This is a genomic window from Dorea sp. (assembly GCF_977044405.1).
This window is the reverse complement of sequence record NZ_CDRRQK010000020.1, coordinates 1-56,184: the sequence shown is the minus strand read 5'-3', so window position 1 is coordinate 56,184 and position 56,184 is coordinate 1. Positions and strand designations below refer to the sequence as shown.

Genomic DNA, 56,184 nt, shown 5'->3' with positions numbered 1-56,184 from the left:
GATTTCAATTTCATTCTTTTCTGATGCTCCTTTTATAAATGCATTGATTGCTGTCAGCGTGTTTCCTTTTCTGGCACTTCCATTAATGATTACAATTTTCATGCGTGTATCCTCCAACTTCCGATTTCATGATATCATTTCTAATACAGATTTTACCGTATTTTTCAGATTCAGTCCATCTTTTAATCCCATTCGATAGAAAAATTCTTCTGTTTCTGCTCCACTGCTAAAAATTGCATTACAGTATTCCGTAATCACTTCTTCCTGTTCTTGGGATAACGTTTCCAGTAATTTCTGGTATTTCTTATCAATCTCACTTACTGGCTCTTTATCCTGCTTTAACTTCCATTCTGAATATGCTTTCCCCATATGCTCTGTAATTGTCAGATTCACAAATTCCTGCACTTCCTCGGATATGGTGCTCGCAGATTCCTGTTTATCTTTCTTTTTATCATTTGATTTTTCAAGTGTCGTGTCATCAATATAACGAATGATTTCTCGAATATTTGACTTCATCGACTGCAGATATCCTTTCATCAGCACAGCTACTTTTCTAGCATCCGATTTTTCGGTTTCTTTTTCCAGCATATAAAACTCTTCCAGTTCTTTCAGAATATCCATCCCTGCTTTCATCTGAAATTCCACCTCAAGCAAATCATCCATCACTTTATATAATTCTTCCATTGTTTATTTCTGCCTTTCCATATAGCGCCACTATATTTTCCACAATCATCCAAAAATAAATTCCTGTAATCCACATTTCACAACTTCAATTACTGCAACTATCCCCATACCGATATGTGGGAGTAGAACAAACACTACTGTCGTAATAATCGCTGATTTCATTGTCCAGTCCGTACTGATTCCAAACCCAATACTCAAAACTTCTGTCACAACAGAGATTCCGGCTATCAGATAGCAGAATCCAGCAGATAACCCAACCAGGAACACCAGCACAATATTCACCGCTGCAAGTACCAGCCAAACAGGAGCTGCAATAATTCGAAATGGCAGTTTTATCATAAATCTCAACATAATTCTTCCTCCTACTTTGTGCCCAGTGGACACAAGGTTATTTTAGCATATCTGCCAGATATGACTATCTCTTTTTAAACTTCGTGCCCAGTGGGCACAAAGTTCTTACCTGTCTGGAATATCCTTCCCCCAGTACATGTCATGTCGAACTTCAGCATCATAAAACTGATTGATTGTTGCAGGAGCGTTATACAATACCGTCAGCATATACTGCCGGATATTCTTCACTTTGCTTGTACTCCTGTCAAGACTGAAAAACACATACTGGATGTGTTCATACCCGACTTTGAGCAAACGGCTCTTGACCACTTGTGTAGGCACAGCTTCCCCATTGATCTGTTGATATGTCTTTGTCGAACATATTGCATCCAGCATCAGCTCTACCAGCTCTTCTACTCGTCCAGTTCCATAGCTCTGACAAAGGATCTCATATTCGATATTATCATGAATTAACTGTCGATACTCATTTCTCTCCTGTATCCTATCTCTCCCTTTCTCTTGTTCAGATAGATATTGATAAGATTCATTCTCACTAAATTCAGTATAATTATATTCAGTATTATTACAGTTTGTTTTTGAAACTTCTTGAAGTTTGTTTTCTAAACTTCTTGAAGTTTGTTTTTCAAACTCCTTGAAGTTTGTTTTTGAAACTTCTTGAAGTTTATTTTTCAAACTTCCTGAAGTTTGTTTTTCAAACTTCTGTGTATTTACGGGCTTTTCCGGCTCTTTTTTTGCATATTCTTCTATTTCTGTCTCTGTATTTTCTTTTCTCTCTGCTACATTTTCCGGTGTTTCTTCCGAATCAAAGATTGCTGGCTCATCTGGATATTCTGTCAGGCTGAAATTTTTCACGTAAATAACATTTGTTTTTCCAAGTCCGATTCGCCTCTTCTCAATCAATCCAATCCCTTTTTCCTGATCCAGCTCTTTTAGACAATTCACAGCCTTATTCCTGCCACAGTTAAGCATTTCCATAATCTCTTCCACCGAAAAGAAAATATATGCCCTGTCCTCTTCATCAAACCACCGGTTCTTGATGGACAGTGACATCCGGTCTAACATCAGTCCGTACAGCACCTTTGCTTCGCAGGAGAGATTTTTAAAATATTCACTTGTAAACAGCAGTTTGGGAATACGATAAAAACTGTACATATCGCATTCCATTCCTTGAAAATAATGGAATGTTGCTCTTATACTCATGACACATCCCTCCCTTCGTACTTATCAATGATTCTGATTGCTCCATTCCTCCAAAAGCTGACATATAACAGTCCGTATCTTCTGTTCATCATACTCTGGAGGAAAATACTTCTTAATTTCATCCTGTTTTAATGTTACCGTTGTTTTCTTTTTACGCTCTCCTATAACCAGGAGCCGCACAATCTCTTTTGTCAGCGTTTTTTCTTCTCGATGTTGCCTTATTTTTTTTGCCTGTTCCAGACTTGGATATTTTCCGGTACTCTCATGCACTTCCTCCACCATCTCCTGTTCTGGAACCGTAAGGTAGGAAAGCTCTACACCTACCTGCAATCCGATTACATCACGATCTACTGCGTTTAATAGGTCATTCATCAGATAAGTAAGCCGGATATAGCGATACACCTGCCTTGCACTGTCATTTGCGTTCTTTCCAATGTCTTTCGCACTGATACCGCCTGATGTTCCCTGATGATTCATTGCTTCCATCTTCATACGGTAAGCAAATGCCTTTTCACTTGGGAGTATATTAGGTCTCTGCAGATTGCTGTCTACCATCGCACGGACAGCTGTATCTTGATCCATATTTCTGATAATAACCGGAACCTCTTTAAGACCAGCAAGTTGTGCCGCATGTCTCCTTCTGTGACCGGCGATGATTTCATATTCACCATCACCCAGCGGTCGTACCAGTAATGCTGTAAGAATTCCCTCTTCTTTCACACTTTCCACCAGTTCCGCCATTGCCTCATCATCATTTACTTGAAATGGATGGTTCTCGAAAGAATGTAAATGCTCAAGTGAAACCTGCTGGATATCGTTCGTTTCTTCTCCTCCTCCAAGTAATTCATCATAAGATGTCAGTTTTATCTTCGATGCACTTCTACCTTTCATCCAAAAGCACCTCCTGTGTCATCTGCCAATATGCAGCCGCTACTTTTCCTTTTGGATCATGCTCAAATATGCTGATTCCTTCCGCACTGATTTCAGCTGCTCGTACTGAAAATGGAATACTCTGTGGAAAAATCTTAATCTGGTTTCCATATGTATCAAAAATCAGATCAGATATATCTCTTGCATAGTTCGTTCGGTTATCCACCATTGTGATCAATATACCTCCAATTTTCAGTTGTTTGTTCAGCTGTCTTCGCACCTTTCCTATCGTCCGTATCAGCTGTTCTAGACCCTTTACAGGAAGATAAGCCGCCTGGACAGGTATAATAACTGCATCGACACTGGCAAGTGCATTGATCGTCAGCATTCCAAGTGATGGCATACAGTCAATCAATATATAGTCGTATTCTTCTCTCATTCTTTCTATATATTGTTTTAAGACAAGTTCCCTGCTCATAATATTTACAAGTGAAACTTCCATTCCAGAGAGTTCGATGTTTGCCGGAATCAAATCAATTCCTTCCTGGTGATGTAAAATTCCCAGTGTATTTTCAAATAGTTCATCTTCTACAATCTTTGTCAGAATAGTAGCCAGTGTGATTGGTAATTCATCTGGGTTATGATACCCAAGACTTGCTGTCATACTTCCCTGCGGATCATTGTCAATCACAAGCACTTTCTTCCCTGCTTTTGCAAGTCCGACTGCCAGATTCACGCAACTTGTTGTCTTGCCAACCCCGCCTTTTTGTGAACACAATGCCAGCACTTTACAATCCTTCATTACTTTCTCTTCCATCCTTTTTATCCTCCCATAAATAACTTGAACCTTTCAGCATCCATAATGCTGCTTCCAAAAATGCAAGATACCGTTCTGTCATACTATCAAGAACCGGTTCTGAAATAACTGGTTTTTCAGACTTCAAATCTTTTGCCACATCCTCCAAAACCAAACTCATTTCCTTCATTTCTGACCGGATAATCTCAATTGTTTCTTTCTTTCCAACAACACATACCTGATTGTAAATGCATGATCGGACGATATAATCCTGTTTTTTCATTCCGCTCACTTTCACTCGTTCTTCGATTGTTGCTTTTTCATAAGAATTCACCCGAAAAGAAATGGTCGTTGTGTTGTGTTTTCCATGTCTGTCACCAGCCATCGCTTATTCCTCCTCTTCCTCATGTTTCTTATCTAGCAAACCTGCTAATTTACTCTGTGTAGACGGATACAGATGTGAATAAGTGTTCAACGTGGTTTCCACCTTTTCATGTCCAAGGCGTTCTGCAATCTCCAATGGAGCCACCCCCATATCAACCAGCATACTGGCATGGGAATGGCGGAGATCATGAAGTCGTATCCGCTTTACACCAGACCGCTCGATTCCGGTAGCCATACAATGTTCCATATGCGATTTGGTAAACCGAAAAAGTCTTTCCTTTTTCATAATTCCATACAAATGACTGCAATACTCCCGAAATTCCTCTGCAAGAAAATCCGGCATCGTAATCACACGGATACTCTTTGGAGTTTTCGGCTGCGTGATCATATCCTTTCCTTTCAGTCTCTGATAAGATTTATTGATTGATATGGTTTTCTCTTCAAGATTGATGTCATTATAAGTAAGTGCAAGCAATTCACCGATACGCATTCCGGTCCAGTACAACAAAAGAAACGCCATTCTTGTCTCCGGCTTATCACTTACTGTCTCCAGAAAAGCATTGAACTCTTCCTGCATCCAGAAGTCCTTCGGTTCTCCTTTACTCTTGCCAATCGCTCCTGCCTTCCTGCAGGGATTATCCTGCAGGTTATAATACCGCATTGCATAATTGAAGATTGCAGTCAGCTGGCAGTTCACTGTTTTCAGATAAGTAGGAGAATATCCTTTTCCATTCTTATCCTTATACGTCAGCAACTCATTCTGCCATGCACGGACGTCTGCCACCGTAATTTCACTGAGAATCTTCTTTTCAAAATAAGGCTTGATTTTCAGGTCAATAATATATCGCTTCGTGTACATAGTGTTTTCTCTGAGACGGACATCCATATCTTTGTAATAAATCTCCAGAAAATTTCCAAATTCAATATCCACACCCTGGCTCTGCTGTTGCAGGAAATCTCTTTCCCATTCCTTAGCTTCACCCTTGGTCCTGAATCCTCTTTTCTGTTTTCTTTTCCGATTTCCCTGCCAGTCTTTGTAATAGACCTGTACTTTCCAGTTTTTTCCTTCTTTGTAAACCCCCATTGCTAATCCTCGACTTTCATGCCATAAATCTTTTCTGCCAGGAATTTCGTAGAGATTTTTCCAGATACTACAATATAGCCTTTTGCCTTCAATTCTTTGTTGTATTCTCGCATCAGACTATATGCATAAGTTTTTGAAACTCCAAGAATTGCACACACATCATCCACATCCATATACATTTTTTCCTGCATCATACTCATACCGCTTTATCCTCCTTCAAATACTGCTCAACATGTTCCAGACCATAGATCTTGTCCTCTACATAGCGGGTTGGCACCCGACCGAGAATCACATAATAGTTCTTGCTTGCCAGATCGGCATTCATTCTTTCCACTACCCGGTAAGCAAACGAAACTGATAATCCAAAGAGTTCTGCAATGTCTTCCACTGATAAATACATTTTTCTCTTACGCATGAAACCATTCCTTTCCCTCTTCCTGTGGAATCTCACAAGTATCTTCTACTCCGTAGAAACGCTTCACAAAATACTTTGTCGGAACTTTTCCTCTAAGCGTCAGGTAGCCCTGTTCTTCCAGTTCCTTGTTCAGATTTCCGATGATTTCATAAGCCGATGTCTGTTTTACTTCCAGAAGTTCACATATATCGGCTGCCTTTAAAAATAATTTATTCTGCATAATCAGTACCTCCTCTGTTTTGAATATTTATCTCTTCATATACTCTGTACTGGCAGATGCAAAATCGGACATCATTTTCCGAAATTTATCAAATTTTCTTGTTTTTTAATTCTCCATCAGTGTGATTACTGTGTCATGGAGTTTAAGCTCATCGAAAGTAAAGAACCTTTCTGTGGTATCTGTTTTCTAAATGCAGGCAACAAAAAAACAGTCTGCCTTGACGAAAATCACTTCAATCAAAACAAACTGTTCTTCATATTTACTCTAATTTTATTTTATGAGAATAACCGATTTCACGAAATTTGCAGGTGAATCTGGAATATAAACAAGAGAAAAAAATAATTTTTAAACTCCATTTGCACTCCATTTGGTCTTTTCGACACCCCGCAAAGCCTTTATTTATGGGCTTTTCCGCGATTTTTCAAGCTACTCAAACTCAATCGTTCCAGGCGGTTTACTAGTCAGATCATAGAATACTCTGTTAACACCCTTAACCTCATTAATAATTCTGCTCATCACCTTATTCAATACTTCATAAGGAATCTCAGCAGCCTCAGCTGTCATGAAGTCGATGGTCTTAACTGCTCTTAATGCAACTGCGTAGTCGTAAGTTCTTTCATCTCCCATAACACCTACACTTCTCATATTGGTAAGTGCTGCAAAGTACTGGTTGATGTCCTGATCAAGACCTGCTTTTGCGATCTCTTCTCTGTAAATTGCATCTGCATCCTGTACGATTCTTACTTTCTCTGCTGTTACTTCTCCAATGATACGGATTCCAAGTCCCGGTCCAGGGAATGGCTGACGGAATACCAGGTGCTCTGGAATTCCAAGTTCCAGTCCGGCTTTACGTACTTCGTCCTTGAACAGGTCACGAAGCGGCTCGATGATGTCTTTGAAATCTACGTGCTCCGGAAGTCCGCCTACGTTGTGGTGAGATTTGATCACTGCGGATTCTCCGCCGAGACCACTTTCTACAACGTCCGGATAGATGGTTCCCTGTGCAAGGAAATCTACTGCACCGATCTTCTTAGCTTCTTCTTCGAAGATACGGATGAACTCTTCACCGATGATTTTACGTTTTGCTTCCGGCTCTGTAACTCCGGCTAATTTGTCATAATATCTCTGCTGTGCATTGACACGGATGAAGTTTAAGTCGAACTGACCATTTGGTCCGAATACACCTTCTACTTCATCACCTTCATCCTTACGGAGAAGACCATGGTCAACGAATACACATGTTAACTGTTTTCCGATCGCTCTGGATAAAAGTCCTGCTGCCACTGAAGAATCTACTCCGCCGGACAATGCAAGAAGTACTCTTCCGTCGCCAACTTTTTCACGGATTTCTTTGATTGTATTTTCCACAAATGCATCCATCTTCCAGTCGCCTGCACATCCGCAGACACCTAATACGAAGTTTGATAACATCTTTGTTCCTTCTGCTGTGTGAAGTACTTCCGGATGATACTGGATTGCATATAATCCTGCTTCTGCATTTTCAGCTGCTGCAACCGGGCAGTCTGCTGTGTGTGCTGTAATCTCGAATCCTGGTGCAACCTGTGAAATGTAATCAAAATGGCTCATCCAGCAGATTGTCTTCTCTGATACATTTTCAAAGATCTTGGAAGCTTTCTTATCTACAAGCACTTCTGTCTTACCATACTCACGTACCGGAGCAGATTCTACCTTTCCTCCGAGTACATGCATCATAAGCTGTGCACCATAACATAATCCAAGAACCGGGATACCAAGTTCGAACAATTCTTTTTTATATGTCGGGGAATCTGCTTCATAACAGCTGTTTGGTCCGCCTGTCAGGATGATTCCCTTAGGATTCATGGCTTTGATCTTCTCAATATCTGTTTTGTATGAGTAGATCTCGCAATATACATTGCATTCTCTGACACGTCTTGCTACCAGCTGATTGTACTGTCCACCAAAGTCAATGACAATTACTAATTCTCTTTTCACAAGAATTTCCTCCTATTTGTTTTCTTTATAGCTGAACCTACAGAACCTGCCACCGCCGGCTCCTTACGGATGCTTTACTACTTATTATAAAATAGAAGCCCCTTTTTTACAAGGGACTTCTTCTATACAATTTCTATACAATCGCATTCTTCTTCCAACTTCCGCGGAAATACCGGATTACAAAACAAATGGCACGGAACACCCAGTCGATCACCATCGCTACCCAGACACCAAAGACACCAAGTCCCATATATTTTCCAAGTACATAACTGAATCCGATTCTGAAGATCCACATCGATATACTCGAAATATACATGCATGCTTTCGCATCTCCCGCTGCTCTGAATGTCGCTGGCAGGGCAAATGCAACCGGCCAGATGAATATCGCACTGATTCCATGGAAATGTATAATATCCGTGGTCGTCTTTGCCGTGATATCAGACAGGTTATAAGCTTTCAATATCAGTGGTAATAATGCAAATATAAATAATACCATAGCCGTCATACTGACATAAGTAATCATCATTAATTTTTTATTATAATACTTCGCCTGTTTATAATCCCCTGCACCCACACATCGGGAGATAACCGGTGTGATTGCCAGAGTAATTGCCATTCCCGGAAGGATCTGGAATAATGCGATTGCATTTGACACTGCATTTGCCGTAATGGCATAAGTTCCAAATGTAGACACCAGGCTCAATACAATGATCTTACCCAACTGGAACATACTATTCTCTAATCCATTTGGCACACCGATGCTTAAGATCTTCTTCACCATCGTCCAGTCCACCCGGTAGCGCCAGGTTCTTTCTATATGTAAAGTACGCTTCTCATCACACAACAGCACAATTACTATGATCGCCGCTGTCATTCTCGATACCAGTGTCGGAATTGCGACACCTTCTGTTCCACGATGGAACCCATAGATCAGAAGTGCATTTCCTCCTATATTAATGACATTCATAATGATCGAAATCTGCATCGTCACTTTTGAATTTCCCATCGTACGGAATATCGCTGCGCCTCCATTATACAGCGCCATGAACGGAATCGATACTGCCACGATCAGAAGGTAAATGTCTGCATGATGCATTACATCCTGATCTATCTTTCCAAATACGGTATGCAATATGAATGATTTTCCAAGATACACGATAATCGTAATGACAACCGCACAGATTGTAATGAACCATACCATCTGTGTTGCGGATTTGCAGGCTTCTTCCCGCCGCTTTTGTCCCAGTAACTGTCCTGCCACAACTGCACCACCGGTTGCGAGTGCCGCAAATGCATTGATCAGAAGTATCATGATCTGATCTACTAACGACACACCGGACACTGCCGCTTCTCCTACACTTGCAATCATGATGGAATCCGCCATTCCCACCAATACCGCCAGCAGCTGTTCAATCACTAATGGGATAATCAGTGCAAGAAGTGCTTTATTGTCAAAAAAATATGCTTGTCGTTCTTCCTTTGTGTTCTCCTTCATTTTTCCTCTCCTGTATATTTATGTACATACAAAACCTGCCACCAGCAACTCCTTGCGGATGCGTAATTCGTTGGCAGCTTCTGTTGCATACTATGGCATCAAAAATCCTCAACGTATTCTATTATACGCTGAGGATTTTTCTCATACAATATTATTTTCTTATTTCGCAATCCGTTTCGCTGCTTAATTAAGTTAAATTCAAGAATTGTTGCAAGTTACTCGTCACACAATGAATACTGCGTTTCTACTTTGCATTTCTTCAATCTTGTCAGCATTTACGCTGCTACGAATTTATCAAGCTCTTTCCAGAGATCGTCACAATCTTCATCATAGACATTCAGTTCAATCTCATGGTCAAATCCAAGATTCATAAGACCTAACAGGGACTTCGCATCTACGATATATCTTCCCCGTTTCATATCCATATCATAAGGATATTTCTCAACTATTTTTACAAAATTTATGACATCATCTGGATTAGAAAAAATTACTTTTTTCGCATTCATGATTGGTCCCTCCTTTTTCTTGCTGGAGCTATATTAGCACAATTTTTCTTTTTTGCAAGGAGGAAATATTTAAAAAAAGAAGACTTTTTTGTGATTTATTCGCTTCTTTTTGTCATTTTCCGGCACTTATCCATTCTTTTTACGATAGTCAAGCGGTAAGATACCCGTCTTTTCTTTAAAGACCCTGCTCATATATTTGGGATCTGCATAACCTACCATTTCCGCGATCTGGTTCAATTTGTAAGTTGTCGTTGTCAGCAGTCTTTTTACATTTTCAATACGGTATGTCCGTATGATTTCTGAAAATGTTTTTCCTGTTTCTTTCCGGAACTGACTACTTAGATACTCTTCAGTGACATGCAGTCTTCCTGATATTTCTTCTAGGGTAATGCCCTGATCATAATATTCTCTTATATATTCCAGCGCTTTCTGGATAAGAAGGCTGATCTCTTCTCCCCCTCCTTCTCTCTCGGTCAGATATTCAAAAAATGATTCTACCCTTTCTTCGATATCGGTCCATCCATTTGCTCTTGATATTCCCCGGAGAAACCGCTGTCCTTTTAACTGCACTTCTGCCGCTCCGACCTCTGTCGCCATCTGGATCAGGACCAGTGCGATACGGATGCAGCCTTCCTTTGCTTCCTGCGGAGTACATGGCAGCCCCCTGCAGTATGCCCGGTAGCTGGTAAATGTTTCTTTAAATCTGTGAAAATCTCTGGCATCCAATGCTTCTTTTGCTTCTTTTTCCAGTTCTACCGGATATTTGAATGGATGCAGATGTATTCTCCGGATCTTTTCTTCGCATATCAGTGTTCCTTTCTCCAGAATCAGATTCCACTCTGCGATCCGGTCCAGCCTCTGTACTGTCTCATGCATATTTCGGAATCCATCGCTGACACCCCAGCTGCAGACCATTCTTCCTCTTACTTCTTTTCCAAGTACCGGGATAATATTCTGTTCCAGATACTGATACGTTGCTTTTTCATCTTCCATATGATAAATCAGTGCCACAAAACTGTGTCGTCCTGACAATTCCATCGGATACACACGGAATGATGCATTATATTCCTGCAGTTCATGAAGTGTACGGCTTACATAATCTTTGTATTCATCATAATTAGATCCCATACCAATGCCAAGTACCGCAATCCGTTCATGTACACGGATTCCATACCTTTCTTGTATCAACACTTCCATCCGTTCATCTTCCCTGATCTGGCCCGTGATCGCATTCAGAAATACATACTCCAGATTCAGAAGATGAACCCACCTGTCCCGGTCTCTTAGCTCTTCTTCCAGCCTTCTTAACACCATCCGGATTTCTGATAATTTCACAGGATTTAACAGATAATCCGATACTCCAAGCTGCATCGCCCTCTTGGCATAGACAAATTCCGGACAGGAGCTTACTACTACAAATTTGCAGAATATATGTTTTCTCCGTATTGCTTCGATCATCTCAAAACCGTCCATCTCCGGCATTCTTATATCTGTAAATACTACGTCTGGTCTTACTTTTTCAATTACTGCCAGCCCTTCTGCTCCGTTATCGGTAATTTCTACGATGTCAACTGCCTCTGCTTCCTGGTTCAGGCAGTTGATCAGTTCTTCCTTATATATTGCATTATCTTCTACGATAACCACCCGCATTTATCTTCTCCTTTATTCGGAATCCTGTCTGCTGCATTTTATTACCAATTATTTTGTTCTTCTAATACTTTTTCTTCCTTCATTTCTGACATCATATCGAGATGATATATTTCCAGTGCTTTTTCCAGATATTTCACAGTCTTATTTACTGCATCATCCACCGTTGGTTTATCTCTGTCACACCGCATGATTGCCAGTACCCCCCGGTAGATTAACACGCTCATCTCATTGACTTCTTCAATCTCCTGTTCGGAAATGTTGTATTCTCTTTCCTTTACTACATTTCTAAGCAACATCTCATTTCTCTTAAAGAAATCTCCTTCACTTAGAAATCTCTCATACTCTACTGTCATCTCAACTTTTTCATCCGGATAAATCTCATAATATCTCCGGATGATACCATTCAGATTCGCAATCCCTTCCGGACTGAAGAATAAGAAATGATAAATCCTCGGTCTTGCAAATGAATGCCTGCAAAAGCATCTCCATTGATCAAGGTACCATTGCTTAAGGCTTCTTCCTTCTGCTCTATATATCAGGGTCTCTTTCATATATTCATCCAGACATTTAATACTGGCAAATAATTCCAGTTCATCCAGATTTGAAAAATAATGATACAATGTTGCACTATTATATCCTGCACGGTCTGCCACCTTACGTATAGACAGATTCTCTATTCCTTCTTCTTCCATCAATTCAATCGTTGCATTGATGAAATATGACATAATTCGTTTTCTCTTTTCTTCCCTATTCCCTCTGGCTGTCGTCACTTGTTGTCTTCTCCCTTCTCACACTCTTTCCTTATCCTCATATGCATTTTCATCTTATCATTCTTGCAAAAAAAATTCAATTATCATAATTATGCACTATTTTTTTATATTATTCATGCATTTCTTATCGTATATGCACAATTCGTAATCACCGATTGACATTTTTTAGATTATATAGTAAGGTATTGCTATGTGTTTCATATTGAGAATGCAAAAAATTGGAGGTTTTTTATGGGGAACAAAAGAACAAAGAAAGCCATCAGTCTTGAAGGATTTGTCTTTCTGGCAATCTTTTTAGGCATCTTTGGCGGTATGGGTATCAAGATGGGTGGCGTCAACATGCTGAACACATTGATGAACACCGGATACAAACTGTTACTTGAAACAGTCTTCTATATTATGGCTATCGCAGTACTTGCAGGTGCCATTGCCGGACTGTTCTCGGAATTTGGTGTCATCTCTATGGTGAATAAGTTATTATCACCTTTGATGAAACCACTTTACAACCTGCCTGGTGCGGCTGCGCTTGGTGTTATCACAACTTACTTATCTGATAACCCGGCAATCCTCGGACTCGCAGAAGACAAGAATTTCCGCAAATATTTTAAGAAATTCCAGCTTCCGGCTTTGACAAACCTTGGAACTTCTTTTGGAATGGGATTGATCGTCAGTACATTTATGGTTGGTCTGAAATTAAAAGGCGGGCATGCCGGTACTGCTGTAATCGTTGGTAACATTGCCGCAATCATTGGAAGTGTTATCAGTGTCCGTATTATGCTTCATTTTACAAAGAAAGAGTACGGAACTGAAGAATATTGTGTAAAATTCGAAGAGCACGAAGATATGGATGCCGTCCTGAACACCCGTGAAATCAGAGACGGGGGAATCGGCGGACGTGCGATTGAAGCTCTTCTGGAAGGTGGAAAAGGTGGTGTTGATGTTGGTCTTGCCATCATTCCTGGTGTTATCGTAATCTGTACGATCGTAATGATGCTGACAAACGGTGCATCTGCTGATGGAACTTATACCGGAGCTGCTTACGAAGGTGTTGCATTCCTTCCATGGCTTGGTAAGAAGCTTGAGTTCATCTTATCTCCTCTTTTTGGATTTACGGATGCTTCCGCTATCTCGGTTCCGATCACCGCACTTGGTGCTGCCGGAGCTGCTATTGGGCTGGTGCCTCACATGGCAGAAGCCGGTACCGTTCTTGCGAACGACGTGGCTGTATTCACCGCTATGTGCATGTGCTGGAGCGGATACCTTAGCACACATGTTGCTATGATGTCTTCACTGAAGGTAAGCAAACTTACAGGAAAGGCAATCTTAAGCCACACAATCGGCGGCCTGTGCGCAGGAATTGTTGCGAACTGGCTATTTAAGCTGGTTATGTTGTTCTTGTAAATATGTAATAATGCCGATAACAAGATAATTAATCCACTCAAATAATTTTTCACTCGTTACTGTACCAGACTTGTAATTTAACGACAGAACATTATATTCTGCAATAATAACTTAGAAAAATGCGGTGTAAGAATTCCGGACATAATGTCTTTACGGGATCTTACACCGCATTTTTATTTTTCCTGTATATTCGTTACAATGCCACACAAGATGAAATCTTATCTTCGTCTGATCTTTTTTCTTTATCCGGCACTGCGGTGCTGGTGCAGATATTTCTCCCTGGTAGCAAGTCCGCCGCGGATATGCCGTTCCTGCTTGTTCACATCAAGCACCTTCCGGACACTATGCGCAAGGTTCGGGTTGATCTGTTCCAGACGGTCGGTGCAGTCTTTATGTATCGTACTCTTACTAACCCCAAACTCCTTCGCAGTCTGACGCACGGTAGCTTTATGTTCGATGATATAATACGCGATCTCAACTGCTCTTTCTTCAATATAATCTTTCATAAAAATAACCCCTGCATAAATTGTTTTTTACAATCTATGCAAGGGTATATGAATGTATGTCTACACAGTCTAATCCTTCTCCGATAATTTTCCCTCTTTATAATGCTTCCTGCAAAGTGCCATATAACTTTCATTCGACCCAAGCATCACCTGCGCACCTTCACGTACGATCTTTCCATTAGCGAATCTGGTGTTACATTGTGCGCGTCTTCCACACCAGCAGACTGTCGGAACTTCTTCTATGACATCTGCGATCTCCATAAGTCTCTTGGAGCCTGGAAACATAAGACTCCGGAAATCAGTCCGCAAGCCATAACATATAACCGGAATCTCGTAAAAATCTACGATATCCGATAATGTATCAATCTCTTCCGGTGAAAGAAACTGGGCTTCATCTACCAGAACTGCATCCACTTTCTCTCCGTGATGCAGATATTCATCACTGCCTATACTCCATGTCTCAGAGATTTCTTTCAGAAAATCATCGACATATTCTGCAGGTGCTGATAAGCCTATACGGGACTGGATCTCACGTTCTCCGTCCCGGTTGTCCGTTCTTGGTTTTAACAGGACTGCATACTGCCCTCTCTCTTCATAGTTATATCTTACCATCAGAATATTGGCAGATTTTGAACTGCCCATCGCCCCATATCGGAAATATAATTTTGCCATCTTACAACCTCTTCTTATTCTTATATTGCTCAATTACTGTTTGAACATTAACATTGATTATACATTATCCAGGAAAAGCTAACAACCTTCTTGTGATATTCCTTTTTTTCCGCTATAGTAAAATATATAAGCTAAAATATATTAATTATAATACGGAGATGTAACCATGGGAAAACAATCCACAAGAGAAAATAAAACGATCTATCAACTATGCCGGGAAGAGCAAGGGCTTACTCGTGAAAAAGCAAGCGAGAATATGACCGGAGTATCTGCCTCCCGAATTGAAAAAATCGAGTACGAGCTTCAGGAGCCAACTCCTTATGATATTTTGCAGATGGCTGAATGTTATAAGAAGCCGGAGCTTCGTAATTACTACTGCTCACACAAATGTGCAATCGGCAACCGCTATGTACCGGAGGTTGCGATGTCTGAGTTGTCTACGATCATCCTTGAGACCATCGCAAGTCTCAACGAAATCAATCCTCTCACCAGCCGCCTGATCCAGATTGCCCGTGACGGTAAGATCACAGATGACGAGATTCATGACTTTGCCTATATCAGCAAAAAGCTGGACGATGTATCCCTCGCCATCAATTCACTGAATCTATGGATAGACAAAACTGCCAGTGAAAATAATCTTAATATAGACCTCTTAAACGAAGAAAAAGGAAAACTGCAGTAATACAGTTTTCCTTAAACCAAACTTCTTTAATAACATTTTTTCTTTTATTATAGATGTATATCTGTCCCGGCCAGGATCTGTTCTTAGAAAAACACCCCTTTTACAAATATCTCAATACCGATACCAATCAGGATCACTCCACCTAAAATATCTGCTTTTCCTGCCAGCTTCGTTCCCAGTGTCTTTCCAAGATATAAGCCTGTCTCACATATAATAAACGTAACCACTGCCACGATCAATGAACAGACAACTGCCATGATCAGACCATACTCCGCAATGGTAAATCCTACGGATAATGCATCAATCGATGTTGCGATTCCCTGCATCATCAGCACTGCAAAACTAAGCTTCTTAACTTCATCGTCTTCTTCTCCGCCTGTAATGGATTCTTTGATCATACTTCCACCGATATATAGCAATAATACCAATGCAATCCACGGTATGAACTTCTGAAACTGTCCAAAGATCTGTACAATTGTGTGTACACAGACCCATCCTACCATTGGCATCAGAAACTGAAAAAAACCATACACACCGGCAATATATGCCATCCTCGATTTCTTCATGTGTTTTTCATTCATTCCATTTGCAAGAGATACTGAAAATGCATCCATTGCAAGTCCTACTCCCAGCAGGGCGCTGTTCACAAAAAACAAAAAATTCCAATTCATTTTTTTCTTCCTCCAACATTTGATACACCCGTAGAATGTCTTCTACAGAGTTTTGTATATTTTCATTTATACATTCCAATGATGACTTCCGGTGTTCACATGTCTTCATATTCCTTGTAGCCCCGGAGAACGGCTGCTTTTATGAATGCATAACAATAAAAATCCCCGGACATAACTGTATGCCATATCCGGGGTAATACTTCATATAAATAAAGAGAGTCCACGTATAAACTTTACAGTTATACATGAGTCTCGCAAATTAAAACAAGCCAGATCTTAAAGATCAGTATGTTGACTTGTTGCGATATACGCCTGCTACTCCCTCATCCATCATTTTTCTGTCTAAAAGAAGATAGCATAATTAATAATTTTTGTCAATAACGATTCTGGTTGCATTTCTTTTTCCACATCTGTTATCATATTTTCCAGACATACTCTATTACTGACATTCTAAGGAGCACGCTATGTACCACTACTATATGTTCAACAAACCTTTTGGCTGTGTCACCGCCCGCCGCGATGACCGATATCCGACGGTTATGGATTATTTTAAAGAATTGGATAATGAAAACCTTTCCCCGGTCGGACGCCTGGACCGCGAGACCACCGGTCTTCTTCTGATTACCGATGACGGGGTCTTCAACCAGCAGCTTACCCATCCGTCTTACCACAAAGAAAAAACTTATGAATTTACCCTGCTCGGTGATCTGACTCCAGAGCTTGTAGAAAAACTGGAATACGGCATTATGTTAAAAGGTGCCTCCGAACCAACTGCACCTGCAAAGATCCAGGTAACCGGGCACGCAGTTATGTCGGATATCCTGTCCACACTCCCGGAGGAAATTCAAAAAGATATCCACAAAAACAGACCGGAACACCCTGTTACGTATGGGATAATTACTATCTGCGAAGGAAAAAAACGCCAGATCCGGCGTATGATGAAGTCAGTACATTGCTGTGTGATTGAATTAAAACGTATTTCGATTGGAAATATTGTGCTTGACGAATCGCTCGCTCCGGGTGACTGGATAGAATTCCATATCTGATAAGAACCTGCCCGTTACTATCCTGTACGGGCAGGTTCTTTGTACTCTCTTAGTTCGAAGAGCTATCTGAACTTGATGAGCTATCTGAACTTGATGAGCTATCTGAACTTGATGAGCTGTCTGAACTTGACGAGCTGCTTGAGCTTGATGAGCTGCTTGACTCAACCTGGATGCACTGATTAGCCAGCCATTCTTTTACCAGATTGTTCAGTGCAATCTCCTGAAGATCTGACTTGGAAGCTGCTTTTTTCAGTGCTTTTACACTGTCATATCCATAATCGTCAGCCATCTTCTTAAGTTCTGTCTTATAAGTATCATCATCTAACTTAATATTCTCTTTATCCGCAATTGCTTCTGTTGCAAGTGTCTGTTTTACACTGTTCTTTGCTACTTTTGTAACCTGTTTTTCAAATTTCTCAACGGTTGTTCCCATCTGCTGGGAAATCAGGTCATCGTAGCTCATACCATAAGCTTCTGCTACTGATTTGTACTGGGAGATCAGGGAATCTTCAATCTTCTGTACTTTTTTCTTTGGATATTTCTTCACAGTTGTATTTTCAAGGACTTTTTCCCATGCTGCCTGCTGTAAAGAATCGTTATAGGTCTTCTCATTATCCTCTTCGAGAGACTTCTTCACTTCTTCTTTGTACTCTTTTACAGTCTTGGATGTCTTTGATACTTTCTTTACAAACTTGTTCGTAAGTTTTGGTGTTGTCTTTTTGGAAATGGATTTTACAGTGATCGTAAATGTTACATCTTTTCCTGCATAATCTGAACTTCCATAATTGTCCGGGAATTTTCCATTCCAGTCAAAGGTATCTCCAATGTTATGTCCGATGATGCTGTCTTCAAATCCATCAATAAATGAATTCGATCCGATCTCCAGCGGATAATCTGTAGAAGATCCTCCGTCGAATTCTTCGCCGTTCATCTTTCCTACAAAGTCAATCGTTGCAGTATCACCCTTCTTAACTGCACGGTCTGTTACTTCTTCTGTTGTTGCATTTTCTTCCAGTGTTGACTGAATCTGTGTGTTCACGTCATCATCTGTTACTTCACCTGGCTTGTCTACTTTGTCAACCTCTACTCCTTTGTAAACTGTAATCTTCACGTTATCTGTTTCAAGGCCTTTTGTTGACTGGCAGCCAATCATCATAAGAGAGACTGCCATAACACCTGTTAATAACATTGCCACTTGCTTTTTCATATTGCACCTCATTTTATACTTTGTTCTGATTTTTATCCGGGCACTCTGATCCCAGAGCTATTATCACCCATAATTCCGGTATACTTTTACGCATACCCCTATGTTATATCACATTTAAAAAAACTTTCATAGCATTTTCACATATATTTCACTCTTTTCTCACAGTTTAAGATTCTTCAAATACTCTCTAAAATCTTCCACAACCGTCCTTTCTCTTACATCCGGATCCACAGATTTTAAAATTCACCTTGTTTTTCTCCCTTTATGTACCACAATTTTCCCCTATACTTCTTGCACTCCTACCGAAACAATGTTAAAATATTAGTTATGGAAATAAAGAACATAGGAGGTTCATTGTGAAGACATTTACAATTGTATTATTAGTAATCCTCGTAATCTTAATCATTGCATGTGTTGCATTATATTTCCTTGGTAAAAAAGCAGAGACAAAGCAGGCAGAACAGCAGGCTCAGCTGGAAGCAGTTGCACAGACAGTTTCCATCCTGGTCATTGACAAGGGTCGTATGAAGTTAAAAGACGCCGGCTTACCGGACATTGTTATTCAGAACACACCGAAATATCTTCGCCGTTCTAAAGTGCCGGTAGTAAAAGCTAAGGTTGGACCAAAGATTATGACTCTGATGTGTGACGCACAGGTTTATCCTTTGATTCCTGTTAAAAAGGAAGTCAAGGCTACAATCAGTGGTATCTACATCACAGCTGTCAGAGGTGTAAGAGGTCCGCTTGAAGTTCCTGAAAAGAAAAAAGGATTTTTCGCAAGATTAAGAAATAAGTAAGACCCAAAACTAAGATTACTTAAAGACCCAAAAGCCAACATGCAGAGAACTTGCCACTGGAAACTTCTCTTGCATACTATGGTATAAAAAACAGCATTGGAACTTATCGTTCCAGTGCTGTTATTTTTATGTCTATATTGCAGTCTGCAATCGGATCTCCATTGACATCCAGCGCATAATTGATATGTACGGTGATCTTCTCTTCCTTTTCTTCCATCTGGATATCTTTCGTAAATACCCCGATCATCATCTCGCCATACGGTGTCTCATACTGTGTCATATTGATCTTATCTTTTTCAAATACCATGTGGGTATTCGTGATACCACTTTTGATGATCTCCAGTTTCTGATTGTCTGTGATGCGCACTTTATTCTTGATCTTTCCCGGAATTCCTTCCACGAGCTCGTCATAAATCACATAATGCTTACCATTCTTTTTATAATAGCTGGCCGGCGAGATTACTTCGATCGGCTCACTTCCAGGTTCATCCCCCTGGGCTTCAATACCGGTCACATCCTGATGCAGACCTGATATGCTTAATAATACGTCTTTTGTCATATATTCTCCTAATAATCTTCAATGTCAATTGCCTGGGTCTTATCTACATCATACGGCAGAATCGAATTGGCAAATTTTTTGAATTTTTCTGCCGCATCACTGACATAAAAGTCATATGTTGCCGGTTCTCCCGATGTATTGACAAGGTCCTGTTCTTCTAATATCTTCTTCAAATCTATCGCTGTCTCATAAGCCGGATTCACAATATGTACCTTATCACCAAAATACGCCATGATTCTGGATCTTAACAACGGATAATGTGTACATCCAAGGATCATTGTATCAATATCTGTCTCCTTCATTCCAGACAAATAGATATCAATAACCTCTTCTGTAATCTTATGCTTTGCAAACCCCTCTTCCACCAGTGGTACAAAAAGCGGACAAGGTTTTCCGACTACTTCTGCGTTCGGAAGAAGCTTCTTGATCTCTTTTGTATATGTCTCACTTTTGATTGTTGCTTCAGTTCCGACCACACCGATATGACCGTTTCTGGTCTCTCTTACCGCTGCTCTTGCCCCCGGTACGATAACTCCGATAATTGGAATATCGAATTCTGCCTGTACTGTCTCCAGCGCCAGTGCTGTAGCTGTATTACATGCAATCACGATTGCTTTTACATTCTTCGTCTTTAAGAAACGGATGATCTGTCTGGAAAAACGTATGATATTATTCTTCGACTTACTTCCGTATGGAACTCTTGCTGTATCCCCAAAATATACTACATTTTCATTCGGCAGCTGTCGCATGATTTCTCTTGCAACGGTTAATCCTCCGACTCCTGAATCGAATACGCCGATTGCTGCCGTGTTCCTGTCTTTATTTTCCACAATAATGAATCTCCTTTAATTATTTATCCACCATATTTTATTATTGTACCGTCTTGGACTTGCATTTTCAAGGGAAATCTCTCGACAACACCTGTCTTCCCCTACATTTTCCCACAGAGAAATTATTAAAAGCGTCGATCGTGTGATAATCATACAGAAAATCTGCCATTGTCAGCTTCTCTTGCATGCTTTAGTACCAAAAAAGCTACCCGCTAAAACAGCGGATAGCTTTTATATCATTCATTCCTAATTAGAGTGCCAGTTCCTTAGCAATCTCATACTGATAAGCAGGAATTCCCTTTGTCATTCCAAGAGCTTCATCAATATCAAAGTCTACATACTCACCATGTTTGTATCCAACTACACGGTTTGTCTTACCTTCAAGAAGCAGATCAACAGCTTTTGCTCCCATGATAGAAGCGTATACTCTGTCTTTACATGTCGGGCTTCCACCACGCTGCATGTGTCCAAGAATTGTTGCTCTTGTCTCCATACCTGTAGCTTCTTCGATTCTCTTAGCCATGTTCATAGAATCTCCAACACCCTCTGCATTGATGATGATGTAGTTCTTCTTACCACGTTTTCTTGATTCCTGAATGTCTGCGATGATCTTTTCTTCATCGTAATCATGCTCTTCCGGCATCAGGATCTTCTCAGCACCGTTGGCGATACCGCACCACAGAGCAAGGTATCCTGCATCTCTACCCATAACCTCGATGATAGAGCATCTTTCATGAGATGTAGATGTATCACGTACTTTATCAATTGCTTCCATAGCGGTGTTAACAGCTGTATCAAATCCGATTGTATATTCCGTACAGGCAATATCCAGATCGATTGTTCCCGGAAGTCCGATTGTGTTAATTCCAAAGTTAGCAAGCTTCTGAGCTCCGGCAAATGATCCGTCTCCTCCGATGACTACCAGACCATCAATACCGTATTTCTTGCAGATAGCTGCTGCTTTCTGCTGACCTTCTTCTGTACGCATCTCTGCACAACGGGCAGTCTGGAGAATTGTACCTCCGCGCTGGATTGTATCAGATACGTCTCTGGCTGACAGATCGATAATTTCCTCGTTCAAAAGTCCCTGATATCCTCTTCTGATTCCTCTTACTTTCAGTCCCTTTCCAATTGCTGTACGAACAACGGCACGGATTGCTGCGTTCATTCCAGGAGCATCTCCACCACTTGTCAATACACCTATTGTACGAATTATTTTTTTGTCTGCCATGATTCATTCCTCCATTGTATTAGTTTGTTCCCAATTATCTTCTAACCATTATCATTTCTCTCCGATGATATTGTACATGAATTAGTGCACGCTTTCAATGGGTTTTTCTATAACTTTTACACAACTTTCGCCAAGATAATTCGTCAATCTGCTCAACAAGAGCTGATCTGCGGTCACATTCCACCCTTTTGAAAGGCGTTTTACTGCTTTTTCTTTCCTGCAATAGATGATAACTTCATCCATTCCTTCGGAAACTTTCAAAATATCCTGAAGCATCCCTTCCTGCGCAAGATACGTTGCTTTATCCGGATATTGAAGCCATAATTCCTTTTTCGTCTGATCAAATGGTATCACAGATTCACAGATTAATTTGCTTGGTGCATCATCTTCTTCGGATACACGTCCCTTGATAAATACCTTGGCTTCCTCATTCAAATACATCTGGTTCTTCTCAAAATCTCTCGGGAAGATCACCACTTCTACCGATCCCACCAGATCCTCCAGTGTAATAAATGCCATCACTTTATTTGTCTTCGTGTATTTGATTGTCTTATTCGTGATCATTCCACCAACAATCTCTTTTGCTCCGTCATGTACTTTTGTCCGTCCGGTATCGTCATCCAGTTGGAAATCCAGAGTCGTTCTGGAAATGTTCTTTTTCCATTTTTCTTCATAATCTTCCAGCGGATGTCCACTTAAGTAGACCCCCAGCACTTCTTTTTCAAATGCAAGCTTCGTTTCTTTTTCGTATTCACCCACATTTGGAAGCGGTATGTCAAACTCCGCCTTCTGGTCATCTCCTACGATGTCAAATAACGACAGCTGTCCCGTCATAGAATACTTCCGTTCACGGTTCACCTGATCGAGGATCTGCACATAGACAACCATGAACTGCTTTCTCGTTCCACCAAGGCTGTCAAATGCACCGGATTTTATAAAGCTTTCAATCGTCCTTTTATTGACTTCTTTCCCTGATAATCTCTCAATAAAGTCCTTAAGATTACTGAATTCTCCGCCGGCCTTTCTTTCCCTGATGATCGATTCGATCACCGGTTTTCCGATACTTTTTATCGCTGCCAGTCCGTAGCGGATATTTCCACCATCTACAGAGAAGCTTCCTTCTCCTTTGTTGATATCTGGAGGCAGGATCTTGATTCCCATCTGACGGCAGCTGTAAATGTATTCTGATACTTTTCCCGGATTATCAATCACGGATGTCATAAGCGCTGCCATGAATTCTACCGGATAATAATATTTTAACCAGGCTGTCTGATATGATACCACCGCATATGCTGCTGCATGTGACTTGTTAAATGCATATTTGGCAAAGTCGATCATTTCATCATAAATTTTATTGGCCGTCTTTTCATCGATTCCATTTGCAATACATCCCGGAACGCCTTCTTCCGGATTGCCATACACGAAGTTCTGGCGTTCTTTTTGCATGACGTCGCCTTTTTTCTTGGACATCGCTCTTCGCAAAAGATCGCTTCGCCCAAGTGTGTATCCCGCCAAATCACGCACAATCTGCATAACCTGTTCCTGATATACGATACAGCCGTATGTCGGTGCCAGGATCGGCTCCAGCTGCGGACAGTCGTATGTAATACTTTCCGGATTATTCTTGCCCTTGATGTACTGTGGGATAAAGTCCATCGGTCCCGGACGGTACAGGGAGATACCCGCAATAATATCCTCCAGATTCTGTGGCTTTAATTCCTTCATGAAGTTCTTCATACCGGCACTTTCAAGCTGGAACACTCCGTCTGTCTTACCGGTTCCGATAGAAGCCAGCACTGCTTTATCATCATAATCGATTTTATTAATATCTATTGTCTTGCCACTGCTGATACTTGCCAGACGCTCTGCATCCTGGATGACAGTTAAGGTACGAAGTCCCAGAAAGTCCATCTTCAAAAGTCCGAGTTCTTCCAGCGTCGTCATCGTAAACTGCGTCGTCACCGAACCGTCCGAACCAAGAGACAGCGGTACGAATTCCTCGATCGCACGCTGACCGATCACGACTCCTGCCGCATGCATCGAAGTATGTCTTGGAAGGCCTTCCAGTCTTCTTGACATGTCGATAAGCTCTTTGACCTGTTCATCTTCTTCGTATAATTTCTTGAATTCCGGATTCATCTTAAGTGCCTTATCAAGCGTAATATTAAGCTCTGTCGGCACCATCTTGGCAATACTGTCAACGAATGCATACGGAAGGTCCATTACACGCCCTACGTCACGGATAACACCTCTTGCCGCCATCGTACCAAATGTTACGATCTGCACCACCCGGTCTGCACCGTACTTTCTTCCAACATAATCGATAACTTCCTGTCTTCGTTCAAAGCAAAAATCCACGTCAATATCGGGCATGGATACTCGCTCCGGATTCAGGAAACGCTCGAACAGAAGCTGATACTTGATCGGATCGATACTGGTGATTCCAAGGCAGTAGGATACGATACTTCCCGCCGCAGAACCACGTCCCGGACCGACCTTGATTCCCTGCGTTCTTGCATAATTGATAAAATCCCATACGATCAGGAAATAATCCACATATCCCATCGACTTAATAACGGACAGCTCATATTCCAGACGCTCTCTAAGCGATGGATCCCCGTCCGGATATCTTTCATCCAGACCATCAAAACACAACTTATTCAGATATTCCCATGACGTATATCCTTCCGGTACGTCGTATTTCGGCAGTTTTGTCACACCGAATTCTATCTCTACGTTACACCTGTCGGCAATCTTCTGCGTATTCTCCAGCGCCTGCAGGGCATATGGGAAGAGCTTTTTCATCTCTTCTTCTGATTTGATATAATACTGGCCGCCCTCATAGCGCATACGGTCTTCATCAGCCAGTTTCTTCCCTGTCTGGATACATAACAGGATGTCATGCGGTTTCACGTCATCTGCATACGTATAATGTACGTCGTTCGTCGCAACCAGCTCAATCCCGGTCTCCTGCGCCATACGAAGCAATGACTGATTCACGATCTGCTGTTCCTGCATGCCATGATCCTGTAACTCCAGGAAGAAATTCCCTTTTCCGAAAATGTCCTGGTAGCGCAGCGCCGCTGCTTTTCCTTCTTCGTACATACCACGCAGGATATTCTTCTGTACTTCACCAGCCAGACATGCACTCAGTGCAATGATCCCTTCGTGGAACTCTTCCAAAACCTCCAGGTCTACCCTTGGTTTATAATAATATCCTTCGGTAAATCCTCTGGATACGATCTTCATCAGATTGTGATAGCCCTGGTCATTTTCTGCCAGCAGTACCAGATGATAGTAACGGTCATCTCCGCTTCCTACCGCCTCTTTGTCGAATCTTGATCCCGGTGCTACATATACCTCACAGCCGAGAATCGGCTTGATGCCTGCTGCCCTCGCTGCCCGGTAAAAGTCAATCACACCATACATGACACCGTGATCTGTGATCGCCACACTGTTCATCCCCAGTTCTTTGACCCTGGCTACGCATTCTTTTATTTTATTTGAACCATCCAACAGACTATATTCTGTATGGACATGGAGATGTGCAAAGCTCATCTGGTTCCTCCTTTTTTCTATATCTTACAACCAGCTGTTCCCCGGATATTTTTCTCCCGTTTTATTTATTTTCTTCAAATACATAACGGTTCAAAAAAGGTGCTCCCTTTTTGGGGAACACCCTGGTATCCGTATAAAACCGCCATCTGCAGTTTTTCTGGTTACTTATTCTTCCTGTCTGTTCTGACTTCTTGTTCTTAAACAGATCCGTTAAACATGAATTTTACAAGTTTATCGATATCCTGTGGCTCGTGAGCAACGATCTCTAACTCTGGAATCTCTCCGCCAGAGAAGATGTTAGCCATAGATACATACTGAGATAATTTTGACTTTAAGTTCAGTCTGTCTCCTTCACCTGTTACGAGTTCTACTTTTCCTTCGCATGAATCAACAACTTTGAAAAATCCTTCGATATCTGTAATATTCTGTACTTTCATTTCCCAATTCTCCTTTACTGATTGCCTTTAGCTTTCACGCCTCTATTATAACCTATTTCTTTCGCATTTCAATATTCTTTTCAGAAATTTTTATACGACCTTCTTTTAAAAGTCTTCCGACTGCACGTTTGAATGCATTTTTACTGAGTCCGAATTCCTGCTTGATCAGTTCCGGATCTGCTTTGTCGGTAAATGGAAGCTTTCCACCATATTCTTCCATACGCTTCATGATCATGGCCGCATCCGCATCCATCTGAAGAAATGCTTTCTCTCTGACACTTAAGTCAATCTTTCCGTCTTCTCTTACTTTCAGCACTCTTGCAGACACCCGGTCACCGACTTTTAATTTGCCATAAGCTTCTCTTTTCGGAATCAGTGCACTGTAGCAGTTATCTACGGCAACGAATACACCGAAGTTGTCACTTGTCTCATAGATAATTCCTTCTACCTGGTCATCCTTTTTATATGGTGAATCTGTACGGAGCTTATCATATACTTTCATCGTTGCACACAGTCTTCCGGACTTGTCCACATACAGGGCAACCAGTACTTCGTCACCTTTTTTTACTTTTGCCGTCTGCTCTTTGAACGGAAGCAGAAGGTCCTTTTCCAGTCCCCAGTCGAGGAACGCACCAATTCTTCCGGTATCTGCTACTTTCAGTACCGCAAGCTCCCCAAGTGTGATTTTGGGCTCCTGGGTTGTTGCGATCAGACGGTCTGAAGAATCTTTATATAAGAATACTTCTACCGGATCTCCGATCTCGACGTCTTTTGGTACCTGTTTTTTCGGAAGCAGAACCTTGTCATCTTTATTTCCAAGATAGACACCGAATTCTACTTCTTTTACGATCATTAATCTTCTTTTCTTTCCTAAATATTCTGCTAATCCCATATTGTTCCTCTCTGTTTCCTTATCTTCTATATATGTACTGTTTATACAGCCTTTTTTCATTACTGTTCACCCATCCGCGAAACATTTATCATTTCACCTTGTAAGAAAATGCTGCGGATGCAAGCGGTCTTCCTGTTACCCGGCAAATTTGAATTCTATCACCGCATATGGCTTTTTATTTTCATCACATAATTCTATCACCGTGCGGTCTTCTTCTGCCGCAATTTCCGGGTAAATGATATCTCCATACACTGCGGACTTTTTATACTCCACACGCATCTGATGTACGTCTTTATCATTCGGCAGTACTTCAAGTGCCATCTGTACATACTGGCAGTTGTTGACATGCTCGTTGGTATCTATATGGTATCTGCGTACCGGGAAGCTTTCCAGTGCTTCTGTCTTTTCCGGGAGGGTGATTTTTCTGGATTCATACTCCATCTCATACGGATCTCCGACACCATATGGTGCAATCTCTGATTCTTCCGGTCTTACCGGACGTCCCTTTTCCACATTCATATAGACCCACAGGGAATTCGCATACGCAACGTCCTGTCCTTTTTCATCCGTCATACAGAAGTTACGTTCACCGAATAATCCGTTAAAATCCGTTGCCCATGTACTGGTCTTTATCTTCTCTCCAATCTCCGGATAGCGTTCTGTCACAACCTGCCAGGAGGACAGTATCCATGCTCTTTTTTTCTCCCCACAGTGTTCAATTCCAAGCCCCAGATCTTCCGACTGGAAGGTGCTGCAGTCCTGAAAATAGTTCACAATTCCCGGAAGCGTGATTCTTCTGGTGTGATCCACTTCACTGAATCTGATTCTTCCATCTACTGTATATTGATTGTCTCTCATTGTATGTCTGACTCCTTTGTATGTTCTTTTCCGAAAAAGAACCATTCTATCTTGAACTTTGAAGTGGCTGTTACCATCTCATATTCTTCCGCGCTCAGTGCTTCTTTTAATTCTTTCTTTCCTTCATCGTCCACCACTGCACAGGTTGCATTGGTAAAGCAAAGACTTGGATAAAGCACACACCACCAGTTATGCCCGTTGCCTTTTCCTAGTATCAGGCGCAGTGCCTCATAATTGCCTTCCGGGAAACATACATCCCCGTACCATTTTTCCGGGAAATAACAGGTGGTCACTTCTGCTTTTGCCCGGTAGGAGACACCTTCTTTTTTGAGGACACGGTTGGCAGTCTGTTCCAGTTCATCCTTATGAGCTGTCACCCATAATTTTGTTGCTTTTACACCTTTTTGATCCTGACTTTCTTTTGCTTTCATGTAATCCAGCACACTGTCACGGACCTTTAATTTGATATTCTGATCCTTCTCACTGTCACTTTCGGCGATCACGTGAAAACGGAACACCTCTTTTGCCAGTGCCTGCTGTGTATCATCCATCTGCGCACGGACAACTTCCATACGACGCTCCATGATCACAGTGGTCAGCACTAACGATAACAGACATGCCACGATCAGGCAAATCTTTTTCTGGTTTTTCCGGCTTATTTCATACAATATTTCTGGCTCCTTCCTGTATCGTATCTTTGATATAGAAAGTCTTAACATTCAGCCGGATATTTATACATATATGCTTTTATTAACTCTGTTTTGTCCGGATTACATCAATAACGGTTGTTACCTGGTTATCAATATGCTTGCACATGATATCTGTTGCTGCTTTTTTCTCGCCTTTGCTGATATGCTCAATGATTGCCGCATGCTCTGCGATCAGCTGTGGATGCGCTTCCTCACGTTTCAGATATTCTACACGGTAGCGGTACATCTGCTCACGGAGATTATTCAGAAGCTGGATCAGTTTCTGGTTATCTGTCGCCATATAGATAATGTCATGGAAGCGGACATCTGCTTCTGCGATCTCGGTAATGTCCTTGCTCTTTAAGATCTTCTTAAAGTCTTCCGCTGCCTTTTTCATCTCTTCGATCTCTTCTTCTGTGATCTTCTCACATGCAAGCTGTACTGCAAGTTCTTCCAGTGCTTTTCTGACTTCCAGAACGTCGCGCATATTCTTTTCTGTAATCTCTGCTACCTCTGCTCCTTTTCTCGGGATCATAAGTACCAGCCCTTCCAGCTCAAGCTTACGGATGGCTTCACGGATCGGAGTACGGCTTACTCCCAGTTTGTTCGCAAGCTGGATCTCCATCAGTCTCTCACCTGGTTTTAATTCTCCTCGTAAAATTGCCTGTCTTAAAGTATTGAACACTACATCTCTAAGCGGCAGATATTCATTCATATTCACTTTGAAATTTGGTTCCATGCTTATTTCCTCCTTGCATTGTGTATGCCGGTTACATACACCTGCTTTGCTAATCGTTTTTCTCTTATCTTTGCTGCTGCTTTTCTTGCTTTTTCTTTGCTGTCATACAGTCCGAATACGGTCGGGCCGCTTCCGCTCATCATCGCATTCAAAGCCCCCTGTTCTTTCATGACATCTTTGATTTTCTCGATCACCGGATATTCTTCAATTGTAACTTTTTCCAGTACATTTCCCATACTGGATGCTACTTTTTTCAGATCCTGTTCCTTCAGTCCTTCCAGAATTCCATCGATATCCGGATGGTTCTCTATCTCGTGAGAATCCAGTTTCTCGTATACCAGTTTTGTGGATACGCTGATCGGTGGTTTTGCGATCAGGACATGGCACTTCGGACAGGTCGGAAGCGGGGTAAGAATCTCTCCGATTCCTTCTGCCAGAACCGTTCCACGCATGATACAATACGGTACATCCGCTCCCAGTGTCACACCACGTTTCATCAGTTCTTCCTGCGACAGACCAAGTGAGAACATCCGGTTTATTCCAAATAATACAGCTGCAGCATTCGAACTGCCTCCTGCCATTCCCGCTGCTACCGGTATGTGTTTATCTAACGTAATCTTCACCCCTTCTTTCACATGAAATTCTTTCATCAGAAGGTCCGCTGCCTGATATGCAAGATTGTTCTCATTCACCGGCAGATAAAAAAGATTCGTCGACAACTCTATACCCGGCTTTTTTGTCTTTTCTATCCTGATCTGGTCATAGAGATACACGGTCTGCATGACCATTCGCACATCATGATATCCGTTCTCTCTCCTCCCAAGAACATCCAGACCCAGATTTATCTTTCCAAGTGCCTTCAACTCCATTTTATCCATCTTACATTCTCCTTAATTCTTTGTATACAATGTGCTTATAGTATACTCAAATTTTCCTTAAAAATCAATATCTTATCGCCTTTATTTACCGCTTCTTTTTCCATCTGATTCACTTCTTTTATGTGCTCCACCGTTGTATTATATTTTTTTGCCAGATTCCACAAAGTGTCCCCTTCCCGCACGATATATCCGACGATCCCGGGTCTCTTTTCCAGCTCTTCCATATCTACCGGCTCGAACTGTGCAGATTCTGTATTTTCCACTTTTATGATCTCTTTTTGAAAGCTGTTAAATGCAAGGACGGCTTTTACTTCTATCTCGCCGTTTCCAAGAAGCCCTACCGATACCTGTTCCAGTGTCTGATCAAGTTCTTCTTTCTTAAGCTCTCCGCCGCCATGCTCCAGAAGATAAGAAAACGGAACCATACCGGTCCACACACCGAATGGAACCTGGTCATCCTCCCTTACATACAAGAATCCAAGATGCAGCATACCGTCTATACGCATGCCTTCTTCTTCCACGCCGGTGTTCTCTATCTCTATCCTGCCTTTACAGTGACAGACCTGCAGGATATTTTCCTTTAATTCCGGAAGATGCAGTTCTTCTGTAATTCTGCATTTGGAATGATTCTGTAATTTTAACCGGTAAAGTCTTTTTTCTTCTTTTACCGGTTTGCAGACATGGTCCAGCATATACATATCTTCGAGAATCTGTAGTTTCTCTTCTTCGTAGACAACCAGACGTACCTCCAGTGTCGCTTCTATTCCCAGAATCCGCATCTCTCCATTTTCATCCATCCGTACTTCGATATTCTCATCTGTGAGATTCAGATATGCCTGATGATACATTTCCTCCTGCGCACCGGCGCACTCAATCCGTCCTTCATACGGAACGCCCCTGCTGATCCAGTCGGTCTTTCCTTCTGTCGTCTCATACAGGCAGAATACACTGAGTTCCCCTTGTATCAGAAGCTCATCTGACATAAGCTGTGTGTCTGCTTTTCCGCCTGTTATGTCTGTATACAAAAGAGTCCCTATATTCTCTCTCGTACCGCCAAGGCTTACTTCTTCTTTAATCCGGTATGTATCTTTTCCGGTTGCGAATACTTTCAGGACCTCTTCTTCTTTTGCCTTTTTAAACACCGGTTCTTCACCTTCTATATCCGTCGTAATATCCTGCTGCACACATCTTTCGATATCCAGGCTGATCTCTGCAAGTGTCTTCAGATTCAGCTTTCTGGAATGAATAACAGTGACTGTAAGATCCGTCTGTGCTGCCTGCAATACCAGATTTCCTTCCGGCGGCTGCTCCAGATAGATCATCTCTTCAAACGGGATCCTTCCTTCCAGCCCCGCCAGCTGCGGGACGGTCTCGTCTGATACATACAAAATCTTAAATGCAAGCTTTCCCGATACTTTCAGGTAGCTTTCTACCTGTTTTGTCTCTTCAATCTGCAGTTCCCCGGAACTTAAGATCACCTGTCCTACATCCCGCTTTGCATCCGGCACGTTGTAATCATCGTCAACGTAGAACTGGCTGCTGACAATATGCTTTTTTTCAAATGTGCGGATTTCTCTTTTTAAATACTCCATATATCTTTACCCCTCCCGGTCTTTATTTTTTGATCTGTTATCCGCTGTTTTTTACTCATATATAATCTGTTTTCCGGTATATGCTGTCTTTATCACAATATATGGATATGTTTGTTTTTTATGCTTTCCTTTTTCCGGTCCAAGAAGTGTCGTTCTCATCACCAGTGTATTTTCTGTCTCATAGAAACTGTCCACTTGGATACTGTATCCCGGTGTTTCCTGCCTCCCATATCCCCGGACGATATACAGGTCTCCCTGTCCTTTCTCACGTTCTGCATAGCTTAACCACATCTCTGTCTTTTTTGATGTCTCTATTTCCTGTTTTAGTTCTTCCGGCACTTCATCTTTTCTTACGATACTGTATGGAACGTCCCGTATTTTCTGTTCTTTGATTGTTGCAATCCCACAGGCTGAGAGCAGCATTGTAACTATGGATATTGCAAATATTTTCATTCGCTGCGCATCTTTTTTTCTGACTTTTCCCACATTTTCGCCTTCTATGATTCCTATATTCTGTTACTGCTCCGCATTCCTGCCTGCGCACATTAACTCTCACCACTATCTTACACACTATATCTGTAAAAAATGCAGAATTTATGCTATGATATTAGATAACATTTATTTTTTAATTTCAAAGGAGAACTCAAAATATGATAAGACTTATCTTTGTAGTTTTATTCCTCGTTCTGTTCCTGATCATCGGTATTCCGGTTCTTGGAATTGAATGGCTGATCGGAAAAGTCAGTAAAAAATCTATGGACTATTCCAGTCTCCGTCTGGTCCAGTGGGCTTTTAAGGTGATCATCGCACTCGCCGGTATCGAGCTTACTGTTATTGGGGAAGAAAATGTTCCAGACGAACCGGTTCTTTTTATCGGGAACCACAGAAGTTACTTTGACATTGTGATCACTTATGCAAGATGTAAGAACCTGACTGGTTATATCGCAAAAAAAGAGATGCTTTCCATTCCTCTTCTGCGTACCTGGATGAAACGTCTCTACTGTCTCTTCCTTGACAGAGAAAATCCAAAGGAAGGATTAAAGACCATCCTGCAGGCAATCGACTATGTCAAACATGGTGTATCCATCTGCATCTTCCCGGAAGGAACACGAAACAACGGCGAAGAATTATCCCTTCTTCCATTCCACAATGGTTCCTTCAAGATTGCAGAAAAGACCGGTTGTCCAATCGTGCCGATGAGTCTTAATAACACCTGCGACATTCTGGAAGGGCATATGCCATTTATCAAAAAGACACATGTCATTCTCGAATACGGCAAACCAATTTATCCAAAAGAACTGGATAAAGAGCAGAAAAAACATATCGGGGAATATTGCAGTAATATCATCAGTGAAACTATTCATAAAAACCAGGCACTTGTATAGTGTGCCTGGTTTTTTCTTTTACTTTTATAGCAGGAAGTGCTATAATAGAACGGTATAACTAAAATAGAAAAACACTGCGCACCAGCAGTAAAAAGGAGTTTGAAAATGAACAAACGAAATCTTACCTTGCTGACAGATTTGTACGAGCTCACGATGATGCAGGGATATTATGAAAAGGGTCAGAATGAAAAAGTCATTTTTGACGTATTTTTCCGTCAGAACCCTTGTAACAATGGATATTCAGTATGTGCAGGTCTTGACCAGGTAATCGATTATATAAAGAATCTACACTTTACTTATGAAGATGTAGATTATCTGAGAGGCCTTGGAATTTTCAAAGAAGATTTTCTTCACTACCTGAGTGGATTTCATTTCAGTGGTGACATCTATGCGATTCCGGAAGGAACCGTTGTATTTCCAAAGGAACCTCTCCTTAAGGTTGTTGCTCCTATCATGGAAGCACAGCTTGTAGAGACTGCGATCCTTAATATTATCAACCATCAGTCTCTGATCGCAACAAAAACTTCACGTATCGTATTCGCAGCAAATGGTGACGGCATCATGGAATTCGGTCTTCGCCGTGCCCAGGGTCCGGATGCTGGATTATACGGTGCCAGAGCTGCCATGATCGGTGGATGTGTCGGTACTTCTAACGTACTGGCCGGCCAGATGTTCGACGTTCCGGTTATGGGAACCCACGCACACAGCTGGATCATGAGCTTCCCGGATGAATATACCGCATTCAAAACCTATGCGGAAATGTACCCGGATAACTGCACACTTCTGGTCGATACTTACGACACATTAAAATCCGGTGTGCCAAATGCGATCCGTGTATTCAAAGAATTCAAAGAAGCCGGAAAACCACTCATCAAATACGGAATCCGTCTGGACAGTGGTGACCTTGCTTATCTTTCCAAAGAAGCCAGAAAGATGTTAGATGAAGCCGGTTTCTCAGAGGCTACGATCTGCGCTTCCAACGATCTGGATGAGATTCTTCTCCATGATCTTAAGATGCAGGGTGCAGCTATCGATTCCTGGGGTGTCGGAACGAACCTGATCACTTCCAAGGACTGCCCTTCTTTCGGAGGCGTGTACAAGCTTGCTGCCATCCAGAATGAAGAAGGTGAATTCGTACCAAAGATTAAGATTTCTGAAAATACAGTAAAGATTACCAATCCAGGTAACAAGACCATCTACCGTATCTACGAAAAAGAAAGCGGTAAAGTCAAAGCAGATGTAATCTGCTTCGTAGATGAAGTGATTGATCCGGAAGAAGATCTGCTTCTCTTTGACCCACTTGAAACATGGAAAAAGACAAAACTTCCGGGCGGAACCTATACAGTACGCGAAATTCTCTTACCAGTTTTCAAAAATGGTGAATGCATTTACAAATCACCTTCCTTAAAAGAGATTGCCGCTTATTGCCGTCAGGAAAAAGATACATTGTGGGATGAGACAAAACGTCTTTTCTATCCACATCAGGTATACGTAGACCTGTCCCAGAAACTCTACGATGTTAAGAAATCATTACTTGATCAGATGCATATGACAGATTAAAGGAGGACAATTGATCATGAAAATTATAGTATTAGCAGGCGGACTCAGTCCGGAAAGAGACGTATCATTACTTTCAGGTGCCGGAATCTGTAAGACACTCCGTGAGATGGGTCATCAGGCTTATCTTCTGGATGTATTTTTCGGTCTGCCATACGATTCAGATAAATTAGAAGAAGTATTCGACCTTCCAGACGCAGGTCTTGAAATTTCCAAGGGAATCTCTACTTCTGTACCAGATCTTGACGCACTTAGAAAATCCCGTCCGGACCAGTCTGCTTCCGAGATTGGACCAAATGTCATCGAACTTTGCCAGATGGCTGACATTACATTCATGGCTTTACATGGTTCCATCGGAGAAAATGGAAAGCTTCAGGCTACCTTCGACAACCTCGGAATCAAATATACCGGACCAAACTCTCTTGGATGTACTTTATCCATGAACAAACTGGTCACAAAACAGATCTTTAAGACAAGCGGTGTCCCAACACCTAGAGGAACTTCCCTGACAGAAAAGACAAAAAATACCCGTCTTGACGAACTGGGATACTATCTTCCACTGGTTGTTAAGCCATGCTCGAACGGATCAAGTATCGGAGTCTACATCTGCCACACAGAAGAAGAATATTACGATGCAATCCACAAATCCTTTGACGTAGACAACACAGATGAGGTTGTGATCGAACCATTTATCAAGGGCCGTGAGTTTGCCTGCGGTATCCTTGCAGGAAAAGCTCTTCCACTGGTAGAGATCGTTCCAAAGGACGGACTTTTTGACTACGCCAACAAATATCAGGCAGGCGGTGCTTCTGAGATCTGCCCTCCTGTATCTCTGGATGAAGAGATGCAAGGATTAATCCAGCGTGCCGGTGAACGTGCTTTTGAAGCACTCCGCATGGATGTATATTCCCGCGCCGACTTCATCGTATCTGATGCAGATGGTGAATTCTACTGTCTGGAGATGAATGCCCTTCCTGGAATGACAGCTGCAAGCCTTCTTCCAAAAGCTGCAAAAGCTGCCGGATATGAATACGCAGAACTTTGCCAGGCTATCATCGATGAGTCTATGAAAGCCCGCTATTAAGGAGGATATAATCCATGAAAAACCTTACAATTGGAAATATTACAGAGGCCTGCAGAGGTACCTTTCACGGAGATGAAAGTATCCTGGATCAGGAAGTATCCGGCGTCGTGATCGACAGCCGTAAAGTACAGCCCGGCTTCCTGTTCGTTGCTATTGACGGAGAACGTGTCAATGCGCACAAATTCATCCCTGATACCATCAAGGCAGGTGCCATGTGTGTGGTATCACATGAAGACCTTGGAGAGACAGATTTCCCTTATATCCTGGTAGAATCTACCGGACAGGCACTTCTTGATATCGCCAAACTTTACCGTGACTCCTTCGACATGAAAGTCGTTGGAATCACAGGAAGTGTTGGAAAAACCAGTACAAAAGAGATGATTGCTTCTGTACTGGCCCAGAAATACCACGTACACAAAACACTTGGTAACTTTAATAACGAATGGGGACTTCCGATCACCATCTTCGATATGCCGGAAGATACAGAAGTTGCAGTTCTCGAAATGGGTGTTAACCACTTCGGTGAGATGCGGAGACTTTCTTCTGTATCAAGCCCTGACATCTGTGTGATCACAAATATCGGAATCGCCCATCTGGAATTCTTCAAAACAAGAGAAGGCATTCTCCAGGAAAAATCCCAGATGATCCAGGATATGAAAAATGGCGGATCTATCATCTTAAATGGTGATGATGACCTGCTTTCCAAGATGAGTCCGGTCAAAGGCGTAACTCCGGTCTTCTTCGGAACGGGAAACAACTGTGAATTCCGTGCAGACAATATTGAGCCTCAGGGGCTTCGCGGTACATCCTGCACGATCACATTAAAAGATGGAACCTCATTTGACTGCCTGGTTCCTGTACCTGGAATCCATATGGTAAGTAATGCAGTTGCCGGAGCTGCTGTCGGATACACACTCGGACTGACCGCCGAAGAGATCAAAGCAGGTATCGAATCCCTGCCTTCTATCCCGGGCCGCAACCACATCATCACTACCGATCACATGATCATCTTAGATGACTGTTACAATGCCAACCCAATCTCTATGAAAGCTTCCATCGATGTCCTGAACATGGCCATCGGACGAAAAGTTGCTATTCTTGGAAATATGGGAGAACTTGGCGACACTGCCCTGGACCTTCACGCTGAAGTTGGTACTTATGCAGCTGAACAGAATGTAGATCTGGTATGTGGAATCGGCGACCTGACACGTCCGCTTGTAGCGGAAGCTTCCAAAGGCGAACACACCGAAGCACTGTGGTTCGCAGATAACGAAAGCTTTATCGAAGTTATGCGCGGTATCTTAAAAGATGGCGACAATGTACTTGTCAAAGCTTCTCACGGAATGAATTTCCCACAGATCGTACACGCTCTGGAAGAATTATAGAATTTAAGGAGAACGTATTTATGCAATATCAGATTCTCGCCCTTGACCTGGACGGAACTCTTACCAACTCCAAAAAAGAAATCACAAAGCCAACCCTGGAAGCTCTCATAGAGATCCAGGAGGCTGGAAAAAAAGTTGTCCTTGCCAGCGGACGTCCCACAAAAGGAATCGTCCCTCTGGCAAAACAGCTGCATCTGGAAGATTATGGAAGTTACATCCTTTCCTTTAACGGCGGACGTATCACAGACTGCCGCACCGGAAAAGCAATTTACAACAAGATTCTTCCAGCCGACTGTGCCAAAGAAGTCTACGATATCGTAAAAAAATATGCAGAATATGGTGTAGATATCCTGACTTATACCCCAGAACACATCTTATCCGGAATCAAAGCAAACCAGTACACACAGCTTGAATCCCGTATCAATTCGATGCCGGTTGTCGATGCAAGCGGGAATTTTCTTGACGTCATCCCGGATGACCCGAATAAATTCCTTGTAACCGGTGATCCCGAAATTCTGGATAAACTTCGAAAAGAACTGATCGAGCATTTTCATTCTTATCTTTATATCTACTGTTCGGATCCGTTCTTTGTAGAGATCATGCCTGCAGGAATTGACAAAGCGCACTCCCTGTTAAAGCTTCTCACAAGCATAGGACTTACTGCTGATCAGATGATCTGCTGTGGTGACGGTTATAACGACCTTACCATGATCGAAACTGCCGGACTTGGCGTTGCAATGGCAAATGCCCAGCCTGCTGTTCGAGAAAAAGCGGATTATATTACCAAGTCTAATGATGAAGACGGGGTATTACATGTCATTAATGAATTTATGCGGTAAATAGAAAAAGAGGACTGATTTCAACCTGTCAGTCCTCTTTTTTATTTCAATTTTTACACACCTTCAAGATCAAATTCCGGAATAAAACTTTCTTTTGCCGCTTCTCCCTCCTGAATGAATCCATACTCCATCCCAAGATCTAATGCATAATCCACCACTTTTTCATATTCCCGTTTTGTAACTTTCCGGCTTAGTAATGGGTCTTCTGAGACTTGCGGCATTGGTGTGTATTGATTCATAATGCTGATCAGAATATTATCTCCATATGTTTCGTACAGGTACCGGATAACTGCTTTTGAGTTCTTCACATGTCCCGGCAGAACCAGATGCCTTACAATGACACCCTTTTTTATCATTCCACTCTCTTCATCTATCTGTACCGGACCGGTCTGATCTACCATCTCTTTTATGGCAGCCTTTGCATATGCCGGATAATCTTCTGCATAGGAATACGCCTTTGCAAGTTCCATTTCCATATATTTAAAATCCGGAAGATATACATCAACGTAACCCTTTAGCATCTGAAGCGTCTCAGCCTTCTCATAACCGCTTGTATTATATACAACAGGTAAATCCATCCCCTTTGCTTTTGCAAGCTCCAAAGCGGTTATAATCTGCGGTACATAGTGAGTTGGAGTTACCAGGTTAATGTTGGCCGCCCCCTGGCTTTGCAGCTCCAGAAATATCTCTGCAAGCCGGTCCGTTGTGATCACTTTTCCGGCTTTTGCTTCTGCAATATTGTGATTCTGGCAGAAGATGCATCCCATACAGCACCCGGAAAAAAATACCGCTCCGGATCCTGCACTTCCCGATACGCACGGTTCCTCCCACATATGAAGCGCCGCTCTTGCGACTACGATTTCAGCCGTCTCATGGCAGCGCCCACGCTGGCCTTTCAGACGGTTCACATGACATTCCCGGGGACAAAGTGTGCAGTCACTCAATCTATTGGAATTATCAGGAAAGTCTGGTAGATATTCTGTCTTCCTTTTTGTTTTAACGTTATTTGGTAGTATGATATGATCCATATTTTTCATCCCGTATTCTATAATTAATTCAAATATACATATTGTACCATCAATCCACAAAGTCTGCATTCCGGTATTGCAATAAATTTACCTTTTTGTGCTTCTTTATCCTATATATGTTGAATTTACCGCCGGAAAATGGTACAATTTTCAACGCTTGGAATATTTCAGGCATTCCAGATTTTAAAGGAAGGAAGCGACATTATGAGGGATTACATCATTAGTTGCTGCTCTACTGCAGATCTTACCGAAGAACATTTTAAGGCACGTGACATATCTTATATCTGTTTTCATTTTGAACTGAACGGAAAAGAATATGCAGACGATCTTGGTAAATCAATTCCCTTCGATAAATTTTATAATGCAATGGCAAACGGGGCAGATACAAAGACTTCGCAGGTCAATGCAGACGAATTTGAACACTATTTTGAGCCCTTTCTGAAAGAAGGAAAAGACATTTTGCATGTTACCCTTTCTTCCGGAATATCCGGAGTGGTGAACTCTGCAATGATTGCAAAAGAAAGCCTTGAAGAACGTTATCCTGACCGCAGGATCCTCATTGTGGATTCACTGGGAGCTTCTTCTGGATATGGACTTTTGATGGATAAACTGGCAGATCTTCGTGACGAAGGGAAATCTTTGGATGAAGTTTTCCGCTTCGCAGAAGCACACCGGCTAAACGTACATCACTGGTTCTTTTCTACAGATCTGACTTTTTATGTCAAAGGCGGCAGGATCTCCAAAACTGCTGGTGCTATCGGAGGTATCTTAAATATCTGCCCGCTTCTTAATATGGACAATCAGGGAAGATTGATTCCAAGATATAAGATACGGACAAAAAGAAAAGTCATTCGCACCATTGTAGATCAGATGGCAAAATACGCCGAAGGTCAGACAGAATATTCGGGAAAATGTTATATCTCCCATTCTGCCTGCTATGAAGATGCAAAAGCTGTAGCCGATCTGGTTGAATCCCGTTTTCCTAATTTGGATGGAAAAGTCGAGATTAACAATGTCGGAACAACCATTGGAAGCCATACAGGCCCAGGTACTGTTGCTCTGTTCTTCTGGGGACAGACACGAACTGAATAAGATTATTTATTCTTTATATAACCGATAGATAGTAAGAGTACAAAAGGAGGTTTTCACCTATGAAAACAGCTGTTATGACAGATACCAACAGCGGAATTATGAAAGCAGAAGCCGACTCCATGGGTATTTTTCTAATCCCTATGCCAGTCATTATTGATGATGAGACACACTATGAAGGAATCGACCTTACGGAAGACTCTTTTTACAGCAGTCTGACAGGAGGCAGAAATGTATCTACTTCCCAGCCATCGCCTGGAGATCTCATGGATCTTTGGGATGATATTCTTGAGCAGGGTTACGATGAGATTATCCATATCCCAATGTCAAGCGGACTGAGCGCATCCTGTGCTACAGCTATCAGCCTTTCTGATGACTATGATGGGAAGGTACAGATTGCAGACAATCACAGAATCTCCGTTACGCAAAGAGAATCTGTCATGCATGCCAAAAAGCTGGCTGATGCTGGAAAATCTGCAAAAGAGATCAAAGAAGTCCTGGAAGCTGAGGCATACAATTCCAGCATCTACATCGCTGTAGATACACTGGAATTCCTGAAAAAAGGGGGGCGTGTAACCGCTGCCGGTGCTGCACTGGGAAGTGTTCTGAACATCAAACCGATCCTGACAATCCAGGGCGGCAAACTGGATGCATTTGCCAAGACACGTGGTATGAAAAAATGCAAACAGAAAATGGTAGAGGCATTAAAGAATGACCGTGAAACACGCTTTAAAGATGCAGATGACAAACATCTTCTTATCGGAGCTGCAGGATCTAATCTTACCGAAGAAGAGGCTGAAGAATGGAAACAGATGCTTGTAGAAGCATTCCCGAATTCTTATGTATATTATGATCCACTTTCATTCAGCGTAGGCTGCCATATCGGACCTAAAGGTTATGGTATGGGTATTAGTGTATGCTCTACGGATTATGATGTGTAATTTTAATATTTGATTCATCTACAGAACCTTGTATATTAAGACAAAGAAACCGCCCGGACATATGTTCATAAACACGATGTCCAAACGGTTTCTTTATCTTTTATCTTCTTTTATATCATTGATTCCGTTTTGAGTACACGCTCTGGTTTTTCAGGTATCAAAAATACAATCAGATTTTTATTTTTCATTTTCAATATATTTCTTATTGATATCTTTCCACATCTCTGTATCTACACCATCCCATGACAACTTATCAGGATTGTAATATGGATCTTTCTTGGCTTTCATCTGCTCTTCATAGTCTTTATAAAGTGCAATTACCTTTGGTGATAACAGAAGTACTACCAGCATATTAACCCATGTACAGCTTCCAAGTGCCAGGTCTGATAAGTTCCATGCAATATCAGATTCCAGGTTACCCCAGATGAAGATCAGAACCGGCATTGCAATTCTCATGATCCATGTAACTACTTTACGGATCTTTGCTTTTGATTCGCCCTGGAACAAATACATTGCTGCAGTCTCTGCTTCATAGTAATAACTGATCAGACAGGTAAATGAGAACAATGCCAGCATAATTGCGATGAATGTCGGGGCAATTCTTCCCATAACTGTTTTACATGCTAACTGTACGAAGATAACTCCGTTCGTTCCTGCTGCCGCAAGTGCCGGAAGCTCTGCAGAACCACTTCCTACATATCCGCTTGCTGTATGGAAACAGTCTGTTAACAAGATCATAAGTCCGGATGCTGTACAGATGATAACCGTATCAAGCCATACACCTGCTGCATTGGCCATCCCCTGTTTTACCGGATGACTGGTCTCTGCTGCAGCTGCTGTAGGAGAAGCTTCACCCATACCAGAAGCACTTGAGAAGGTTCCTCTCTTAACACCCTGCTGGATGATCACACCGATTGTTCCACCGAAGATTGCATTCTTGCCAAATGCTGCTGTTACAACTGTTTTGATTAGTCCTGGTACTGCTGTAATGTTCATCACAATAATTACAACTGCTGCGATCAGATATACCGTTACCATGAATGGTACAATCATTGATGCGATCGCACTGATACGTTTTACACCACCGATAACAACAATTGCAAGGATGATTGCGATGATCAGTGCACTTACCCACATTGGAATCTTAATTGCATTGTGGAATCCATCACAGATTGTGTATGTAGCCGCTGCCGGCATAAATACAGAAGTTCCGATCATAAGTATCAGCGCCATGAATGCACCGTATTTTTTCCATCCAAGTCCTCTCTCTGCACAGTAAGCCCCGCCACCACGGTACTGTCCGTCGATCCGTGTCTTATAAAGAACTGACAGTGTACACTCTGCGAAACACACTGCCGAGTTTGTCATACCTGCAAGGATCATCCAGAATAATGCTCCAGGTCCTCCCATGTAGATTGCCACTGCCACACCAGCTACATTACCGGTACCGACACGCATCGCCATGGTCGTACAGAACGAACCGAATGCCGAGATTCCTGAATCAGAATCCTGTTTATCAATAATTCTGCTCCACATATCCTTAAAATGTACAAACTGGAAACCATGCAGTCTGATTGTAAAATATAATCCGCTTCCTACAATCAAAACTAACATACCAACGCCCCAGATGTAACCATTCAGGAAATTTACCACGTTGTTTAAACTGTTTAACATACCATACCCTCCGTATTCCTTTTCTTTTGCTCTCGTTTGTTAATAATATCACAATTATTTGTAAAAATCAATAAATAGCGGCATTTATTGATGAATATTTTTCACATATTTTACTACTTTTTCTCCATTTTATTCATATTTTTTTAATTTTTATACATTTTCCCGCGTACAGCACTTGTTAAATTAAAAACATTTTTATTCATCGTACTAAAGTTCAAAAAAAGAATCGTCCAGATATCCATCTGAACGATTCCTTCTATCTAATCTTTTCAACTAAGATTTTTCTTTTATTATGCTTTTTTCTTTTTTGGCAGTGACAATATAATAACCGCTGCAATGATTCCGACAAATCCTGCCAGATCCATTGCGGAAAATGCCACATGCATGAATATTACAGACAGGGCCGTTGCGGTCAACGGTTCTACCGATGCAAGCAGGCTGGCTTTTGATCCTCCGATCAGCCGGACACCCTCCATATAACAGCTGAACGACATCACCGTTCCCAATACGATGACAACTGCAACACAGGCAATACATTGCCAGTCCCATGTGATTGCTGCATTCATTGTCCATGGCTTTACGATCGGTGTCAGTCCGATTCCACTGATCAGCATACCCCATCCAACCATCACGTATGTCCCGTAAATATCCATAAGATTCCCCGGAACCAGGTTGTAAAATACAGTTGCAACAGCGGATGCAAGGCCAAGCACAAGCGTTGTCTTTGACACACTCAGCTGTGTAAGATTACCATGGGTCGCCAGAAGAACTGTACCTCCAAATGCAAGCACCAGTGCAATAATCTCATTTCTTCCCGGAATCTTCCAGTTTTTAACCGCCAGAAGCACCATGATCATAACCGGTGCCGTGTACTGTAATACCGTTGCTAGCCCAGCATTGGAATCTTCGACTGCCATATAATATGTCATCTGACAGCCTGCGATACCGATCACTCCATAGACCAGCATCCGCAGTACATGTCTTTTATTCTTCCAGATACGTAAGATTCCTTCCTTCTGTATCATATATGCTCTTGTAAGCAATATGATTCCGGCAATGATCAGTCTTACATTTACCAGCCACGGTGCCGTTACCCCTTTGTATTCGAATGAATATTTTCCAAATACTCCTGCGAGCCCCCAGAAGAATCCACCTGCAATCGTAAGTGCCGTTCCCCGGACAGTCTCCTTACGATCAAGCCGTTCTGAAAGCTCTTCGTATTGTTTTTCTCCCATTGTCATCCCTCATATTTTTAACTTTTACTCTTCTGTTCTTTCTTCTTCCCCGATTGTCTTATCCTGCGTATCTTCCTTGTCTTGCGCATTCTCCTTCTCTTCTGTATGATCCTGCTCTTCTGTCTCTGCTTTTTCTACAGTTTTCTCTTCTGCTGTATCTTTCTTTTCTTCTGTTCCAGTGGACTTTTCCTCTGTTTTCTCTGCATTCTCAGATTCAACTCTTTTATGTCCTTCGCAGTACATTCCAAGCGTTTTCTCAAGAATCTCAAGATCCACCGGTTTGGTAAGATGATGGTTCATTCCGGCTTCTTTTGTCTTTACCTTATCTTCTGCAAATGCGTTGGCTGTCATTGCTATGATTGGAATTGTCTTTGCATCTTCTCTTGTCATCGCTCTGATCTTACGCGTCGCTTCCAGTCCATCCATAACCGGCATCATGATGTCCATAAGGATTGCATCATATTCGCCTTCTTCTGATGCAGCAAATGCTTCCACTGCCTCTTTTCCATCTTTTGCCTGCGCCGTGATTACCCCGGCACTCTCCAGCATAAAATTCGTGATCTCAAGATTCAGGTCATTATCTTCTACGATCAGCACATGCAGCCCTTTCACATCCTTCTTTTCATCCAGATCATCCTCTGGCACAATCTCTGGTTCCTTCTCCGGATTAATGTCAAATCCGAGTGCGATGTAAAATGTCGTACCTTTGTCCTTTTCACTGTAGACCTGGATATTTCCTTCCATTGTCTTTAACAGTTCACTTACGATTGCCATGCCAAGCCCGGTTCCCCGGTAACTGGTCCGCGCATTGTCATCTGCCTGTGTAAATGGTTTATACAGATATTCATCAATAAATTCTTCACTCATTCCAATACCTGTATCACGGATAACGATCTGATATTCTACCTGCTTTTTATCGCTGCTCTTTTCTTTGATATATACATCCACAGATCCACCCGGATGATTGTACTTCACGCTGTTGCTGATCAGATTCAGTAAAATTCTCCGGAAATGCACCGGACTTCCGATCAGTCTTGTATGTTCTACATCCTTCATATGGATCTGGAACCTGATCTCTGCTGCTTCCGCCTGAACTTCCACAATTGCCTTGATCTGCTCCATCTCGTCATTTAAGTCAAATGGTACATGTTCAAGCTGCACTTGTCCATTTTCAAGCTTGCTCATATCCACCACGTCGTTGATCAGTGATAACAGATGTCCCGATGCCTGATCTATCTTCTTCAGCCATTCTTCTGTCTTTTCCGGCTTGTCTTTATTCTTCCGGATGATCTCAACCATACCCATGATTCCGTTGATTGGAGTCCGGATATCATGCGACATATGCGACAGGAATTCTCTTTTTGCCATATTCGCACGTATGGCCGCATCGTTTGATTCTTTCATCTTCTCCTGATATTCCAGCAATTCATTGATATGCTTCTCCTGATGCCCTGCATGTACCCTCAGAATAATGTACACACTGAACATTAGAATTGCACAGATTAAAAATATCATATAATAGGTCTCGTTATGCTGTAATACATAGGACAGTGACTTGTTCTCTGTAAAGTTTGTGACCCATTTGTCCTGAAGTTTTCCAATCGTACCGTCTTCTGACATTTCCTGCAATGCAGTATTTAACTTTTCCTGCAGTTCTGTGGCATTTTTATCTACCGCAAGTGCAGGATAGCTCTTTGCGATCACAAGACCTTCCTGCAGATTCAGACCATTCTCTTCGATGATTTTCGATGCAACTGCTGCATGGCAGATTCCATAATCCACATCGCCATTTTCCACTGCCTGAAGGATCTCTGTATTCGTATTATATTCCACGTAGTCACACTGCAGGTCATAGGTTGACTTTATAACCGACTTTGCCATAAGTGCGACCTTTTTCCCTGCTAACGACGCTACACTGTCTACCTTCTCTTTTCCATAAACACGTAAGTCATCTGAACAGATTGGTATCGTCTGCAGTGTATCCTGCATATTGGAAAATATTTCCAGACCCAGTAATACGTCGACGGTCCCGTCTTCTAACATCTGCCGGCATTCCTGCCATTCTCCTGTCTTAAAATCCGGGCGCATGCCAATCCGGTTTGCTGCCTCTATCATAATCTCTATGTAGAGTCCAGATAGGTCGCCATTTGTATTATAATAAGAATTCGGACTAAAATCATAGTCTGTTGCAATCTTAAGTACCGGCGCATCTTTATCTGTTACTTTTACTTTCGTCGTAACCACCGGGTCTTCTGTGAATACGCCCATCTCCGCCGCAGTAAATATAGATGGTATCAATATACACAAAATAATCAATACGACCAGTACAACGTTGAGAAATGTATGTATGTTTTTCTTCATCGTATATCCCCTTATCATTTGTTCTGCTATAACCTTTTATTCACTTTCATCTGCGGTCCGGCTTTTTGCTGACTGCCTTTTTCAAGGTAACCTCATCGCAGGATGCCTGCAAGTGTTTTCATCAGTTTTCCAATCTCTATCGGCTTTGCAACATGACCATTCATACGCGGCATCTGAATATCCATCAGCACCAAATCATAATAATCTGCCGGTACACGCTTTATACATTTTAACGCAACTTCCCCGTCCGTTGCAACTTCAACTTTCATTTTGTTGTCTTCTAATATTGTCTTCGCAATCTCGGCATTTAATTCATTATCCTCTACCAGCAGCACCTGTTTCCCCTCCAGGAATTTTTCCGCTTCTTTTTCCTCATCCAGATGCTCCGGCCTCTTTGTCTTCTCTTCAGCTATTTTGTGACACAATATGATCTCAAATCTGGTTCCTTTTCCAAGCCCGCTGTCTACCCGGATCGTTCCACCCATCATATCCACCAGAGATTTTACAATCGGAAGTCCCAGACCGGTTCCTATGATTCCTGATTCGGATGAATTCCTTTCTCTTGAAAATGATTCAAACAAATGTGGAAGATATTCTGGCATTCCAGAACTCCTCAAAATAATTCTATCTTTCATTATACTAAATAATCACTTAATATTCCATAGCTGCACCGTCTTTGCTATACAGAAAACCTGTCACTGGCAGCTTTTCTTGCATACTTTGGTATACAGAAAACTTTCCACCGGCAGTTTTTCTTGCAAGCTTTGGTAGAGTATAAAAATAAAGCAGCTACAGCTTCCTGTTCCGAAACTGTAACTGCCTTGATTTCATATATCTTAGAAAGATATTGGGGATGTAAAAGATGTTCTTTTATAACTTATTTTCTTATACGTTATTTCTTTATAATTCAACTGTCTGTGTCTGTTTTTTGATTCCGTGTTTTTCTGCAAATCCTGTCAGGATCAGTGTCAGGGCTCCGTCACCAGTTACGTTACATGCTGTTCCGAAGCTGTCCTGAAGTGCGAAGATTGTAAGCATCAGGGCTGTTCCTGTCTCATCGAATCCAAGTACTCCTGTGATCAGTCCTAAGGAAGCCATAACAGTTCCACCTGGCACTCCAGGTGCTCCGATTGCGAATACTCCTAACAGTACACAGAACAGGATCATGTTTGGTAATGTCGGAATTGTTCCGTAAAGGACTTTTGATACTGTCATTACGAAGAATACTTCTGTTAATACAGATCCACATAAGTGAATATTTGCAAAAAGTGGTACTCCAAAGTCTACCATATCATCTCTGAGTGTCGGCTCAGATTTCTTTGCACAACGAAGTGCTACTGCAAGTGTTGCTGCAGAAGACATAGTTCCTACAGCTGTGATGTAAGCTGGTCCATAATTCTTTAATACTGTCATCGGATTCTTTCCTGAATATGCACCACCAATTCCGTACAGTAATGCAAGCCAGATGTAATGTCCGATCATTACGATCACGATAACTTTTAAGAATACCGGAAGCTGTTTTGTAATGGTTCCTTCATAAGATAAACTGCAGAATGTTAATGCAATGAATACTGGAAGAACCGGGATAATTACTTTTGTTACGATAGAAAGTACAATCTGCTGGAACTCTTCCAGAACTTTTGTAATTGTATTCGCCTCTGTCCATGTTGCTGCAAGTCCGATCATGAGTGAGAATACCAGTGCACTCATAACTGACATGATCTGCGGAATATCAAGCTGGAATACAACTTCCGGAAGCTCTTTTAATCCTTCAACTTCAGAAGTAATTGACATATGTGGAATCATCATATATCCTGCTGCCATAGAGAATAATGCAGCTCCTACAGAAGATACATAAGCAGTTACAACTGCTACTCCAAGCATGGTTGACGCATTATTACCCAGCCGTGTAATAGACGGTGCAATAAATCCGATAATAATCAGCGGTACACAGAATAAGATAATCTGGTTCACAATATACTTCAGTGTTACAATAACTTCCATAACTGGTTTTCCAAGGAACTGTCCTAAGACAATACCGATCACTACTCCCATGAGTAACTTAAATGGTAAACTACTAAAAAATTTCTTCATACCTCTCAAACTCCATTCAATTTTTATGTAATTTTTTCTTACTTTTATTTCATTTTCCGGGTTTTATTTTCCCTTATTCTTCAATCATCATCTTGATGATCTCTTCGTTCGTCTCGCGCATTCCTTCTTTACCAAGACGTCCAACATTTTTCAGTGTTGCTTCTACACCTTTTGTCACGATTCCATCCCCACCATAGAATTCCTGACCACGTACATACATGTTGTATCCGAGGATACCTGCATCTACTGCAGATGCGATCTTGGCTGCACAGGATGCTTTTGCACCATCACAGACAATACCTGATACTATTGCCAGTGCATTCACAACGGTATGGATGACTTCCTCATATCCACCACCGCAAAGATAAGCGATACCTGCTCCCGCTCCTGCTCCTGCATTCACAGCTCCGCAGTATGCTGACAGACGTCCGATCGGTGTCTTTTCATGAATCGCTGTCAGATTCGAAAGTGCCAGTGCACGGTAGAGCTTTTCTTTTTCTACTTTGAGCTCTTCTGCGTATACCATTACTGGTACGGATACCGTAATTCCCTGGTTACCACTTCCTGAGTTTATTACAACCGGAAGTTCACATCCATTCATACGGGCATCTGATCCGGCTGCTGCCATTGCTTTTGCTCTGGTTTTTACATTGTCTTCATCCATATCAAGGAGTACTTTTCCGATGTTTGCGCCATAATCGCCACGGATTCCTTCTTTGGCGATCGTATAGTTGTATTCCATCTGTCTGTCGAGTACTTCTTTGATATCTTCAACATCTACCGTGTTAATGAAATCCCAGATATCTTTCATATTTAAAAGGGTTCTGTCTGTAAGACCTTCCTCTTCTTCTCCTTTAACCTCTGATTCTTTCACAATTTCCCCATTATGCTCAATCAGTACGATGTTCGTGTGATAATTTGCAATTCTTACTTTTGCATAATCATCTCCGTGATATAACGTAATCACAATATCAAATGTAATCCCCTGGTCCAGATGCTCCACTGTGATCGGTGTATTCTCCAGGAATTCTTTGATCTTAGCTGCATCTTCTTCTGTTGCTTCTGCGATTACTTCCAGTTCCTTATCCGGATCTCCTGCTACGATACCTGCAGATGCTGCTGCCGGTATTCCTTTCAGATGATTGGTATTCGGAACGATGACTGATTTTACATTTTTAATAATGCTGCCGCTTGCCCCAATTACAACGCGGTCCGGCATACATCCCAGTTCTCTTCTTGCTACTGCTGCTGCATAAGCCAGCGCAATTGGTTCAGTACATCCCATTGCAGGGTGTAATTCTTCTTTTAAGATCTGTACGTACGCATTATATTTTGGATTTGTTTTTTCCATCTCTCTTTTGTATTCCTTTCTTCAAATCTATATAAAAACTATTTTCCGGAAAATTTGTTTTTGACTTGTTTTTCTCATGTAGACACTGTATCATCAAATAAACGATTTGTAAAATTTAACTTTTTTATGAAATGCTTAAAAAACTTTTATACTTGTAAAGTCAGGCGGATATTCGCAATACGCTTCGCTGCTTGATTTGGTTAAATTACATCGCAGAATGGAGAAATTTATGGATTTTCGTGGAATTAATACATTTATACATGTTGCAAATCAGGAAAGTTTTTCAAAAGCTGCCGATATTCTCGGCTATACGCAGGCTGCCGTCAGTATTCAGATCAAGCAGCTGGAATCCGAACTCGAGACCAGGCTTTTCGACCGCATCGGCAAACACATCTCCCTTACGCACCAGGGAAAGATATTCTACCAGTATGCCCTACATATATCGAATGAAATCGAAGAAATAAAGGATGTTCTTTCCGGTTCCCAGGATCTGACAGGAACACTACGGATCGGAACGATCGAGTCCATCTGCGCTTCGATCCTTCCCGATATTCTGTCCGAATATCATAAGCTTCACCCGCAGGTTGAGATCAGCATCATCACAGATTCTCCGGAAGCACTTCTGGATATGATGAATAAATCACGTGTCGATCTTGTCTATTTTATGGATAAACGTATGTATGACCCGAAATGGGTCAAGGTCTTAGAAGAGCCGGAAAATATTATATTTATCGGAAGCAATGATCATCCATGTACCAAAAAAAGTCCTTTGATGTTGAGTGAGATCATCAAAGAACCTTTTATTTTAACCGAGCGGTATGCCAGCTACCGTTTTATCCTGGATCAGTATCTGGCTGCCTATGGTCTGGAAATCCATCCCCGTGTAGAATCCAGCAGTACGGATTTTATCATACAAATGCTGTTGAAAAACGAATTTTTATCTTTCGTTCCGCAGTTCACCGTACGGGAACAGATTGCACAGGGAATTCTTACACCTATTACGGTCAGTGATTTTGATATGCATATCTGGCGTCAGATCGTCTATCACAAAGATAAGCTCCTGACCCGCGAGATGAAAGCATTCTTCCAGCTCGTAAAAGAGATCGAAACAACGGAATTATAATCCAGACTTCCAATAACAGCACGGGGACAGGTATTCCCTGTCCCTCGTTAAAAAAGATAGTATATCGAAAAATATAGAAAACGTCTGTCTAAGCGGTTGCCGGAAGAATACGTGACAGGAAGGTCTGTGTTCTTTTCTCCTTTGGTGCTGTAAAGATGCGTTCCGGCTTTCCTTCTTCTACTACATATCCGTCTGCCATGAAGATGACTCTGTCTGCTACATCTCTTGCAAATCCCATCTCGTGTGTTACAACGATCATCGTCATTCCTTCTTTTGCCAGAGACTTCATTACATCCAGTACATCTCCAACCAGTTCTGGATCCAGTGCTGATGTCGGCTCATCGAATAACAGTGCTTTTGGTTCCATGGCAAGTGCTCTTGCTATCGCAACTCTCTGCTGCTGTCCTCCTGAAAGTGTACTTGGATATACATCTGCTTTGTCTTTCAGTCCTACTTTATCCAGCAGTTCCAGTGCTTTTTTGTGTGCCTCGTCTTTATTCATATGTTTGGTAAGGACCGGTGCCATCATCACATTTTCAGCAACGGTTTTCAGCGGAAACAGATTGAATCTCTGGAATACCATACCAACCTCTTCTCGGAACTTGCGGATGTCACATTTTTTATCTAACAGGTTCTTACCTTCATATTGTACGACACCTCCTGTAGGCTGCTCCAACTGGTTGATGCATCTTAAGAATGTGCTTTTTCCCGAACCGGATGGTCCGATGATGCATACAACTTCTCCTTCTTCGATATCAAGGTTGATATCTTTTAATACTTCCAGGTTTCCAAATTTCTTTGATAAATGACTTATTTTAATCATATTCATATCAATCACCTCATTTTTCTTTCAATCTGTTTCTGAACAATTATTAATATAGAAAGTATCACCAGATAAAACAGTGCCAGCGCGGTATATGTCGGAATTGCTTTAAAGCTTAAAGCTGCATATGCCTGTGCCTGATGTGTAATCTCATTTACCGCAATGGCAGATAATAATGCTGTATCCTTAACGGATGTGATAAACTGGTTGAACAATGCCGGCAGGGCGGATTTGAAAGCCGGCGGGATAATCAGGTGGATCATCGTCTGTGAACTGGTAAGTCCAAGAGATGCTCCGGCTTCTTTCTGTCCCGGATCAATTCCCATCAATGCTCCTTTGACAATTTCAGATATAAATGCTCCGGAGTTCAATGCAATAACACCGATTCCGACAATTGTACTGCTGATATCTACACCCATAAGTTTTGGAATTACGAAGTATCCATACAGCGCCTGCACCATAAGTGGTGTCGCACGGATGATCCAAATGTAAACTTCAGCGATTGCTTTTCCTATCTTATATTTTGACTGTAATAAGTATCCGCAGAGACTTCCGACTAGGAAACCAATCCCGATACCTACTACAGCAATTAAAATCGTCAGTTTTAACCCGTCGAACATCATCGGGAGTAAAACATTCAAAAATTTCATATCCATATACTATCTCTTCCTATCTGTTGTCTTTTTAGTTCTTGTATTTTAATAATCTGGACTGGAGATTATTCACACCATTTTGCATATAACTCATCTGTTGTACCATTCTTGATCAGTACTTTTACAGCTGCGTTGATCTCATCGTAATATTTACACTCTTTTGAAACTGCTACACAATATGGAGCCTGGCCCTGATTGAACTCATCACCTACAACTTCAAGGTTGCTGTCCGGTGTTGTCTTAATGTAGAAACTTGCTCCAGGTCCGTCCTGAATAACTGCATCGACTTTCTTCTGTTCCAGTGATTCGTATGCTGTTGTGATTGTGTCATGTACTTCCAGCTCGGAATCAGACAGGTTCTTTGATGCATAAGTGTGAGATGCAGTTCCTTTTTCTACGGCTACTTTTTTGCCTTTCAGGTCATCGACACTCTTAATTCCTTCATCATTTGTCTTATTAACCATAACGACCTGACCGGAATCACAATATACATCGGTAAAGTTCATAACCTCTTTTCTTTCATCTGTTGCACAAAGTGCTGCAGCTCCGATATCCAGTTTACTTTCTGAAAGTGAAGTAGTCAGTGCTGAGTAATCCATTGCCTGCACACCTCCGTCAATCTCAAATCCAAGCAGATCCTGCAGATCACTGATAAGATCAAGGTCATATCCGATCAAGGTCTTTCCATCTTCATCGTAGTAAGAAAATGGTCCGAAAAGTCCGCTTGTTCCGACTTTCAGCTTTACACCTTCCATACTTCCTTTGATATCATCTTCTGTAAGGGTTTTCTTGGTTTCGGATTTGGCTGATGAATCATCACTTGATTTGCTTCCACATCCTACACCAAGCATTGCTACCATCGCCACACTCATCATAACTGCTACTAATTTCTTCTTCATAATACGAGTCCTCCTTACTGCTTTACCTTCGGAATCTGCAAACTGCAATTTCCCTGGATTCTTTTTTAACTGAAAATGTAAGGGCGCATTACAAACTTTTTTTGTAATGCGCCCTTGCATTTTCTGTCCGACAGACTTTCTAATCTTACCCGGGATGACTTTAGAAAATAGTTTTTCTATGATTTCATATCTGTGAAATGAAATACGAAAAAGCGCCGCAGTTGATTGCTGCGACGCCTTTGTCTGTCTCGTTCCTTATGAACTTGTGATTATTCTAACCTCTTTATTGCTTTCCGTCAATCTGTAATTTTGTTCAAAATTATCAGTTAATTCTTTTATTTTATCGTTTTTATCACGAATCTTTACTGGTGTTTTTACATTATTTCCAAAATGTAAACATTGATCAAGTATTATTTTGTGTTATTTAACTATTACGTTTTCTAATACTTCTTTTTTCATCCTCTTACATATAGCTCTTTATTTTTTACTTCTAGATTGTAGGAATGATTTTTCAGACACACTCTAGCATCCTCTTACCGTACCTGTTGAAAATAGTCTTCCATCGTTGGAAATGAGATATCCTCTCCGGTACACATCACCATGATATCATCCCGGAGTGCCCGGGCTTCTATCGTATCGATCTTTCCAAGTTCTTTTAGTAACCCCAGACTCTTTTCCATCACGCCTTCCGGTACTTCTTCCCATTTTTCACGGAATCTTCTTTGTCTATAGTATATTTCTTTTTCTGCCAGATATGTCTTCATAATCTGCAGTTTTTCTTCTGAACATCCCTCCATCTCAATGTGGCGGATAATATTTTTCAGATCTACTGCATCATCCAGGGCATTATGACTGACTTCTGTTCCAAGGCCGCAGAGCAGTTTCAGACTTGCAATTCCGGCACTTGGGAGACTTAACTTTGCTAGATACATCCCTTCTACATCCTGGATCATCCGGATTACACGGTTTACAATCTTCCTTGTTCTCTTGGAAGCATCCTGACGATATTCCAGCAGATCTTTCTGGATCACATGCTTATCCGGCCCCCATACATAGATGTTTTTCACATCCCAGGCTTCCAGCTGTTCTGCCACCTCTTCCATCACCAGTTCATAATCCGGTGCACTTAAAAGGTCTTCTCTTCCGATACCTGTCATCTCCTGAAAAAGCTCATGTAATTCATCTTCGGCATATATATACGAATGAAATCTTGTCACTTCCTTAAAGTTCTTCTGACAGATCACAAATCCGACCGACACCAGCTTCGGCGGTGGTCCGCCTTTTTTCTGGGAAGTCAGAAATTCTGTATCTAAAAAAGCAACCATTTCATTTTTTAATTTATCTGCAATCTTTGGGAAATCCTTTTGCTGTATTTTTATATTTATATTCTTCTTTGGTTTTTTCTTGATCCTTGCCAATGAAACCACTCCTTGCTGTTATATCATATTCCTTGTGACATCATACAGGGTGTGGGGAGATTTTGCAAGTGGGCACAATGAATAACTACTTTCTAAAGTATCTCTGATTTTTACTTCAATATTTTTAACTTGCTTATTATCTTACTTATTATCTTGCTTAATTATGATTCTTAGCATTTTCCTCTAATTAGCAATTGTGACATCGCTTTTCTTAATTTTGCCATCCGGAGCATCTGCCCATGTTGTTAATCCCATATGTTCTTTTGTATGATTTGCTCTTTCCACAATCAATTCAGTCGCTGTATGTCCATGAACTGCATAATGCATTTTATTTTGAACAGTTGCATAAAATTCCCGTCTTTCACCAGATTCGCAATCAGTTTCGGATCCTTTGTATCATCCTTCAGCTGGCTGTTATCTTCCACTTCTTTGGTTTGTTTTACAGCATACGGATTTACCTGTACAACACTGATTTCATGCGCAATCATCCATAGATTTTATAGAACCGTCATTCATAACATGTTCATTGAATACTCCTTTCTTTTTTGGGTAGAGTAGGCGGATGAAATTTTCATCCGCCCCTCATCAAACCGTGCATGAGGTTCTCCCTCACACGGCTTTCCGACATTCTTCTTTCTACAGCATTACGTCATGCTCCAGCCATTTTCTTTAATCCTTTTCCGTAAATGCTATTTCTTACAAATCCCACTTTTGACATATGATTACGTCTCTGGTGTTTCTTGTTATACCATCTTGTAAAAGTGCAAATAATGTACCACTCTAGAGCCTTCATCCACTTTTCGTTTCTCTTGGTGGAATAATAATTCTTCCATCCTGTGATTTTCGGATTCAGATTCTTTATTAAATCCTCTTCCTTTGCAACTAGCAGACTTCGTCTGTTTACATTCCTCTTGACTTCGGCTTTCATTTTCTTCATGGCTTTTCTGCTTGGGTACTGATACGTTTCCTTGTACAGTTGTCCTTTGCGTGTTTCCGTTTTCATTCTTCTATGGTGCATTCCGAGAAAGTCAAATCCCTCTTTTCCGTCCCACATGCTGACAATCTTTGTTTTCACTGGATGTAGCTTTAAATCCAGTTTTGCCATGATATACTGCAATAAATTCAGTGCGTGATTTGCACTTTTCTTATTCTTGCAAATGATTACCGTATCATCTGCGTACCTTACAAGAATACCGTGAGTAAGTCCATACTTTTCCCACAGTCTGTCCAGTGTGTTTAGGTAAATGTTTGCCAGTAACGGAGATATGACTGAACCTTGGCTTGTTCCCAGTTCAGAGATTGTCAGTACATTTCCGTATAATACTCCTGATTCTAACCATTGTTTTATCAACTTCAATATCCTACGGTCTGATATTCTCTGTTCTACCAGTTTCATCAGCTTTTCTTGATTTACATTGTCAAAGAACTTTTCAATATCTGCGTCTACTACATAATAGCCCTTGTTGTTACACGCTTCCTGACTTAATATCCTCCATCATCTGATTAAATGAAACTCTTCCCTCTATTGATTTGCCGGATTTTCCAGCATCCTCATACTCACCGGCAATTTCATATTCATTATAGTCGCAGAACGCTTTCAT

General features: G+C 41.6%; 55 protein-coding genes and 4 pseudogenes. 12 read left to right on the top strand and 47 right to left on the bottom strand.

Features of this window, described 5'->3' with window-relative positions; all coding sequences use genetic code 11:
• The 16 genes and pseudogenes from ACWJAF_RS10040 to ACWJAF_RS09965 all read right to left on the bottom strand — a co-directional run.
• Nucleotides 1–102, bottom strand: a pseudogene (locus ACWJAF_RS10040) (NAD(P)H-dependent oxidoreductase); the annotation flags it as partial.
• Between the two features lie 24 nt (nt 103–126).
• Nucleotides 127–684 carry a hypothetical protein gene (locus ACWJAF_RS10035; RefSeq protein ID WP_118726028.1) on the bottom strand — a complete coding sequence of 186 codons (558 nt, stop codon included), beginning with the start codon at nt 682–684 and terminating at the stop codon, nt 127–129.
• Nucleotides 685–729: 45 nt separating this feature from the next.
• A complete protein-coding gene (locus tag ACWJAF_RS10030; RefSeq protein WP_028087788.1) occupies nt 730–1,035 on the bottom strand; it encodes a hypothetical protein in 306 nt (101 codons plus the stop codon).
• Nucleotides 1,036–1,140: 105 nt separating this feature from the next.
• Nucleotides 1,141–2,187, bottom strand: coding sequence for a DUF6017 domain-containing protein (locus ACWJAF_RS10025; RefSeq protein ID WP_330376465.1), 1,047 nt, complete (start codon nt 2,185–2,187; stop codon nt 1,141–1,143).
• Nucleotides 2,188–2,259: 72 nt separating this feature from the next.
• Nucleotides 2,260–3,126, bottom strand: a complete 867-nt coding sequence (locus tag ACWJAF_RS10020) for a ParB/RepB/Spo0J family partition protein (protein ID WP_026650282.1) — start codon at nt 3,124–3,126, stop codon at nt 2,260–2,262.
• Nucleotides 3,116–3,922 carry a ParA family protein gene (locus ACWJAF_RS10015; RefSeq protein WP_026650281.1) on the bottom strand — a complete coding sequence of 269 codons (807 nt, stop codon included), beginning with the start codon at nt 3,920–3,922 and terminating at the stop codon, nt 3,116–3,118. The genes ACWJAF_RS10020 and ACWJAF_RS10015 overlap by 11 nt, the downstream gene beginning before the upstream one ends.
• Nucleotides 3,894–4,286, bottom strand: coding sequence for a plasmid mobilization protein (locus tag ACWJAF_RS10010; protein ID WP_138343957.1), 393 nt, complete (start codon nt 4,284–4,286; stop codon nt 3,894–3,896). The genes ACWJAF_RS10015 and ACWJAF_RS10010 overlap by 29 nt, the downstream gene beginning before the upstream one ends.
• 3 nt (nt 4,287–4,289) lie before the next feature.
• Entirely contained in the window at nt 4,290–5,369 is a 1,080-nt protein-coding gene (locus ACWJAF_RS10005; RefSeq protein WP_024854000.1) for a site-specific integrase, read from the bottom strand.
• Between the two features lie 2 nt (nt 5,370–5,371).
• Nucleotides 5,372–5,569 carry a DNA-binding protein gene (locus tag ACWJAF_RS10000; RefSeq protein ID WP_171030255.1) on the bottom strand — a complete coding sequence of 66 codons (198 nt, stop codon included), beginning with the start codon at nt 5,567–5,569 and terminating at the stop codon, nt 5,372–5,374.
• Nucleotides 5,566–5,784, bottom strand: a complete 219-nt coding sequence (locus ACWJAF_RS09995; RefSeq protein ID WP_008393122.1) for a hypothetical protein — start codon at nt 5,782–5,784, stop codon at nt 5,566–5,568. Before ACWJAF_RS09995 ends, ACWJAF_RS10000 begins: the two co-directional genes overlap by 4 nt.
• Nucleotides 5,777–6,004, bottom strand: coding sequence for a hypothetical protein (locus tag ACWJAF_RS09990; protein ID WP_008705329.1), 228 nt, complete (start codon nt 6,002–6,004; stop codon nt 5,777–5,779). Before ACWJAF_RS09990 ends, ACWJAF_RS09995 begins: the two co-directional genes overlap by 8 nt.
• A 426-nt stretch (nt 6,005–6,430) precedes the next feature.
• Nucleotides 6,431–7,978, bottom strand: a complete 1,548-nt coding sequence (gene guaA, locus ACWJAF_RS09985) for a glutamine-hydrolyzing GMP synthase (RefSeq protein ID WP_448863614.1) — start codon at nt 7,976–7,978, stop codon at nt 6,431–6,433.
• Nucleotides 7,979–8,111: 133 nt separating this feature from the next.
• Nucleotides 8,112–9,473, bottom strand: coding sequence for an MATE family efflux transporter (locus tag ACWJAF_RS09980; protein ID WP_448863612.1), 1,362 nt, complete (start codon nt 9,471–9,473; stop codon nt 8,112–8,114).
• A 275-nt stretch (nt 9,474–9,748) separates the two neighbouring features.
• The gene (locus tag ACWJAF_RS09975) at nt 9,749–9,979 is read right to left on the bottom strand and encodes an HPr family phosphocarrier protein (protein WP_448863610.1); all 231 of its coding nucleotides are present in this window, start codon (nt 9,977–9,979) and stop codon (nt 9,749–9,751) included.
• 126 nt (nt 9,980–10,105) lie between these two features.
• Entirely contained in the window at nt 10,106–11,629 is a 1,524-nt protein-coding gene (locus tag ACWJAF_RS09970) for a response regulator transcription factor (RefSeq protein ID WP_448863608.1), read from the bottom strand.
• A 41-nt stretch (nt 11,630–11,670) separates the two neighbouring features.
• Entirely contained in the window at nt 11,671–12,399 is a 729-nt protein-coding gene (locus ACWJAF_RS09965; RefSeq protein ID WP_448863606.1) for a TetR/AcrR family transcriptional regulator, read from the bottom strand.
• Nucleotides 12,400–12,630: 231 nt separating this feature from the next.
• Here ACWJAF_RS09965 and ACWJAF_RS09960 point away from each other — a divergent pair, with 231 nt between their 5' ends.
• Nucleotides 12,631–13,800 carry a CD0519/CD1768 family membrane protein gene (locus ACWJAF_RS09960; RefSeq protein WP_448863604.1) on the top strand — a complete coding sequence of 390 codons (1,170 nt, stop codon included), beginning with the start codon at nt 12,631–12,633 and terminating at the stop codon, nt 13,798–13,800.
• A 242-nt stretch (nt 13,801–14,042) separates the two neighbouring features.
• On the opposite strand, the gene spoIIID is transcribed toward ACWJAF_RS09960, so the two are convergent.
• Together spoIIID and ACWJAF_RS09950 are read right to left on the bottom strand one after the other, a co-directional pair.
• Entirely contained in the window at nt 14,043–14,306 is a 264-nt protein-coding gene (spoIIID, locus tag ACWJAF_RS09955) for a sporulation transcriptional regulator SpoIIID (protein WP_448863601.1), read from the bottom strand.
• A gap of 69 nt (nt 14,307–14,375) precedes the next feature.
• Nucleotides 14,376–14,978, bottom strand: coding sequence for a thymidine kinase (locus ACWJAF_RS09950; RefSeq protein WP_296031521.1), 603 nt, complete (start codon nt 14,976–14,978; stop codon nt 14,376–14,378).
• Between the two features lie 166 nt (nt 14,979–15,144).
• Here ACWJAF_RS09950 and ACWJAF_RS09945 point away from each other — a divergent pair, with 166 nt between their 5' ends.
• The gene (locus ACWJAF_RS09945; protein WP_296031519.1) at nt 15,145–15,660 is read left to right on the top strand and encodes a helix-turn-helix domain-containing protein; all 516 of its coding nucleotides are present in this window, start codon (nt 15,145–15,147) and stop codon (nt 15,658–15,660) included.
• An 83-nt stretch (nt 15,661–15,743) separates the two neighbouring features.
• Here ACWJAF_RS09945 and ACWJAF_RS09940 read toward each other — a convergent pair whose 3' ends face one another.
• Entirely contained in the window at nt 15,744–16,331 is a 588-nt protein-coding gene (locus tag ACWJAF_RS09940) for a manganese efflux pump MntP (RefSeq protein ID WP_296031517.1), read from the bottom strand.
• A 464-nt stretch (nt 16,332–16,795) separates the two neighbouring features.
• Between ACWJAF_RS09940 and ACWJAF_RS09935 the strand changes: the two genes are divergently transcribed.
• The gene (locus ACWJAF_RS09935) at nt 16,796–17,377 is read left to right on the top strand and encodes a pseudouridine synthase (RefSeq protein ID WP_448863598.1); all 582 of its coding nucleotides are present in this window, start codon (nt 16,796–16,798) and stop codon (nt 17,375–17,377) included.
• A gap of 49 nt (nt 17,378–17,426) precedes the next feature.
• Here ACWJAF_RS09935 and tig read toward each other — a convergent pair whose 3' ends face one another.
• A complete protein-coding gene (gene tig, locus ACWJAF_RS09930; protein WP_448863596.1) occupies nt 17,427–18,584 on the bottom strand; it encodes a trigger factor in 1,158 nt (385 codons plus the stop codon).
• A 356-nt stretch (nt 18,585–18,940) separates the two neighbouring features.
• Here tig and ACWJAF_RS09925 point away from each other — a divergent pair, with 356 nt between their 5' ends.
• Nucleotides 18,941–19,381: a hypothetical protein gene (locus ACWJAF_RS09925; RefSeq protein ID WP_296031511.1), complete on the top strand. Its 441-nt coding sequence runs from the start codon at nt 18,941–18,943 to the stop codon at nt 19,379–19,381.
• A 103-nt stretch (nt 19,382–19,484) separates the two neighbouring features.
• Here ACWJAF_RS09925 and ACWJAF_RS09920 read toward each other — a convergent pair whose 3' ends face one another.
• The 12 genes from ACWJAF_RS09920 to ACWJAF_RS09865 form a co-directional block, all read right to left on the bottom strand.
• Entirely contained in the window at nt 19,485–19,940 is a 456-nt protein-coding gene (locus ACWJAF_RS09920) for a DUF1934 domain-containing protein (RefSeq protein ID WP_296031509.1), read from the bottom strand.
• A gap of 8 nt (nt 19,941–19,948) precedes the next feature.
• Nucleotides 19,949–20,770, bottom strand: a complete 822-nt coding sequence (murI, locus tag ACWJAF_RS09915) for a glutamate racemase (protein WP_296031508.1) — start codon at nt 20,768–20,770, stop codon at nt 19,949–19,951.
• A 250-nt stretch (nt 20,771–21,020) separates the two neighbouring features.
• Complete coding sequence (gene pfkA / locus ACWJAF_RS09910) at nt 21,021–22,001, bottom strand: 6-phosphofructokinase (RefSeq protein ID WP_296031506.1); 981 nt, start codon at nt 21,999–22,001, stop codon at nt 21,021–21,023.
• A gap of 81 nt (nt 22,002–22,082) precedes the next feature.
• Nucleotides 22,083–25,559, bottom strand: a complete 3,477-nt coding sequence (locus tag ACWJAF_RS09905) for a DNA polymerase III subunit alpha (RefSeq protein WP_448863593.1) — start codon at nt 25,557–25,559, stop codon at nt 22,083–22,085.
• Between the two features lie 197 nt (nt 25,560–25,756).
• Nucleotides 25,757–25,996, bottom strand: coding sequence for a polya polymerase (locus tag ACWJAF_RS09900; RefSeq protein ID WP_296031500.1), 240 nt, complete (start codon nt 25,994–25,996; stop codon nt 25,757–25,759).
• A gap of 52 nt (nt 25,997–26,048) precedes the next feature.
• Nucleotides 26,049–26,888, bottom strand: coding sequence for a CvfB family protein (locus tag ACWJAF_RS09895; protein ID WP_296092170.1), 840 nt, complete (start codon nt 26,886–26,888; stop codon nt 26,049–26,051).
• A gap of 135 nt (nt 26,889–27,023) precedes the next feature.
• On the bottom strand, nt 27,024–27,746 hold the full coding sequence (locus ACWJAF_RS09890) for an acyl-[acyl-carrier-protein] thioesterase (RefSeq protein WP_296031494.1): 723 nt from the start codon (nt 27,744–27,746) through the stop codon (nt 27,024–27,026).
• Nucleotides 27,743–28,414, bottom strand: coding sequence for a stage II sporulation protein R (gene spoIIR, locus ACWJAF_RS09885; RefSeq protein WP_448863590.1), 672 nt, complete (start codon nt 28,412–28,414; stop codon nt 27,743–27,745). Before spoIIR ends, ACWJAF_RS09890 begins: the two co-directional genes overlap by 4 nt.
• A gap of 82 nt (nt 28,415–28,496) precedes the next feature.
• A complete protein-coding gene (locus ACWJAF_RS09880) occupies nt 28,497–29,174 on the bottom strand; it encodes a GntR family transcriptional regulator (protein ID WP_296031490.1) in 678 nt (225 codons plus the stop codon).
• Between the two features lie 2 nt (nt 29,175–29,176).
• A complete protein-coding gene (gene ispE, locus ACWJAF_RS09875; RefSeq protein ID WP_296031488.1) occupies nt 29,177–30,052 on the bottom strand; it encodes a 4-(cytidine 5'-diphospho)-2-C-methyl-D-erythritol kinase in 876 nt (291 codons plus the stop codon).
• Nucleotides 30,053–30,087: 35 nt separating this feature from the next.
• Nucleotides 30,088–31,644: a DUF3794 and LysM peptidoglycan-binding domain-containing protein gene (locus ACWJAF_RS09870; protein ID WP_448863587.1), complete on the bottom strand. Its 1,557-nt coding sequence runs from the start codon at nt 31,642–31,644 to the stop codon at nt 30,088–30,090.
• Nucleotides 31,645–31,695: 51 nt separating this feature from the next.
• Nucleotides 31,696–32,130, bottom strand: a complete 435-nt coding sequence (locus ACWJAF_RS09865) for a protease complex subunit PrcB family protein (RefSeq protein ID WP_448863585.1) — start codon at nt 32,128–32,130, stop codon at nt 31,696–31,698.
• 164 nt (nt 32,131–32,294) lie between these two features.
• On the opposite strand from ACWJAF_RS09865, the gene ACWJAF_RS09860 reads away from it, so the two are divergent.
• From ACWJAF_RS09860 to ACWJAF_RS09840, 5 genes are all read left to right on the top strand, one after another.
• Nucleotides 32,295–33,029, top strand: a complete 735-nt coding sequence (locus ACWJAF_RS09860) for a lysophospholipid acyltransferase family protein (RefSeq protein ID WP_296031483.1) — start codon at nt 32,295–32,297, stop codon at nt 33,027–33,029.
• Between the two features lie 105 nt (nt 33,030–33,134).
• The gene (locus ACWJAF_RS09855) at nt 33,135–34,589 is read left to right on the top strand and encodes a nicotinate phosphoribosyltransferase (RefSeq protein WP_448863583.1); all 1,455 of its coding nucleotides are present in this window, start codon (nt 33,135–33,137) and stop codon (nt 34,587–34,589) included.
• A 16-nt stretch (nt 34,590–34,605) separates the two neighbouring features.
• Nucleotides 34,606–35,670: a D-alanine--D-alanine ligase family protein gene (locus tag ACWJAF_RS09850; RefSeq protein WP_448863581.1), complete on the top strand. Its 1,065-nt coding sequence runs from the start codon at nt 34,606–34,608 to the stop codon at nt 35,668–35,670.
• A 14-nt stretch (nt 35,671–35,684) separates the two neighbouring features.
• On the top strand, nt 35,685–37,055 hold the full coding sequence (locus ACWJAF_RS09845; protein WP_448863579.1) for a UDP-N-acetylmuramoyl-tripeptide--D-alanyl-D-alanine ligase: 1,371 nt from the start codon (nt 35,685–35,687) through the stop codon (nt 37,053–37,055).
• A gap of 20 nt (nt 37,056–37,075) precedes the next feature.
• Nucleotides 37,076–37,894, top strand: a complete 819-nt coding sequence (locus tag ACWJAF_RS09840; RefSeq protein ID WP_448863577.1) for a Cof-type HAD-IIB family hydrolase — start codon at nt 37,076–37,078, stop codon at nt 37,892–37,894.
• 53 nt (nt 37,895–37,947) lie between these two features.
• On the opposite strand, the gene ACWJAF_RS09835 is transcribed toward ACWJAF_RS09840, so the two are convergent.
• On the bottom strand, nt 37,948–38,802 hold the full coding sequence (locus ACWJAF_RS09835) for a radical SAM protein (RefSeq protein WP_331469119.1): 855 nt from the start codon (nt 38,800–38,802) through the stop codon (nt 37,948–37,950).
• A 324-nt stretch (nt 38,803–39,126) separates the two neighbouring features.
• On the opposite strand from ACWJAF_RS09835, the gene ACWJAF_RS09830 reads away from it, so the two are divergent.
• On the top strand, nt 39,127–40,014 hold the full coding sequence (locus tag ACWJAF_RS09830; protein ID WP_448863624.1) for a DegV family protein: 888 nt from the start codon (nt 39,127–39,129) through the stop codon (nt 40,012–40,014).
• A gap of 59 nt (nt 40,015–40,073) precedes the next feature.
• On the top strand, nt 40,074–40,952 hold the full coding sequence (locus tag ACWJAF_RS09825) for a DegV family protein (protein ID WP_448863574.1): 879 nt from the start codon (nt 40,074–40,076) through the stop codon (nt 40,950–40,952).
• Between the two features lie 177 nt (nt 40,953–41,129).
• Here ACWJAF_RS09825 and ACWJAF_RS09820 read toward each other — a convergent pair whose 3' ends face one another.
• The 6 genes from ACWJAF_RS09820 to ACWJAF_RS09795 all read right to left on the bottom strand — a co-directional run bounded on the left by ACWJAF_RS09820 (nt 41,130) and on the right by ACWJAF_RS09795 (nt 49,667).
• Nucleotides 41,130–42,626, bottom strand: coding sequence for an alanine/glycine:cation symporter family protein (locus tag ACWJAF_RS09820; RefSeq protein ID WP_296031469.1), 1,497 nt, complete (start codon nt 42,624–42,626; stop codon nt 41,130–41,132).
• A 290-nt stretch (nt 42,627–42,916) separates the two neighbouring features.
• Complete coding sequence (locus ACWJAF_RS09815; protein ID WP_296031467.1) at nt 42,917–43,861, bottom strand: DMT family transporter; 945 nt, start codon at nt 43,859–43,861, stop codon at nt 42,917–42,919.
• 24 nt (nt 43,862–43,885) lie between these two features.
• Nucleotides 43,886–46,222: a response regulator gene (locus ACWJAF_RS09810; RefSeq protein ID WP_448863572.1), complete on the bottom strand. Its 2,337-nt coding sequence runs from the start codon at nt 46,220–46,222 to the stop codon at nt 43,886–43,888.
• Nucleotides 46,223–46,314: 92 nt separating this feature from the next.
• Nucleotides 46,315–46,824 (bottom strand): response regulator, encoded by a 510-nt coding sequence (locus ACWJAF_RS09805; RefSeq protein ID WP_448863570.1) that lies wholly within the window; start codon nt 46,822–46,824, stop codon nt 46,315–46,317.
• 298 nt (nt 46,825–47,122) lie between these two features.
• A complete protein-coding gene (locus ACWJAF_RS09800; RefSeq protein WP_448863568.1) occupies nt 47,123–48,316 on the bottom strand; it encodes a dicarboxylate/amino acid:cation symporter in 1,194 nt (397 codons plus the stop codon).
• A 73-nt stretch (nt 48,317–48,389) separates the two neighbouring features.
• The gene (locus tag ACWJAF_RS09795) at nt 48,390–49,667 is read right to left on the bottom strand and encodes an L-cysteine desulfidase family protein (RefSeq protein ID WP_448863566.1); all 1,278 of its coding nucleotides are present in this window, start codon (nt 49,665–49,667) and stop codon (nt 48,390–48,392) included.
• Between the two features lie 229 nt (nt 49,668–49,896).
• Here ACWJAF_RS09795 and ACWJAF_RS09790 point away from each other — a divergent pair, with 229 nt between their 5' ends.
• Nucleotides 49,897–50,790, top strand: coding sequence for a LysR family transcriptional regulator (locus ACWJAF_RS09790; RefSeq protein ID WP_448863564.1), 894 nt, complete (start codon nt 49,897–49,899; stop codon nt 50,788–50,790).
• Nucleotides 50,791–50,878: 88 nt separating this feature from the next.
• Here ACWJAF_RS09790 and ACWJAF_RS09785 read toward each other — a convergent pair whose 3' ends face one another.
• The 8 genes and pseudogenes from ACWJAF_RS09785 to ACWJAF_RS09750 all read right to left on the bottom strand — a co-directional run.
• A complete protein-coding gene (locus tag ACWJAF_RS09785) occupies nt 50,879–51,613 on the bottom strand; it encodes an amino acid ABC transporter ATP-binding protein (RefSeq protein WP_296092320.1) in 735 nt (244 codons plus the stop codon).
• An 11-nt stretch (nt 51,614–51,624) separates the two neighbouring features.
• Complete coding sequence (locus tag ACWJAF_RS09780; RefSeq protein ID WP_296031452.1) at nt 51,625–52,269, bottom strand: amino acid ABC transporter permease; 645 nt, start codon at nt 52,267–52,269, stop codon at nt 51,625–51,627.
• 62 nt (nt 52,270–52,331) lie between these two features.
• Nucleotides 52,332–53,165: a transporter substrate-binding domain-containing protein gene (locus tag ACWJAF_RS09775; protein ID WP_448863562.1), complete on the bottom strand. Its 834-nt coding sequence runs from the start codon at nt 53,163–53,165 to the stop codon at nt 52,332–52,334.
• 533 nt (nt 53,166–53,698) lie between these two features.
• Nucleotides 53,699–54,583: an exonuclease domain-containing protein gene (locus ACWJAF_RS09770; RefSeq protein ID WP_296092205.1), complete on the bottom strand. Its 885-nt coding sequence runs from the start codon at nt 54,581–54,583 to the stop codon at nt 53,699–53,701.
• A gap of 189 nt (nt 54,584–54,772) precedes the next feature.
• Nucleotides 54,773–54,940, bottom strand: a pseudogene (gene rhuM / locus ACWJAF_RS09765) (RhuM family protein); the annotation flags it as partial.
• Nucleotides 54,931–55,074 (bottom strand): annotated as a pseudogene (locus ACWJAF_RS09760) (IS110 family transposase); the annotation flags it as partial. The pseudogenes ACWJAF_RS09760 and rhuM, both read right to left, overlap by 10 nt.
• A 158-nt stretch (nt 55,075–55,232) precedes the next feature.
• Nucleotides 55,233–56,072 (bottom strand): reverse transcriptase domain-containing protein, encoded by an 840-nt coding sequence (locus ACWJAF_RS09755; RefSeq protein WP_448863622.1) that lies wholly within the window; start codon nt 56,070–56,072, stop codon nt 55,233–55,235.
• A pseudogene (locus ACWJAF_RS09750) lies at nt 56,059–56,184 on the bottom strand (hypothetical protein); the annotation flags it as partial. The gene ACWJAF_RS09755 and the pseudogene ACWJAF_RS09750, both read right to left, overlap by 14 nt.

Coding starts and splice junctions, on each gene's coding strand:
- ACWJAF_RS09845 (WP_448863579.1), top strand. CDS start 35,685: ATGAAAAACCTTACAATTGGAAATATTACAGAGGCCTGCAGAGGTACC.
- ACWJAF_RS09970 (WP_448863608.1), bottom strand. CDS start 11,629: ATGCGGGTGGTTATCGTAGAAGATAATGCAATATATAAGGAAGAACTG.
- ACWJAF_RS09920 (WP_296031509.1), bottom strand. CDS start 19,940: ATGACAAAAGACGTATTATTAAGCATATCAGGTCTGCATCAGGATGTG.
- ACWJAF_RS09790 (WP_448863564.1), top strand. CDS start 49,897: ATGGATTTTCGTGGAATTAATACATTTATACATGTTGCAAATCAGGAA.
- ACWJAF_RS09905 (WP_448863593.1), bottom strand. CDS start 25,559: ATGAGCTTTGCACATCTCCATGTCCATACAGAATATAGTCTGTTGGAT.
- pfkA (WP_296031506.1), bottom strand. CDS start 22,001: ATGGCAGACAAAAAAATAATTCGTACAATAGGTGTATTGACAAGTGGT.
- ACWJAF_RS10015 (WP_026650281.1), bottom strand. CDS start 3,922: ATGGAAGAGAAAGTAATGAAGGATTGTAAAGTGCTGGCATTGTGTTCA.
- ACWJAF_RS10035 (WP_118726028.1), bottom strand. CDS start 684: ATGGAAGAATTATATAAAGTGATGGATGATTTGCTTGAGGTGGAATTT.
- ispE (WP_296031488.1), bottom strand. CDS start 30,052: ATGGATAAAATGGAGTTGAAGGCACTTGGAAAGATAAATCTGGGTCTG.
- ACWJAF_RS09855 (WP_448863583.1), top strand. CDS start 33,135: ATGAACAAACGAAATCTTACCTTGCTGACAGATTTGTACGAGCTCACG.
- ACWJAF_RS09900 (WP_296031500.1), bottom strand. CDS start 25,996: ATGAAAGTACAGAATATTACAGATATCGAAGGATTTTTCAAAGTTGTT.
- ACWJAF_RS09995 (WP_008393122.1), bottom strand. CDS start 5,784: ATGCGTAAGAGAAAAATGTATTTATCAGTGGAAGACATTGCAGAACTC.
- ACWJAF_RS09780 (WP_296031452.1), bottom strand. CDS start 52,269: ATGGATATGAAATTTTTGAATGTTTTACTCCCGATGATGTTCGACGGG.
- ACWJAF_RS09850 (WP_448863581.1), top strand. CDS start 34,606: ATGAAAATTATAGTATTAGCAGGCGGACTCAGTCCGGAAAGAGACGTA.
- spoIIID (WP_448863601.1), bottom strand. CDS start 14,306: ATGAAAGATTATATTGAAGAAAGAGCAGTTGAGATCGCGTATTATATC.
- ACWJAF_RS09980 (WP_448863612.1), bottom strand. CDS start 9,473: ATGAAGGAGAACACAAAGGAAGAACGACAAGCATATTTTTTTGACAAT.
- ACWJAF_RS09805 (WP_448863570.1), bottom strand. CDS start 46,824: ATGCCAGAATATCTTCCACATTTGTTTGAATCATTTTCAAGAGAAAGG.
- ACWJAF_RS09860 (WP_296031483.1), top strand. CDS start 32,295: ATGATAAGACTTATCTTTGTAGTTTTATTCCTCGTTCTGTTCCTGATC.
- ACWJAF_RS09820 (WP_296031469.1), bottom strand. CDS start 42,626: ATGTTAAACAGTTTAAACAACGTGGTAAATTTCCTGAATGGTTACATC.
- ACWJAF_RS09775 (WP_448863562.1), bottom strand. CDS start 53,165: ATGAAGAAGAAATTAGTAGCAGTTATGATGAGTGTGGCGATGGTAGCA.
- ACWJAF_RS09840 (WP_448863577.1), top strand. CDS start 37,076: ATGCAATATCAGATTCTCGCCCTTGACCTGGACGGAACTCTTACCAAC.
- ACWJAF_RS09870 (WP_448863587.1), bottom strand. CDS start 31,644: ATGGAGTATTTAAAAAGAGAAATCCGCACATTTGAAAAAAAGCATATT.
- ACWJAF_RS09890 (WP_296031494.1), bottom strand. CDS start 27,746: ATGAGAGACAATCAATATACAGTAGATGGAAGAATCAGATTCAGTGAA.
- ACWJAF_RS09895 (WP_296092170.1), bottom strand. CDS start 26,888: ATGGGATTAGCAGAATATTTAGGAAAGAAAAGAAGATTAATGATCGTA.
- ACWJAF_RS09960 (WP_448863604.1), top strand. CDS start 12,631: ATGGGGAACAAAAGAACAAAGAAAGCCATCAGTCTTGAAGGATTTGTC.
- ACWJAF_RS09880 (WP_296031490.1), bottom strand. CDS start 29,174: ATGGAACCAAATTTCAAAGTGAATATGAATGAATATCTGCCGCTTAGA.
- ACWJAF_RS09810 (WP_448863572.1), bottom strand. CDS start 46,222: ATGAAGAAAAACATACATACATTTCTCAACGTTGTACTGGTCGTATTG.
- ACWJAF_RS09815 (WP_296031467.1), bottom strand. CDS start 43,861: ATGGGAGAAAAACAATACGAAGAGCTTTCAGAACGGCTTGATCGTAAG.
- ACWJAF_RS09950 (WP_296031521.1), bottom strand. CDS start 14,978: ATGGCAAAATTATATTTCCGATATGGGGCGATGGGCAGTTCAAAATCT.
- ACWJAF_RS10005 (WP_024854000.1), bottom strand. CDS start 5,369: ATGGGGGTTTACAAAGAAGGAAAAAACTGGAAAGTACAGGTCTATTAC.
- ACWJAF_RS09830 (WP_448863624.1), top strand. CDS start 39,127: ATGAGGGATTACATCATTAGTTGCTGCTCTACTGCAGATCTTACCGAA.
- ACWJAF_RS09800 (WP_448863568.1), bottom strand. CDS start 48,316: ATGAAGAAATTTTTTAGTAGTTTACCATTTAAGTTACTCATGGGAGTA.
- ACWJAF_RS09935 (WP_448863598.1), top strand. CDS start 16,796: ATGTACCACTACTATATGTTCAACAAACCTTTTGGCTGTGTCACCGCC.
- ACWJAF_RS09975 (WP_448863610.1), bottom strand. CDS start 9,979: ATGAATGCGAAAAAAGTAATTTTTTCTAATCCAGATGATGTCATAAAT.
- ACWJAF_RS10010 (WP_138343957.1), bottom strand. CDS start 4,286: ATGGCTGGTGACAGACATGGAAAACACAACACAACGACCATTTCTTTT.
- ACWJAF_RS09785 (WP_296092320.1), bottom strand. CDS start 51,613: ATGATTAAAATAAGTCATTTATCAAAGAAATTTGGAAACCTGGAAGTA.
- ACWJAF_RS10025 (WP_330376465.1), bottom strand. CDS start 2,187: ATGTACAGTTTTTATCGTATTCCCAAACTGCTGTTTACAAGTGAATAT.
- ACWJAF_RS10030 (WP_028087788.1), bottom strand. CDS start 1,035: ATGTTGAGATTTATGATAAAACTGCCATTTCGAATTATTGCAGCTCCT.
- ACWJAF_RS10000 (WP_171030255.1), bottom strand. CDS start 5,569: ATGAGTATGATGCAGGAAAAAATGTATATGGATGTGGATGATGTGTGT.
- ACWJAF_RS09795 (WP_448863566.1), bottom strand. CDS start 49,667: ATGGAAAAAACAAATCCAAAATATAATGCGTACGTACAGATCTTAAAA.
- ACWJAF_RS09945 (WP_296031519.1), top strand. CDS start 15,145: ATGGGAAAACAATCCACAAGAGAAAATAAAACGATCTATCAACTATGC.
- ACWJAF_RS09940 (WP_296031517.1), bottom strand. CDS start 16,331: ATGAATTGGAATTTTTTGTTTTTTGTGAACAGCGCCCTGCTGGGAGTA.
- ACWJAF_RS09990 (WP_008705329.1), bottom strand. CDS start 6,004: ATGCAGAATAAATTATTTTTAAAGGCAGCCGATATATGTGAACTTCTG.
- ACWJAF_RS09825 (WP_448863574.1), top strand. CDS start 40,074: ATGAAAACAGCTGTTATGACAGATACCAACAGCGGAATTATGAAAGCA.
- tig (WP_448863596.1), bottom strand. CDS start 18,584: ATGAAAAAGCAAGTGGCAATGTTATTAACAGGTGTTATGGCAGTCTCT.
- ACWJAF_RS10020 (WP_026650282.1), bottom strand. CDS start 3,126: ATGAAAGGTAGAAGTGCATCGAAGATAAAACTGACATCTTATGATGAA.